The 55,429-nt window shown below is 73.7% G+C and carries 58 protein-coding genes (2 of these 58 cut by a window edge); 43 read left to right on the top strand and 15 right to left on the bottom strand.

The annotated features are described in order from the left end of the window. The 4 genes in view from ACWEFJ_RS01935 to ACWEFJ_RS01920 are tightly spaced (each overlapping or abutting the next) and all read left to right on the top strand, a layout consistent with a single transcriptional unit that may run on beyond the window. A protein-coding gene (locus ACWEFJ_RS01935) for an ABC transporter permease (protein WP_378089903.1) crosses the window boundary here: on the top strand, window positions 1–444 show its 3' portion. Its footprint begins 381 nt before the window's first position; the window shows 444 of its 825 coding nt (coding positions 382–825); its start codon lies off the left edge, out of view; it ends in the stop codon at window positions 442–444. Continuing rightward, window positions 429–1,130: an ABC transporter ATP-binding protein gene (locus ACWEFJ_RS01930; protein WP_378089901.1), complete on the top strand. Its 702-nt coding sequence runs from the start codon at window positions 429–431 to the stop codon at window positions 1,128–1,130. Before ACWEFJ_RS01935 ends, ACWEFJ_RS01930 begins: the two co-directional genes overlap by 16 nt. Continuing rightward, a complete protein-coding gene (locus ACWEFJ_RS01925) occupies window positions 1,114–2,064 on the top strand; it encodes an ABC transporter substrate-binding protein (RefSeq protein ID WP_449712609.1) in 951 nt (316 codons plus the stop codon). Before ACWEFJ_RS01930 ends, ACWEFJ_RS01925 begins: the two co-directional genes overlap by 17 nt. After that, window positions 2,061–3,290 (top strand): LLM class flavin-dependent oxidoreductase, encoded by a 1,230-nt coding sequence (locus ACWEFJ_RS01920; protein ID WP_449712608.1) that lies wholly within the window; start codon window positions 2,061–2,063, stop codon window positions 3,288–3,290. The genes ACWEFJ_RS01925 and ACWEFJ_RS01920 overlap by 4 nt, the downstream gene beginning before the upstream one ends. A gap of 48 nt (window positions 3,291–3,338) precedes the next feature. Here ACWEFJ_RS01920 and ACWEFJ_RS01915 read toward each other — a convergent pair whose 3' ends face one another. Further along, window positions 3,339–4,445 (bottom strand): glycerophosphodiester phosphodiesterase, encoded by a 1,107-nt coding sequence (locus tag ACWEFJ_RS01915; protein WP_449712607.1) that lies wholly within the window; start codon window positions 4,443–4,445, stop codon window positions 3,339–3,341. A gap of 126 nt (window positions 4,446–4,571) precedes the next feature. Beyond that, entirely contained in the window at window positions 4,572–6,125 is a 1,554-nt protein-coding gene (locus tag ACWEFJ_RS01910) for a Na+/H+ antiporter (RefSeq protein ID WP_378089892.1), read from the bottom strand. 28 nt (window positions 6,126–6,153) lie between these two features. Here ACWEFJ_RS01910 and ACWEFJ_RS01905 point away from each other — a divergent pair, with 28 nt between their 5' ends. From ACWEFJ_RS01905 to ACWEFJ_RS01855, 11 genes are all read left to right on the top strand, one after another. Next, on the top strand, window positions 6,154–6,414 hold the full coding sequence (locus ACWEFJ_RS01905) for a UBP-type zinc finger domain-containing protein (protein ID WP_378089890.1): 261 nt from the start codon (window positions 6,154–6,156) through the stop codon (window positions 6,412–6,414). A gap of 112 nt (window positions 6,415–6,526) precedes the next feature. Beyond that, complete coding sequence (locus ACWEFJ_RS01900; RefSeq protein ID WP_449712606.1) at window positions 6,527–8,524, top strand: TRAP transporter permease; 1,998 nt, start codon at window positions 6,527–6,529, stop codon at window positions 8,522–8,524. Then, a complete protein-coding gene (locus ACWEFJ_RS01895) occupies window positions 8,505–9,500 on the top strand; it encodes a TAXI family TRAP transporter solute-binding subunit (RefSeq protein ID WP_449712605.1) in 996 nt (331 codons plus the stop codon). Before ACWEFJ_RS01900 ends, ACWEFJ_RS01895 begins: the two co-directional genes overlap by 20 nt. Before the next feature lie 28 nt (window positions 9,501–9,528). Further along, a complete protein-coding gene (gene purD / locus ACWEFJ_RS01890; protein ID WP_378089884.1) occupies window positions 9,529–10,785 on the top strand; it encodes a phosphoribosylamine--glycine ligase in 1,257 nt (418 codons plus the stop codon). A 159-nt stretch (window positions 10,786–10,944) separates the two neighbouring features. Continuing rightward, a complete protein-coding gene (locus ACWEFJ_RS01885) occupies window positions 10,945–11,397 on the top strand; it encodes a hypothetical protein (protein WP_449712604.1) in 453 nt (150 codons plus the stop codon). Beyond that, complete coding sequence (locus ACWEFJ_RS01880) at window positions 11,387–11,989, top strand: DUF3558 domain-containing protein (protein ID WP_449712603.1); 603 nt, start codon at window positions 11,387–11,389, stop codon at window positions 11,987–11,989. The genes ACWEFJ_RS01885 and ACWEFJ_RS01880 overlap by 11 nt, the downstream gene beginning before the upstream one ends. Before the next feature lie 10 nt (window positions 11,990–11,999). Further along, window positions 12,000–13,277: a PPE domain-containing protein gene (locus tag ACWEFJ_RS01875; RefSeq protein WP_449712602.1), complete on the top strand. Its 1,278-nt coding sequence runs from the start codon at window positions 12,000–12,002 to the stop codon at window positions 13,275–13,277. 1 nt (window position 13,278) lies between these two features. Then, window positions 13,279–14,046 (top strand): ESX secretion-associated protein EspG, encoded by a 768-nt coding sequence (locus ACWEFJ_RS01870; protein ID WP_378089876.1) that lies wholly within the window; start codon window positions 13,279–13,281, stop codon window positions 14,044–14,046. Between the two features lie 103 nt (window positions 14,047–14,149). Then, on the top strand, window positions 14,150–14,680 hold the full coding sequence (locus ACWEFJ_RS01865; RefSeq protein ID WP_378089874.1) for an ESX secretion-associated protein EspG: 531 nt from the start codon (window positions 14,150–14,152) through the stop codon (window positions 14,678–14,680). Between the two features lie 187 nt (window positions 14,681–14,867). Next, window positions 14,868–16,025, top strand: a complete 1,158-nt coding sequence (locus ACWEFJ_RS01860; protein ID WP_378089872.1) for a pyridoxal phosphate-dependent aminotransferase — start codon at window positions 14,868–14,870, stop codon at window positions 16,023–16,025. A gap of 67 nt (window positions 16,026–16,092) precedes the next feature. Beyond that, complete coding sequence (locus ACWEFJ_RS01855) at window positions 16,093–16,266, top strand: hypothetical protein (protein ID WP_378089870.1); 174 nt, start codon at window positions 16,093–16,095, stop codon at window positions 16,264–16,266. Between the two features lie 69 nt (window positions 16,267–16,335). Here ACWEFJ_RS01855 and ACWEFJ_RS01850 read toward each other — a convergent pair whose 3' ends face one another. Further along, a complete protein-coding gene (locus tag ACWEFJ_RS01850) occupies window positions 16,336–17,355 on the bottom strand; it encodes a threonine aldolase family protein (RefSeq protein ID WP_378089868.1) in 1,020 nt (339 codons plus the stop codon). A gap of 153 nt (window positions 17,356–17,508) precedes the next feature. On the opposite strand from ACWEFJ_RS01850, the gene ACWEFJ_RS01845 reads away from it, so the two are divergent. The 7 genes from ACWEFJ_RS01845 to purB all read left to right on the top strand — a co-directional run bounded on the left by ACWEFJ_RS01845 (window position 17,509) and on the right by purB (window position 22,651). After that, window positions 17,509–18,027: a SigE family RNA polymerase sigma factor gene (locus tag ACWEFJ_RS01845; protein WP_378089866.1), complete on the top strand. Its 519-nt coding sequence runs from the start codon at window positions 17,509–17,511 to the stop codon at window positions 18,025–18,027. Between the two features lie 17 nt (window positions 18,028–18,044). Beyond that, window positions 18,045–18,788, top strand: coding sequence for a hypothetical protein (locus ACWEFJ_RS01840; RefSeq protein WP_378089864.1), 744 nt, complete (start codon window positions 18,045–18,047; stop codon window positions 18,786–18,788). Window positions 18,789–18,851: 63 nt separating this feature from the next. After that, window positions 18,852–19,199, top strand: coding sequence for a DMT family transporter (locus ACWEFJ_RS01835; RefSeq protein WP_378089862.1), 348 nt, complete (start codon window positions 18,852–18,854; stop codon window positions 19,197–19,199). Window positions 19,200–19,212: 13 nt separating this feature from the next. After that, window positions 19,213–19,797 (top strand): TetR/AcrR family transcriptional regulator, encoded by a 585-nt coding sequence (locus ACWEFJ_RS01830; RefSeq protein WP_378089860.1) that lies wholly within the window; start codon window positions 19,213–19,215, stop codon window positions 19,795–19,797. A gap of 48 nt (window positions 19,798–19,845) precedes the next feature. Next, window positions 19,846–20,376 (top strand): RNA polymerase sigma factor, encoded by a 531-nt coding sequence (locus ACWEFJ_RS01825; RefSeq protein ID WP_449712601.1) that lies wholly within the window; start codon window positions 19,846–19,848, stop codon window positions 20,374–20,376. Beyond that, window positions 20,373–21,170: a hypothetical protein gene (locus tag ACWEFJ_RS01820; protein WP_378089856.1), complete on the top strand. Its 798-nt coding sequence runs from the start codon at window positions 20,373–20,375 to the stop codon at window positions 21,168–21,170. Before ACWEFJ_RS01825 ends, ACWEFJ_RS01820 begins: the two co-directional genes overlap by 4 nt. A gap of 47 nt (window positions 21,171–21,217) precedes the next feature. Beyond that, window positions 21,218–22,651 carry an adenylosuccinate lyase gene (purB, locus tag ACWEFJ_RS01815; RefSeq protein WP_378089854.1) on the top strand — a complete coding sequence of 478 codons (1,434 nt, stop codon included), beginning with the start codon at window positions 21,218–21,220 and terminating at the stop codon, window positions 22,649–22,651. On the opposite strand, the gene ACWEFJ_RS01810 is transcribed toward purB, so the two are convergent. From ACWEFJ_RS01810 to ACWEFJ_RS01795, 4 genes are read right to left on the bottom strand one after another with little or no spacing between them, the layout of a single operon-like run. Further along, window positions 22,648–23,091, bottom strand: coding sequence for a hypothetical protein (locus ACWEFJ_RS01810; RefSeq protein ID WP_378089852.1), 444 nt, complete (start codon window positions 23,089–23,091; stop codon window positions 22,648–22,650). The genes purB and ACWEFJ_RS01810 overlap by 4 nt on opposite strands. A gap of 56 nt (window positions 23,092–23,147) precedes the next feature. After that, window positions 23,148–23,897 (bottom strand): amino acid ABC transporter ATP-binding protein, encoded by a 750-nt coding sequence (locus ACWEFJ_RS01805; protein WP_449712600.1) that lies wholly within the window; start codon window positions 23,895–23,897, stop codon window positions 23,148–23,150. Then, window positions 23,894–24,724 (bottom strand): amino acid ABC transporter permease, encoded by an 831-nt coding sequence (locus ACWEFJ_RS01800; RefSeq protein ID WP_378089848.1) that lies wholly within the window; start codon window positions 24,722–24,724, stop codon window positions 23,894–23,896. The genes ACWEFJ_RS01805 and ACWEFJ_RS01800 overlap by 4 nt, the downstream gene beginning before the upstream one ends. Continuing rightward, window positions 24,721–25,572, bottom strand: coding sequence for an ABC transporter substrate-binding protein (locus ACWEFJ_RS01795; RefSeq protein WP_378089846.1), 852 nt, complete (start codon window positions 25,570–25,572; stop codon window positions 24,721–24,723). The genes ACWEFJ_RS01800 and ACWEFJ_RS01795 overlap by 4 nt, the downstream gene beginning before the upstream one ends. Before the next feature lie 63 nt (window positions 25,573–25,635). Between ACWEFJ_RS01795 and ACWEFJ_RS01790 the strand changes: the two genes are divergently transcribed. Continuing rightward, the gene (locus ACWEFJ_RS01790) at window positions 25,636–26,526 is read left to right on the top strand and encodes a phosphoribosylaminoimidazolesuccinocarboxamide synthase (protein ID WP_449712599.1); all 891 of its coding nucleotides are present in this window, start codon (window positions 25,636–25,638) and stop codon (window positions 26,524–26,526) included. A 72-nt stretch (window positions 26,527–26,598) separates the two neighbouring features. Beyond that, window positions 26,599–27,318, top strand: a complete 720-nt coding sequence (locus ACWEFJ_RS01785) for a DUF2334 domain-containing protein (RefSeq protein ID WP_449712598.1) — start codon at window positions 26,599–26,601, stop codon at window positions 27,316–27,318. Here the strand turns inward: ACWEFJ_RS01785 and ACWEFJ_RS01780 are convergent. Both ACWEFJ_RS01780 and ACWEFJ_RS01775 read right to left on the bottom strand, forming a co-directional pair. Continuing rightward, a complete protein-coding gene (locus ACWEFJ_RS01780) occupies window positions 27,240–27,851 on the bottom strand; it encodes an MBL fold metallo-hydrolase (RefSeq protein ID WP_449712597.1) in 612 nt (203 codons plus the stop codon). The genes ACWEFJ_RS01785 and ACWEFJ_RS01780 overlap by 79 nt on opposite strands. A gap of 50 nt (window positions 27,852–27,901) precedes the next feature. Continuing rightward, window positions 27,902–28,873, bottom strand: a complete 972-nt coding sequence (locus tag ACWEFJ_RS01775) for an NAD-dependent epimerase/dehydratase family protein (protein ID WP_378089837.1) — start codon at window positions 28,871–28,873, stop codon at window positions 27,902–27,904. 223 nt (window positions 28,874–29,096) lie between these two features. On the opposite strand from ACWEFJ_RS01775, the gene ACWEFJ_RS01770 reads away from it, so the two are divergent. From ACWEFJ_RS01770 to purL, 4 genes are all read left to right on the top strand, one after another. Beyond that, window positions 29,097–29,639: a hypothetical protein gene (locus ACWEFJ_RS01770; protein ID WP_449712596.1), complete on the top strand. Its 543-nt coding sequence runs from the start codon at window positions 29,097–29,099 to the stop codon at window positions 29,637–29,639. Window positions 29,640–29,867: 228 nt separating this feature from the next. After that, window positions 29,868–30,107, top strand: coding sequence for a phosphoribosylformylglycinamidine synthase subunit PurS (gene purS, locus ACWEFJ_RS01765; RefSeq protein ID WP_306743917.1), 240 nt, complete (start codon window positions 29,868–29,870; stop codon window positions 30,105–30,107). Continuing rightward, window positions 30,104–30,775 carry a phosphoribosylformylglycinamidine synthase subunit PurQ gene (gene purQ, locus ACWEFJ_RS01760; protein ID WP_378089832.1) on the top strand — a complete coding sequence of 224 codons (672 nt, stop codon included), beginning with the start codon at window positions 30,104–30,106 and terminating at the stop codon, window positions 30,773–30,775. Before purS ends, purQ begins: the two co-directional genes overlap by 4 nt. Continuing rightward, window positions 30,775–33,036 carry a phosphoribosylformylglycinamidine synthase subunit PurL gene (purL, locus tag ACWEFJ_RS01755; RefSeq protein WP_449712595.1) on the top strand — a complete coding sequence of 754 codons (2,262 nt, stop codon included), beginning with the start codon at window positions 30,775–30,777 and terminating at the stop codon, window positions 33,034–33,036. Before purQ ends, purL begins: the two co-directional genes overlap by 1 nt. A gap of 51 nt (window positions 33,037–33,087) precedes the next feature. Here purL and ACWEFJ_RS01750 read toward each other — a convergent pair whose 3' ends face one another. Together ACWEFJ_RS01750 and ACWEFJ_RS01745 are read right to left on the bottom strand one after the other, a co-directional pair. Next, window positions 33,088–33,882 (bottom strand): lysozyme, encoded by a 795-nt coding sequence (locus tag ACWEFJ_RS01750; protein WP_378089828.1) that lies wholly within the window; start codon window positions 33,880–33,882, stop codon window positions 33,088–33,090. A 344-nt stretch (window positions 33,883–34,226) separates the two neighbouring features. Beyond that, the gene (locus ACWEFJ_RS01745; RefSeq protein ID WP_449712594.1) at window positions 34,227–35,072 is read right to left on the bottom strand and encodes an aldo/keto reductase; all 846 of its coding nucleotides are present in this window, start codon (window positions 35,070–35,072) and stop codon (window positions 34,227–34,229) included. 109 nt (window positions 35,073–35,181) lie between these two features. On the opposite strand from ACWEFJ_RS01745, the gene ACWEFJ_RS01740 reads away from it, so the two are divergent. After that, complete coding sequence (locus tag ACWEFJ_RS01740; protein WP_378097083.1) at window positions 35,182–36,066, top strand: LysR family transcriptional regulator; 885 nt, start codon at window positions 35,182–35,184, stop codon at window positions 36,064–36,066. On the opposite strand, the gene ACWEFJ_RS01735 is transcribed toward ACWEFJ_RS01740, so the two are convergent. Further along, window positions 36,010–36,972, bottom strand: coding sequence for a pentapeptide repeat-containing protein (locus tag ACWEFJ_RS01735; RefSeq protein ID WP_378097080.1), 963 nt, complete (start codon window positions 36,970–36,972; stop codon window positions 36,010–36,012). The genes ACWEFJ_RS01740 and ACWEFJ_RS01735 overlap by 57 nt on opposite strands. Before the next feature lie 565 nt (window positions 36,973–37,537). Here ACWEFJ_RS01735 and ACWEFJ_RS01730 point away from each other — a divergent pair. Together ACWEFJ_RS01730 and ACWEFJ_RS01725 are read left to right on the top strand one after the other, a co-directional pair. After that, window positions 37,538–38,359, top strand: a complete 822-nt coding sequence (locus ACWEFJ_RS01730; RefSeq protein ID WP_378097077.1) for an SAM-dependent methyltransferase — start codon at window positions 37,538–37,540, stop codon at window positions 38,357–38,359. A 96-nt stretch (window positions 38,360–38,455) separates the two neighbouring features. Next, window positions 38,456–40,615, top strand: coding sequence for a putative bifunctional diguanylate cyclase/phosphodiesterase (locus ACWEFJ_RS01725; RefSeq protein WP_378097074.1), 2,160 nt, complete (start codon window positions 38,456–38,458; stop codon window positions 40,613–40,615). 73 nt (window positions 40,616–40,688) lie between these two features. Here the strand turns inward: ACWEFJ_RS01725 and ACWEFJ_RS01720 are convergent, their stop codons facing one another. Further along, the gene (locus ACWEFJ_RS01720; protein WP_449712593.1) at window positions 40,689–42,536 is read right to left on the bottom strand and encodes a glycoside hydrolase family 15 protein; all 1,848 of its coding nucleotides are present in this window, start codon (window positions 42,534–42,536) and stop codon (window positions 40,689–40,691) included. A 107-nt stretch (window positions 42,537–42,643) separates the two neighbouring features. On the opposite strand from ACWEFJ_RS01720, the gene ACWEFJ_RS01715 reads away from it, so the two are divergent. The 6 genes from ACWEFJ_RS01715 to ACWEFJ_RS01690 all read left to right on the top strand — a co-directional run bounded on the left by ACWEFJ_RS01715 (window position 42,644) and on the right by ACWEFJ_RS01690 (window position 46,795). Further along, complete coding sequence (locus ACWEFJ_RS01715; RefSeq protein ID WP_378097069.1) at window positions 42,644–43,225, top strand: DUF3558 domain-containing protein; 582 nt, start codon at window positions 42,644–42,646, stop codon at window positions 43,223–43,225. 107 nt (window positions 43,226–43,332) lie between these two features. Further along, window positions 43,333–43,725, top strand: coding sequence for a transcriptional regulator (locus ACWEFJ_RS01710; protein ID WP_378097066.1), 393 nt, complete (start codon window positions 43,333–43,335; stop codon window positions 43,723–43,725). A 36-nt stretch (window positions 43,726–43,761) separates the two neighbouring features. Then, the gene (locus tag ACWEFJ_RS01705) at window positions 43,762–45,108 is read left to right on the top strand and encodes a PPE domain-containing protein (RefSeq protein WP_449712592.1); all 1,347 of its coding nucleotides are present in this window, start codon (window positions 43,762–43,764) and stop codon (window positions 45,106–45,108) included. A 66-nt stretch (window positions 45,109–45,174) separates the two neighbouring features. Beyond that, complete coding sequence (locus tag ACWEFJ_RS01700) at window positions 45,175–45,987, top strand: ESX secretion-associated protein EspG (RefSeq protein WP_378088765.1); 813 nt, start codon at window positions 45,175–45,177, stop codon at window positions 45,985–45,987. 72 nt (window positions 45,988–46,059) lie between these two features. Then, window positions 46,060–46,437: a sterol carrier family protein gene (locus ACWEFJ_RS01695; RefSeq protein WP_378088767.1), complete on the top strand. Its 378-nt coding sequence runs from the start codon at window positions 46,060–46,062 to the stop codon at window positions 46,435–46,437. A 13-nt stretch (window positions 46,438–46,450) separates the two neighbouring features. Next, window positions 46,451–46,795 (top strand): hypothetical protein, encoded by a 345-nt coding sequence (locus tag ACWEFJ_RS01690; RefSeq protein WP_378088769.1) that lies wholly within the window; start codon window positions 46,451–46,453, stop codon window positions 46,793–46,795. 4 nt (window positions 46,796–46,799) lie between these two features. On the opposite strand, the gene ACWEFJ_RS01685 is transcribed toward ACWEFJ_RS01690, so the two are convergent. Next, on the bottom strand, window positions 46,800–48,782 hold the full coding sequence (locus ACWEFJ_RS01685; protein WP_449712591.1) for an alpha/beta hydrolase: 1,983 nt from the start codon (window positions 48,780–48,782) through the stop codon (window positions 46,800–46,802). Beyond that, a complete protein-coding gene (locus ACWEFJ_RS01680) occupies window positions 48,779–49,093 on the bottom strand; it encodes a hypothetical protein (protein ID WP_449712590.1) in 315 nt (104 codons plus the stop codon). The genes ACWEFJ_RS01685 and ACWEFJ_RS01680 overlap by 4 nt, the downstream gene beginning before the upstream one ends. 145 nt (window positions 49,094–49,238) lie before the next feature. Between ACWEFJ_RS01680 and ACWEFJ_RS01675 the strand changes: the two genes are divergently transcribed. From ACWEFJ_RS01675 to ACWEFJ_RS01650, 6 genes are all read left to right on the top strand, one after another. Continuing rightward, window positions 49,239–50,978 carry a hypothetical protein gene (locus ACWEFJ_RS01675; protein WP_449712589.1) on the top strand — a complete coding sequence of 580 codons (1,740 nt, stop codon included), beginning with the start codon at window positions 49,239–49,241 and terminating at the stop codon, window positions 50,976–50,978. Between the two features lie 111 nt (window positions 50,979–51,089). After that, complete coding sequence (locus ACWEFJ_RS01670; RefSeq protein WP_449712588.1) at window positions 51,090–51,869, top strand: maleylpyruvate isomerase N-terminal domain-containing protein; 780 nt, start codon at window positions 51,090–51,092, stop codon at window positions 51,867–51,869. A 101-nt stretch (window positions 51,870–51,970) separates the two neighbouring features. Further along, on the top strand, window positions 51,971–53,503 hold the full coding sequence (purF, locus tag ACWEFJ_RS01665) for an amidophosphoribosyltransferase (protein ID WP_378088785.1): 1,533 nt from the start codon (window positions 51,971–51,973) through the stop codon (window positions 53,501–53,503). 77 nt (window positions 53,504–53,580) lie between these two features. Beyond that, window positions 53,581–54,642 (top strand): phosphoribosylformylglycinamidine cyclo-ligase, encoded by a 1,062-nt coding sequence (purM, locus tag ACWEFJ_RS01660; protein ID WP_449712642.1) that lies wholly within the window; start codon window positions 53,581–53,583, stop codon window positions 54,640–54,642. 63 nt (window positions 54,643–54,705) lie between these two features. Further along, complete coding sequence (locus ACWEFJ_RS01655) at window positions 54,706–55,197, top strand: SigE family RNA polymerase sigma factor (RefSeq protein ID WP_378088790.1); 492 nt, start codon at window positions 54,706–54,708, stop codon at window positions 55,195–55,197. Beyond that, window positions 55,194–55,429: the 5' portion of a hypothetical protein gene (locus ACWEFJ_RS01650; RefSeq protein ID WP_449712587.1), read on the top strand. 517 nt of this gene lie beyond the right edge of the window; 236 of the gene's 753 nt are visible here — the first part of the coding sequence; its start codon is at window positions 55,194–55,196; its stop codon lies beyond the right edge, outside the window. Before ACWEFJ_RS01655 ends, ACWEFJ_RS01650 begins: the two co-directional genes overlap by 4 nt.

Here is a 55,429-nt window from a genome sequence, read left to right as displayed (position 1 = left end):
CACCTCGGCCTGGTCCCGCTGTTCATCCTGTGGTTCGGCATCGGCGAGGAGCCCAAGCTGGCGCTCGTCGCGGCGGGCGTCGCGTTCCCGCTCTACCTGAACCTGCACTCGGGCATCCGGCAGACCGACCCGGCGCTGCTGGAGGCCGCGCGGGTGCTCGGCTACACCCGGTTCGAGCGGGTCGTGCACGTGGTGCTGCCGTCGGCGGTGCCGCAGACCCTGGTCGGCCTGCGGATCGCGCTCGGCACGGCGTGGCTGTCGCTGATCGTCGGCGAGCAGGTCAACGCGGACGCGGGCATCGGCTACCTGATCAACAACGCGCGCGAGTTCCTGCGCACCGACATCGTCGTGGTCGGCCTGCTCGTCTACGCGCTGCTCGGCCTGGGCACGGACGCCGTGGTGCGCGGGCTGGAGAGGAAGGTGCTGCGGTGGCGGGCGCGGTGAGCATCCGGGGGCTGGTCAAGGACTTCGGGCCGCGGCGCGTGCTGGCCGGGCTCGACCTGGACGTGGCCGAGGGCGAGTTCGTGGCGCTGCTGGGCCGCAGCGGCTGCGGCAAGTCGACCCTCCTGCGGATCCTGGCCGGGCTGGACGCCGAGGTCGAGGGCTCGGTCACCGTGCCGGGCCGGGTCTCGGTCGCGTTCCAGCAGCCCCGGCTGCTGCCGTGGCGCAGGGTGTGGCGCAACGTCTCGCTCGGGTTGCGCGGCGTGGACGGGCGCGCGGTCGCGGAGCGGGCGCTGGCCGAGGTGCGGTTGGCCGATCACGCCGACGCGTGGCCGTTGACCCTGTCCGGCGGCGAGGCGCAGCGCGTGTCGCTGGCGCGGGCGCTCGTGCGCGAGCCGGACCTGTTGCTGCTGGACGAGCCGTTCGGCGCGCTCGACGCGCTGACCAGGCTCGCCATGCACCACCTGGTCGAGCAGCTGTGGCGGGAGCACCGGCCCGCCGTGCTGTTCGTGACCCACGACGTGGACGAGGCGCTGCTGCTCGCCGACCGCGTCGTGGTGCTGGACGAGGGTCGGATCGTGGCCGAGCACCACGTCGACCTGCCGCGACCGCGGCGCCGCGCGTCCTTCGCGGACCTGCGGGTGGAAGTGCTGTCGAACCTGGGAGTGGACGATGTCGAAGCTGCTTAGCGCCCTGGCGGTCGCGGTCCTGGCGCTGTCGGGCTGCGGCACGGCGGCGTCGTCGGACGGCGAGGTCGTGCTCCGGGTGGGCGACCAGAAGGGCGGCTCGCAGTCCCTGCTGACCGCCGCCGGCCTGCTGGACGACTTCCCGTACAGGATCGAGTGGTCGACCTTCACGTCCGGCCCACCGCTGCTGGAGGCCGCGTCGGCGGGCGCGATCGACGTCGGCGGGGTGGGCAACACGCCGCCGATCTTCGCCGCGGCGGCCAACGCCAGGATCGCCGCGGTGTACTCGGCGAAGGGCAACGTGGAGAGCGACGCCCTGCTGGTGCCCGGCGACTCGCCGGTGAAGACCGTGCGGGACCTGAAGGGGCGCGGCATCGCGGTGGCCAAGGGCAGCTCGGCGCACGGCCAGGTCCTGCTCACGCTGGCCGCCGAGGGCCTGACCACGAAGGACGTGACGCTGAACTTCCTCCAGCCGTCCGACGCGTACTCGGCGTTCACGCAGAAGCGGGTGGACGCTTGGGCGGTGTGGGACCCGTACACGTCGCAGGCGCTCCTGGAGGCCGGCGCGCGGGTGCTCACCGACGGGCGCGGCAAGTCGAACGGCTACACCTTCCAGGTGGCCGGGCGGGCCGCGCTGGACGACCCGCGCAAGGAGGCCGCGATCAAGGAGTTCGTGCGGCGGATCAGCCAGGCGCAGCGGTGGGCCGACACGCACCGCGACGAGTGGGCGCGGGTGTGGGCGGCCGAGACCGGGCTGAAGCCCGAGGTGGCCCGGGCCGCCGTGGCGCGCGGCGGTGACCTGCCGGTCAAGCTGGACGACGCGGTCATCGCCTCCGAGCAGGAGTTGGCCGACGCGTTCACCGCGGACGGCGCGCTGCCCGGCAAGGTGGACTTCAGGAAGTTCGTGGACACCCGATTCCAGGGGGAGCTGTCATGACCGTCGTGCCGCACTGGTTCCTGCCGACCTCCGGCGACGGCCGGACCGTGGTCGAGCGCTTCCACGCCAACCGGTCGCTCGGCGCGGCGGCGGCGCGCCAACCGGACATCGACTACCTCGCCCAGGTCGCGCAGGCGGCTGAGCGCAACGGGTTCGCCGGGGTGCTCACGCCGACCGGCACGTGGTGCGAGGACGCGTGGCTCACCACCGCGGCGCTGCTCGCGCGGACCTCGACGCTGAAGTTCCTGGTGGCGTTCCGGCCCGGGGTGATCTCGCCGACGCTGGCCGCCCAGATGGCCGCCACCTACCAGCGGATCTCCCGCGGCCGGCTGCTGCTCAACGTGGTGACCGGCGGCGACGAGGTGGAGCAGCGGCGGTTCGGCGACTGGCTCGACCACGACCAGCGGTACGCGCGGACGGACGAGTTCCTGCACGTGGTGCGGGCCGTGTGGTCGGGGCGGCCGGTCGACTTCGAGGGCGCGCACTACCGGGTGTCGGGCGCGACCGTGATGGCCGCGCCGGACCCCGTGCCGCCGATCTACTTCGGCGGGTCGTCCGACGCGGCGCTGCCGGTCGCGGCCCGGCGGGCCGACGTGTACCTGACGTGGGGCGAGCCGCCCGCGCAGGTGGCGGAGAAGATCGGCCGGGTGCGCGAGCTGGCGGGCGACCGGCCGATCCGGTTCGGCGTGCGGCTGCACACGATCAGCCGCGACACCTCCGCGGAGGCGTGGCGCGAGGCGGAGAAGCTGCTGGAGGCGCTGGACCCGGAGCAGGTGGCGAAGGCGCAGGAGCAGCTGCGGACGTCGCAGTCGGTCGGGCAGCAGCGGATGCTGGCGCTGCACGGCGGCGACCTGGGCCGCGGCGTGCGCGGGTTGGAGGTCCACCCCGGGCTGTGGGCGGGCATCGGGCTGGTGCGCGGCGGCGCGGGCACGGCGCTGGTCGGCAGCCACGAGGAGGTGGCGGACCTGGTCGAGGAGTACCACGCGCTCGGCGTGGAGGAGTTCGTGCTGTCCGGCTACCCGCACCTGGAGGAGGCGTTCTGGTTCGGCGAGGGCGTGCTGCCGATCCTGGCGGCGCGCGGTCTGCTCGCCGGGTCGTCGGCGCACGGCGGCCCGGAAGCGCACGGCCTCGAGGCGCACGGGCCGGAATTGTCGGACCCCGTCGGTAGAATCGCTGCAAGGGTTCCCCTTGGCGGGGACCTGCGCGAAGCCGCGCACGGGTCTTGATCGGCCTCGGGGGACGCCGGTGGGCGTCCCCCGAGGACGGCGCGGCGATCAGCCCCTGCGGGCTTCCACGGCGGTGTCGGGGTTGTCGGCGAACACCCCGTCCAGGCCGGTGGCGTAGAACCTCGCGTACTCGCCGAACGCGTCGCCGTACGCGGCCGGGTCGGCGGACGTGCGGAAGTCCGCCGGCAGGAACGTGTTCTCGTTGCGGAACGTCCAGGCGTGCACGATCAGGCCGCGGGCGTGGGCGTCGCGCACCAGGGTGGTCGGTTCGAGCAGGCGACCGGACGCGTCGCGCGGGATGACGCGGTCCTTCGCCGCGCCGATGCCGTGCGCGTAGGTGCGGATCTCGCGCAGGCCCTCCGGCGTCAGCAGGTCGCTGTAGGTGCGCTTGTCACCGGCCTTCACGAAGTCGTACGGCGCGCCCGACCCGTTGATCAGCTGCACCAGCGGCACGCGCAGCTTCGACTTGAGCTGCTTGAGGTTCGCCACCTCGAACGACTGCACGTAGACCTTCGCGCCGGGCCGGTTCAGGCCCGCGCGGGTGAGCACGTCGACCAGGCGCGGCTCCAGCGGCAGGCCGATGTCCTGGAAGTACGTCGGGTGCTTGGTCTCCGGGTAGATGCCGATGTCGCGGCCCAGCTCGCGCGACAGCCGGCGGGACAGGTCGATGACCTCCTCCAGCGTCGGCACGGGGAACCGGCCGTCGTAGAGGGTGTTGCGCGCCCGCACGTCCGGGATGCGCTCCTTGGCCCGCAGCGTCTTCAGCTCGGCGAGCGTGAAGTCCTCGGTGAACCAGCCGGTGACCGGCGTGCCGTCGATGACCTTGGTCGTCCTGCGCCCCGCGAACTCCGGCTTGGCCGCCACGTCCGTGGTGCCGCCGATCTCGTTCTCGTGCCGCGCGACGAGCCTGCCGTCCTTGGTCACGACCAGGTCCGGCTCGATGTAGTCGGCGCCCATCCGCGCGGCCAGCTCGTACGCGGCCAGCGTGTGCTCGGGCCGGTAGCCCGACGCGCCCCGGTGGCCGACCACCAGCGGGCCGCCCCCGCGCGACGACGCCACCTCGGCCTCACCGCTCGCCGACGCCGAGGGCAGCACCACCGCCCCCGCCACCGCGAGCGCCGTGAGCGCCGCTCCGACGATCCTCGTCCGCACCATCGCCGACCTCCCGGAAGGGTTCTCGCCCAGAGATTCCAGACCCGCGGCAGCTTCGTCGCGCATTGCGACGTATCGGACACGGTAGGGCGAAGCGCGGACCACGTCACGGTGAACGGGTCGTGATCGTCACTCCCGGGAGATGGCCGCTTCCTCCAGGTCCAGCTCGCGGAGCACCCGGAAGAGGACTTCGTCGTCGATCCGGCCCTCGTCCCGGGCCTGGATGAACACCTGCCGCTCGGCGTCCAGCATGGTCCGCCGCAGCCGCCGGTAGGACGCGGCCGGGCTCTCGTCCTCCTGCCTGCCCAGCCGCTCCCACGCCGCGTTGCCCCGGTGCTCGGCCATGACCCGCAGCCGGTCCACGACGTGGTCCGGCGTGGTCTCGTCCCCGCCGACCACCTCGTCCAGCCTGCGCACGGCGGCCTGCGCGGCGGCGTGCTGCACCTGCGCCTCGGCCAACGCGTCGGTGCGCTCCTCGTCACCGCGGTACGCGAGCTTGCGGATCACGAACGGCAGCGAGAGCCCCTGGAGGAGCAGGGTGCCGACGGTGACCACGAACGCGCAGAACACGATCAGGTTCCGGCCGGGCAGGTCCAGCGGCAACGCGCTCGCCGCGGCCAGCGACACCACGCCCCGCATCCCGGCCCACGACAGCACGGTCACGCCCCGCCACCCCGGCGCGGCCTCGCGCTCCCGGATCCGCCGCGACAGCAGCCGGGGCAGGTAGGCCGCCGGGTACATCCACGCGAACCGCACCAGGATCGTGGCCGCCAGCACGGCCCCCGCCGCCCACAGCAGCCCGGCGGTGATGTCCACGTCGCTCACCACGCTGTTGAGCTGGAGGCCGATCAGGGCGAACACGAACGACTCCAGCATCGCGTCCACCGACCGCCACACCGCCGTGTCCTGCAACCGGGTGTAGTACGAGCTGCGCGGCGCGTTGTGCCCGATGTAGAGCCCGGCGACCACGACCGCGAGCACGCCGGACGCGTGCAGCTCCTCGGCCAGGATGTACGCGCCGAAGGGCACCAGCATGCCGAGCGCGCTCTCCAGCACGCCGTCGCCCAGCCGGTCCCGCAGCCACCGCACGGCCCAGCCCACGGCCAGCCCGACGAGCACGCCGCCGCCCGCGCTGATCGCGAACGTCCGGGTGCCGTCCACCCACGTCGCCGCCGCGCCGGCGGTCGCGGCGACGGCCACCTTGTAGGCCGTCAGCGCGGTCGCGTCGTTGATCAGGCTCTCGCCGGTGAGCAGGGTCATCGTCCGGCGCGGCAGGTTGAGCCGCCGGCCGATCGCGACCGCGGCCACCGCGTCCGGCGGCGCGACCACCGCGCCCAGCACCAGCGCCGCGGGCAGCGACAGCCCCGGCAGCACCAGGTGGGCGACCCAGCCGACGGCGACCGTGGTCACCAGCACCAGGCCCACCGCGAGCAGCCCGATCGGCCGCAGGTTGGCCCGGATGTTGTGGTAGGAGCTGTCCAGCGCGGCCGAGTACAGCAGCGGCGGCAGGACCAGGACGAGGATCAGCTCCGGCTCCAGGGCGAACTCCGGCAGGCCGGGGATGAACGACACCGCGAGCCCGACGCCCACCAGCACCAGCGGCGCCGACCAGTTCAGGCGCTTGGCCGCCGCGGTGACGAGCAGCGCGCCGACGAGCAACAGGAGCAGTTCCGGTCCGTGCATGGCGCAATCTTGCGTGATGATGTGCGGCATGACTTGTGGCCATGTCGCGGAGCTGCCCGAATCCGTCACGCCCGACAACCCCGAGGGCTGCGCGGACTGCCTCGCCGCCGGCGAGCACAACTGGGCCCACCTGCGGATCTGCCTGTCCTGCGGGCACGTGGCGTGCTGCGACTCCAGCCCGCGCCGGCACGCGACCGCGCACTTCAACGCCTCGGAGCACCCCGTCATGCGGTCGTTCGAGCCCGGCGAGGACTGGCGCTGGTGCTACGTGGATGCCCGGATCGTGTGATCCCGCGCCCCGGCTGTCTTTACAGTCCCTTTAGACGGTCGGTCTATGGCTGTGACCTGCGGCACAAGTAGCTTCGTGAGCGCTTCACCCAGCGCGACACGAAGGGGTGCGCGTGCCGACCAAGCCGCAGGTCGAAGTCGATGAACTGCTCGCCGAGTACGACGAGGAGCGCCCGTCGCGCGCCTTGTCCCGGCGCTGGGAGCTGGGCGTGCGGGTGGCGGGCCTCGCCATCGCGCTGCTCGTGCTCAAGCAGGTGTTCTGGCCGTTCAGCAAGGGTGGCCAGTACTACCTGGTGATCTTCCTGGCGGTCACGCTGCCGCTGGTCTTCCTCTGCTACCGGCCGCGCGGCCGGCGCGGCGACACCGACGACCCCGGCGTCGTGGACTGGGCCGCCGCGATCCTCGCGTTCGTCGTGGGCGCGTACCCGCTGTTCGGCGGGTTCGACGCGTTCCTCGACCGCCAGGGGCAGCTCACCTCCCTCGACGTGGTCGCCGGGTCGCTGCTGCTCGTGCTGATCCTGGAGGCCTGCCGGCGGACCACCGGCTGGGTGCTGCCGATCGTGTGCGTGGCGTTCATCGCGTTCGCCTACTACGGCGGCTACCTGCCGCCGTCGTGGTCGATCTCGCACGCCGGGGTGGACTTCGCGCAGATCATCAACGGCTTCTACAACGACGCGACCGGGTTCTACGGGACGCCGCTGGACGTCGCCGCGACCTACATCGTGCTGTTCACGATCTACGGCTCGGTGCTGAACGCGTCCGGCGCGGGCGCGTTCTTCGTGGACATCAGCTTCTCCGCGTTCCGCCGGTCGCGCACCGCGCCCGGCCGCACCGCCGCCACCGCCGGGTTCCTGCTCGGCACCGTGTCCGGCTCGGGCACCGCCACGACCGTGTCGCTGGGCGCGGTGACCTGGCCGATGCTCAAGCAGGCGGGCTACCCCCGGGAGAGCGCGGGCGGGCTGCTCGCCGCGTCCGGCATCGGGGCGATCCTGTCGCCGCCGACCCTGGGCGCGGCGGCGTTCATCATCGCCGAGTACCTGGAGACGTCCTACCTGCAGGTGCTGATCTGGGCGATCCTGCCGACCCTGCTGTACTACCTCGGCATCGCGCTGGCCGTGGAGATCGACGCGCGCAAGTTCGGCGCGAAGCCGGTGGAGATCGACTCGCCCGGCACGTGGGCGCTGCTCAAGCGCGGCGGGTACCACTTCCTGTCGCTCGCGGTGATCGTCGTGTTCCTCGCGCTGGACATCCCGGTGTTCTCCGCCGTCGTCTACGCGACCGGCGTCGCGGCGCTGTTCGCGCTGGTCGCCCTGCGCGGCGACGTGCGGCAGTGGCTGCGGGCGATGGCGGACTCGCTGTCGCAGGGCGTGCGGTCGGCGCTGCCGGTGATCGCGGTGTGCGCGGCGGCGGGCGTGATCACGTCCACGATCACCAAGACCGGGCTCGGGCAGGAACTCGCGTCGGCGCTGGTGGACGTCGCGGCCGCGATCTCGTCCGACCCGACCGCGGTGCTGCTGGTCACGGTGGTGCTCGCGGCGCTCGCGGTGAGCCTGCTCGGCCTGGCCGTGCCGGTGACCGCGTCGTTCATCATCTCGTGGGTCGTCATCGGGCCCGCGCTGATCGAGCTGGGCGTGGCGCGCGAGGAAGCGGCCATGTTCATCTTCTACTACGCGGTGCTGTCCGAGGTGACGCCGCCGACCGCGCTCGCCGCGGTGGCCGCGGCCGCGATCACCGGCGGCGACGTGATGAAGACGATGTGGCGCACGTGGAAGTACACCCTGCCCGCGTTCCTCGTGCCGCTGGCGTTCGTGCTGACCGACAACGGGGCCGGGCTGCTGCTGCGCACGTCGTTCCTCGACGGCGTGTGGGCGTTCGCGGTCTCCGCGCTGGGCGTGGCCGCGCTGGCCGTGCTCACCGGCGGGTGGCTGTTCGGCCGCGCCCGCTGGCCGGAACGCCTGCTGTGCGCGCCCGCCGCCGTCGCCCTGCTCTACCTGCAACCCACCACCATCGCCGTCGGCCTCGGCTTCCTGGTCGCCGCGGTGGCGGTGCACCTCGTCCTACGCCGGAAGACCCCCTCGGGAAAGGAACAGCATGCGCAGCTGGACGCTTAAGGTCGCCGCGGGCGTGCTCTCGGTCGGCCTCGTCGCCGCCGGGTGCGGCGGGAAGCGGACGCCCGACGCCGCCGGGAGCGGCGAGGCGGGCGGCGCCGCCTGCGAGGCGGCGGACGGGCGGATCACCATCGCGACCGGCAACTCCGGCGGCGTGTACTACGTCATCGGCGGCGCGCTGGCCAAGCTGATCAGCGACAACACCAAGCTCAAGGCCACCGCCGCCGAGACCGGCGCGTCCGTGCAGAACATCCAGCAGCTCGTCGCGGGCGACTACGACGTGGCGTTCTCGCTGGCCGACACCGCCGCCGACGCGGTCGCGGGCAAGGGCGCGTTCGACGGCAAGCCGCAGCAGGTGCAGGCGCTGACCCGGCTGTACCCGAACTACACCCAGGTGCTGGTGCGGACCGACTCGGGGATCGACTCCGTGGCCGACATGCGCGGCAAGCGGATCTCGACCGGCTCGCCCAAGTCCGGCACCGAGGTGATCGCGCAGCGGCTGCTGACCGCGGCCGGGCTGAACCCGGAGACCGACGTCCAGGCGCAGCGGCTCGACCTGGCCAAGACCGCGGACGGGATGAAGGACGGCAGCATCGACGGCCTGGTGTGGTCCGGCGGCCTGCCCACCGCGCAGATCACCGACATCACCACGTCGCTGAAGGACCAGGTCAAGTTCCTCGACATCACGCCGCAGCTCGACGCGCTCAAGGAGATCAACCAGGTGTACGACCGGGGCGTCATCCCGGCCGCGACCTACGGGCAGCCGGCCGACGTGCCGACCGTGGCCGTGCCGAACGTCCTGCTCGTGCGCACCGACTTCCCCGAGGGCGACGCGTGCGCCGTGACCAAGCTCATCTACGACAAGAAGGCGGACCTCGAAGCCGTGCACCCGGCGGCCAAGGACATCCGCCAGGAGAAGGCCGGCATGACCGACCCGGTGCCGCTGCACCCCGGATCGTTGGATGCCCTGGGCGGCTGATCGGCGCAGTCATCTAGGCTGGCCCACCGTGCGTGTCCTGGTCATCGGGTCTGGCGCCCGTGAACATGCCCTAGTCCTCGCCCTGTCGCGGGACCCCTCGGTGATCGCGTTGGCCTGCGCGCCCGGCAACGCCGGCATCGCCGGTGTGGCGGAGACCTACGGGGTCGACGTCACCGACGGCGGCGCGGTCGCGGCGCTGGCCAAGGAGTGGAACGCCGACCTGGTCGTGGTCGGGCCGGAGCAGCCCCTGGTGGCGGGCGCGGCGGACGCCGTGCGCGCCATCGGGATCCCCTGCTTCGGCCCGTCGGCCGCGGCGGCCCGGATCGAGGGCTCCAAGGCGTTCGCGAAGGACGTCATGTCCGCCGCGGGCGTGCCGACGGCGGTGTCGGAGATCGTCGACAACCCGGCCCGGCTCGACGCGGCGCTGACCCGCTTCGGCCCGCGGTGGGTCGTGAAGGACGACGGCCTGGCCGCCGGCAAGGGCGTGGTCGTCACCGACGACCGCGCCGTGGCCCGCGCGCACGCCATGACGTTGCTGGAGAACGGCCACCCGGTGCTGCTGGAGTCGTTCCTCGACGGCCCCGAGGTGTCGCTGTTCTGCCTGGTGGACGGCTCCACCGTGGTGCCGCTGCTGCCCGCGCAGGACTTCAAGCGCGTCGGCGACGGCGACTCCGGCCCCAACACCGGCGGCATGGGCGCGTACTCGCCGCTGCCCTGGGCGTCGGACGACCTCGTGGACACGATCGTCTCGACGTGCGTCCAGCCGGTCGTGGACGAGCTGGCGCGGCGCGGCGCCCCGTTCGTCGGCCTGCTCTACGCGGGCCTGGCCCTGACCTCCACCGGGCCGCAGGTCATCGAGTTCAACTGCCGGTTCGGCGACCCGGAGACCCAGGCCGTCCTGGCCCTGCTCCGCACCCCGCCGGCCGCCCTGTTCCACGCCGCCGCCACCGGCGCGCTGGCCTCCGTCGAACCGCTGGACTGGGCCGAGGGCTACGCCGTGACCGTCGTGATCGCCGCCGAGGGCTACCCCGGCCGGCCGCGCACGGGCGACGTGGTGGGCGGCGCGGAAGCCGAGGGCGTGCTGCACGCCGGCACCCGCCGCCGCGAGGACGGCGCCGTCGTCTCCACCGGCGGCCGCGTGCTGTCGGTCGTCGGCACGGGCGACACCCTGGCCGCCGCGCGGGCCGACGCCTACCGCCGCGTGGCGGGCGTCCACCTGACCGGCTCCCACCACCGCACGGACATCGCGCTGCGCGCGGCGGAGGGCGAGGTCGCCGTTCCCTGACCCCGTTCCGGTCCCGCGGGAGGACCGGTTCGCCACGTCCGCGCCGCCGCGGGAACCGGGTCGGGCGTTTCTTCGTCCAACCTCAGACCCGGTTCACGCGGTCGTTGGTAGCCTCGAACCGGGTTCAATCCGTTACCGACCGTACGGGGGTAGGACGTCGTGGAACAGGAGACCGGCCTACTGGGCGCCGTCGCCGCCGCGGGGGGAGCCGTCGGCAAGGCGGTCGGCGAGATGTTCGCGGCGGAGCAGCGGCTGAAGGACTCGATGGCCGGCGGACCGGTGTCGGGCCAGAAGTTCGAGGTGAGCAAGGAGACCGTCCTCCAGGCCGGCAAGATCATCAATGATCAGGCCGAAGCCCTCACCAAGAGCCTCCGGCGGTGCGAACAGCGACTCCAGGTCGACCTGCCCGACGGCGCCGACCCCGTCAACCGGGACATCGCCGCGGCCTGGAACTCCAGGCTGGTCGGCGGTGACGACACCTACGCCGGACGCGTCAGGCAGTACGTCGAAAGCCTCGATGAGCTGGTGGGGCAGTTGAGGGCCGTCGCCGCCCAGTACGGGTTCACCGAGGACGAGGTCACCTCGGCCTTCGGAGCAGCCCGTGCGCAGTAGGTCCCGAGTCGGCCTGGCACTGGCCGTCGCCGCGAGTCTCCTCCTGGTCGGCTGCACCGCCGAGGAACCCGGCGACCCGCGGCCGAGTTCCGGCGACGGGTCGGCGTCGAGCACGTCCGCGGCGCCGACCACGACGCGCTCGTCCCGTCCGGAGGAGATCAAGCTCGACGGGCTCGACCCCTGTCAGACGTTGACGGCCGAGCAGATGAAGCAGCTGTCGGTGGCGAAACCCGAGCTGCAGGAACAGGAACTCGGCGGGCTCGGGAAGTTCCCCCTCTGCGATTACTCGAGCACCAGTGCGCCGCGGTTCGGCTACGGCGTGGGACTGGTGACCGGCAAGGGGATCGAGCACTGGCAGGGCAACGGGAACGTCGACGTGGAGCACACGGAGGTGAGCGGTTACCCGGCCGCCCAAGTGGTGCTCTCCGGCACCGACGACGTGATGTGCTCCATCGCGGTCGACGTGGCCGACGGGCAGCAGCTGCTCGTCGACTTCAACCCGCTCGGTGACGAGTACTCGCAAGAACAGATGTGTCAGAACGCGAAGAAGGCGGCTGAGCTGGCGCTCGTCACCTTGCCGACGCTGGTGTGAGGGGGAAGCCATGGGGTACCGAGAGATCACCGACTTCCGGTTCGAGGGGTACGACAACCACGCGCTGGCCAACCTCGTGCAGCAGTTCCAGTCCGGCGACGCGGCGCAGAAATTCAGTGACGCGTCGCACGCGCTCCGCGAGCTGTCGGCCAGCCTGGTCGAGGTGGACGAGACGCTGCGCACCGAGCTGAAGAAGCTCGGCATCGACTGGCAGGGTGCGGCCGGGGAGCAGGCGAACAAGAAGACCACCGTCATGGCCGACTACGCGTCCGAGGCGGACGAGGCGGCGCGGCGGAACTCGCAGGCGACGGCCGTGCAGGGGGCCAACCACAGCCAGACGCGCAACAGCATGCCCGACCCGCAGCAGTTGCGCGGCGCGACGGAGACCAACTTCGTCGACGACGTCGGCGGGTTCTTCGGGTACGAGACCGACCACGCCAAGGAAGTGAAGGCGACCCAGGCGGCGCGGGAGCAGACCATCCGGGGGCTCGACCAGTACACCGAGGCCAGCCGGGACGCGTTGAACCAGTACCAGGGGATCACCAGGCCCCCGCAGTTCGAGGTCACCACGGCCTCCAGCGTCAGCACGCCGATCGCGGCGGTGGGGCAGCCCGGTGGGGCCGTGCCCGGCATCCCCGCGGGTGTCACGGGCGGGGTGCCCGGCGGGTTCGGCCAGGTGCCCGGTGGCGGCTCGGTCGGGATCGCGCCCCAGTTGCCGGGGCAGTTGCCCGGCGGCTCCACGGGCTTGCTGCCGAGCACGCCGGCCCAGCCGACGGTCATCCCGCCGGCCGCGCTCGGCAAGGTCGGCGGGTCCAACTTCGGGTTGGGGCTCGGCCTCGGGTTGGCCGGCGGACTCGGGTTGGGGCTCGCGGCGACGCAGGCCCGCGGCGGGCGCGTCGTGCGCAACCCCGTGGCGGCGATGCCCGGCGGCGCGAAGGCGCCCGAGGGGCACGCGGGCGGCAAGGGCGCCGGTGGTGGCGGCGGCACGGGCGGCAAGGGCGGTGTGCCGGGGATGCCGAGCACGCTGACCGGCAAGCCCGGCGTCTCCGCGACGATCGGCGCGATCGACCCGGACGAGCGCGTGCCCGGACGTGGCGCGGCCGCCGGCGCGGCGGGCCGCGGGGCCGCCGGCTCCTCGATGCTCCAGCCCGCGGCGACGGCCAAGGGCGGGCCCGGCGAGGAGGACGGCGAGCACGTCCGCAAGTACGGCGTGGACTCCGACGACGTGTTCGGCGACGAGCGCATGGTCGTCCAGTCGGTCATCGGCGACGAGCCCGAGAAGAAGTGAAGTGACCGGCACGGTTGTCCTGTCCACGCTCGAGTTCGACGTGGCGTGGGAAGGCGAGCGCCTCACCCGGCGCAACGTCGCCCTGGACGTGCCGAGCCCGGGGATCACGCACACCGAGCGCGCCGCGTTCGTGGAGCAGGCGTGGCGGTCGCTCGCCGAGCGCGGGCTGGCCGCCAACCGGCGGGTGACGCCCGAACTGGCCGACGTGTTCGCGCTGCTGGCCAACCCGCACCTGTCGATCGACCTGTGGATCTGGGTCGACCGCCGCAAGATCAAGGGTCTCGCGGCGGCGACCGGCGACGACGCCGTGCTCGCCGTGGTCGACGGCGACGAGGTCTGGCTGATCGAGGCACGGGCCAGTGCGCTGGCCGAGGCCGCCGTGTCCGTCGCCGGTGAGATGCCCGCCGGGTACGGGCGGTCGATCAGCCTGCCGAACGACGTGCTGCGGGCGGCGTCCGACGAGGCCGGGCGGGACGCGGAGAAGCTGGTGCTCGCGCTGGAGCGGCACGGCCTGCCGCTGCACGAGGCGCAGGAGCTGGCCGGCATGTGCGACGGGATGAGTACCCGCGGCCAGTTCGGCGTCGAACGCGCCCGGCCCGGCGGCCCGCCGGCGCGCGCGTCCCGCGTGGTCGCCTGGCACGACACGCCGTCCGGCCGCTACCTGCACCAGGTCCGGCCCAGTTCGGACGGTCGCCACTGGAGCACGATCACGCCGATCGACAACGCCCGGCTCGCCGGGTGCGTGTGGGAGTTGGCGCAGGAGGTCTGACTTCCCCGGTGCGGGCGGAACCCCGGCGTCCTCCGCGACGTCAGTTCCGGTGCGGGCCTGGGGGGCCGGAGCAATGCCCGCCGTCATTCGGGAGTGACGTCTGGTGACCACTGCGACCCTCAGCGCCACCGCGTTCCGCACCGCCTGGGAGCACCTGGACCTCGGTGCCATGCCGATCGTGCTGCACGTGCAGGACGACCCCGCGCCGTGGAGCCACCTCGCCGCGCAGGGGCTCGCCCGCGGCGGGGAGCTCGACCCGTGGCTGGGCGCGTCGTTCAAGCTCCTCGCCTGCCCGCCGCGGTCGGCGGACCTGCGGCTGGGGATCGGCAGATCGGCGGTGCGGGCGCTGGCGGCGTCCACCGGTTCCGGCTCGGTGCTGGCCGTGCTCACGCGGGACCTGCTCACCGTGCGGGAGGTCGAGGTCGACCTGGCCACCGCGCTGGTCGGGCTGCTGCCGAAGCTCCCGGACGGCCTGGTGGGCGGGTCGGACCTGCGCGGCCAGTTCGGCGCGGCCGCGATCGACCGGAGCGGGCGGCGCAGGCGGGCGGCGGACGTGGTCGACTTCCACGGGCCCACCGACCCCGCGGCGCTGAAGACCCGGATCACCGGCCTGCTGGACGGGCTCCTCCCCTGAGCCGGCCGGACCGGACACGGGCCACCGGAGCGGCACGGGCGGCGACCGGCCCGGGTCGGACGGCCGGGTGCTGTTCGGCGGAACGGGCGCCGCGCGGACGGCGGTGTGGTCGTGGCGGTGGGGCGTCGGCCACACCGGCGTGGTCGGCGCGGCCGATCGGCGTGGTGGGTCGATTAGCCTGGCGCGCATGCCGGGTGTCGCAGGTCGGGCCGATGTGCCTCCGTTCCACGTGATGGAAGTGCTGTCCGCCGCGGCGCGGCGGCAGCGGGTCGTCGGGGACGTGGTGTCGCTGGCCGCCGGGCAGCCGGCCGGTCCCGCGCCCGCGCCCGTGCTGGAGGCCGCCCACCGCGCCCTGCGCGAGCAGACCCTGGGCTACACCGAGCAGCTCGGCATCCCGGAGCTGCGCGAAGCGCTGGCGGGCCACTACGAGCGGCAGCACGGGTTGTCGGTCTCGGCGGACGACGTCGTGGTGACGACGGGCTCGTCGGGCGGTTTCCTGCTGGCGTTCCTCGCCGCCTTCGACGCGGGCGACCGGGTCGCGCTGGCCCGGCCCGGCTACCCCGCCTACCGCAACATCCTCACCGCGCTGGGCTGCGAGGTGGTCGAGCTGGCCTGCGGGCCGGAGACCCGGTTCCAGCCCACGGTGGCGATGCTCGACGCCGCCGGCCCGCTCGACGGCCTGGTGGTGGCGAGCCCGGCGAACCCGACCGGCACCGTGCTGGCCCCCGACGAGCTGGCCGCGCTGACGGCCTGGTGCGCCGAGCGCGGCGTGCGGCTGGTCAGCGACGAGATCTACCACGGCATCGGCTACGGCACGCCGCTCGCGTCCGCCTGGCAGACCTCCCGGGACGCGGTCGTGGTCAACTCCTTCTCCAAGGTGTTCGCCATGACCGGCTGGCGGCTGGGCTGGATGCTGCTGCCGCCGGACCTGCGCCGGGCCGTCGACCGGCTGACGGGCAACTTCACCCTCTGCCCGCCCGCCCTGGCCCAGCACGCCGCCGTCGCCGCCTTCGAGCCCGAGTCCTACGCGCACGCCGAGCGCCTGGTCGAGGGCTACCGCCTCAACCGGGACGTGCTGCTGAAGGGCCTCGCCGACCTGGGCATCGACGAGGTGGCCCCGGCCGACGGCGCGTTCTACGCCTACGCCGACGTCTCGCACCTCACCGACGACTCGACGGCCTTCTGCCGCCGCCTCCTGGACGACACGGGCGTCGCGGTCGTGCCGGGCGTCGACTTCGACCCCGTGCGCGGGCACGAGTTCATCCGGATGTCCTTCGCCGGGGCCGCCCACGACATCGAGGAGGCGTTGCGGCGGCTCGGCGACTGGCTGGCGTCGTCATCATGACGACAGTTGTACCCCCGATCCGGGCCGGATGGGGGAACCGATCGCCGGTGCCGCTCGTTCGGGTGACATGGTCCGGATAATCCTGTGGCTGCTCGCGGCCTGGCTCGTGCTCACCGTGCTCGGCGCGGTGATCAAGGGCGTCTTCTGGCTCGCGGTGATCGGTGGCGTGCTGTTCCTCGGCACGGCCGCGTACGGCGCGATCAAGAGCACCAAGCGCCCGAAGGGCATCAAGGGGCCCTGACGCCCGAGCCCGGGCGGAACCCGCACCGCAGGCGGACGCCGCGGCGCGAGTGCCGCGCGGGCGGCGGCGCTAGCTCGCCGACCCGATCCGCCGCAACGCCTCGGCCACGTCCTCCGCGCCCACGTCGCGGTGCAGCACGAACCGCACCTTGCCCGCCATCGGCCCGGCGAAGACGCCCAGGTGCCGCAGCCCCGTGAGGGTCACCTCCAGGTCCGGCACGCCGGCCAGCACGATGTTGGTCTCCGGCTCGTCCACCTGCCAGCCCAGCTCGGCCAGGCCGCGCGCCAGCGCGCGGGCGTTCGCGTGGTCGTGCGCCAGGTCGTCGACGCGCCCCAGCGCGACCAGGCCGGCCGCCGCCAGCACGCCGCCCTGCCGCACGCCGCCGCCCAGCATCTTGCGCACCCGGCGCGCCTCGGCCACGAACGACGACGACCCGGCCACCACGGACCCGACCGGCGCGCCGAGGCCCTTGGACAGGCACACCTGCACCGTGTCCACCCCGACCGCCAGCGCGGCCGGCGGCAGGCCCAGCGCCACGGCCGCGTTCCACAGCCGCGCGCCGTCCAGGTGCACCCGCAGCCCGGTCTCCCGCGCCGCGGACACCAGCAGGGCGTGCTCGTCCGGCTGCGTCACCGCGCCGCCGGCGGCGTTGTGCGTGTTCTCCAGGCACAGCAGCGTCGTGCGCAGCGCGTAGTACGGCCCGGCCACGCCCGCGGCCGCGCGCACCGCGTCGGGCGACGCCCGGCCGGGACCCGCGTCGCACTCCAGCGGGTGCGGCATGCCGCCCGCGATCCACGCCGCCGTGCCCAGCTCGTTGTCGAGCACGTGGGCGCCGCGCGGCGCGAGGAACCGGTCGCCCGGGCGCAGGTGCACGGTCAGCGCGATCAGGTTGCCCATGGACCCCGAGGGCACCCACAACGCCGCCTCCACGCCCAGCGCCTCGGCGACGCGCTCCTCGAGCTGCCGCATCGTGGGGTCGTGGTCGAGCACGTCGTCGGCGACCTCGGCGCCGGCCATGGCGAGTCTCATGGCCTCGTCCGGCCGGGTGACGGTGTCGGAACGGAAGTCGAGGGGTGCGAGCTGGGTCACGAATGGATCACATCACACCGCGCAAGCCCTGACCCGATCGCGTGGGCGGTACCACGATGGGGGGTGACGCAAGTCTCGGCGAGCCGGCGTGCAACCGTGGACGCCACCGGTTCCGTCCGGTAAGTGCAAGCACGACGAGCGGAGAGAGTCCGCGTGGATCAGCGCGACGAGCAGGAGTTCGCGGAGTACTTCGCAGCTCGCCGGGAGGCCGTGCGCCGAACGGCGTTCCTGCTCTGTGGTGACTGGCACCGGGCGGACGACTTCGCGCAGACCGCGTTCGTCGCGCTGCACCGCAGGTGGCGCAAGGTCCGGGACAAGCAGGCCCTGGACGCCTACGTCCGCCGCAGCCTGGTGCGCGCGGTGATCGACGAGTCGCGCCGGCCGTGGCGGCGGGAGCGCTTCGTGGACGAGGTCCCGGAGACGCCCTCGGGCGACGGCGAGGTGGCCGACTCGGTGGCGACGCGCCAGGCGCTCGTCGCGGGCTTGCGACGGGTGCCGCCGAGGCAGCGGGCGGTGCTCGTGCTGAGGTTCCTGGAGGGCCTGGACGTGGCGGCCGCGGCCGAGGCGCTCGGGTGCTCCGAGGGCACGGTGAAGAGCCAGACCTCCCGGGGGCTGGAGGCCCTGCGCGAGGCGCTGGGCGACTCGATCGAGGACTTGCGGCCGGCGTCGTGAGCGGGAGGAGGAGGTAGGTGGACGAGCGGAAGCTCACCGAGCTGTTCAACGACGCGGCCCGCGGCGCGCCGCCGCCGACCTTCGACGTGGACGCCGTCCGGTCCGCCTCGGCCCGCGCGACCGCGCGCCGCCGGTCGGCCGTCGCGGTCGGGTCCGCCCTGGCGGTCGCGCTGGTGTTCGGCGGCGTGGTCGTCGGCAGCGGGGTCCTCGGCGGCACGCACGCGGAACGGGCGTCCGTGGCGGGTTCCGCTCAGGACGACTCTTCCCTTAACGTCACCCCTTTCAGCGCGGGCGAGCCGGAGGTGCTGCCGAAGGACGCGTCACCGGACCGCAGCGGTGGAATGCCGCCCAAGAGCCTCCCCGAGGACCCGTCTACGCAGGGGGACGAGCCATCGGGGAGTGCCGGCCGCCCGACGGTCGGCAGCGCCCAACGCGGGTGCGTTGAGGTGGACCGGGAGCTCGCCGTCGCCCTCGCCGACGAGCTCTCGGTCGCCAACGCCGGCGAGGCGTTCCCGGCGGCCGCGGACTGCCCGGCCGGCGGTCGCGGCGCGAGCCTGCCGGTGCGCGACGGCGACACCCGCGGGACGGTCTCGGTCGTGGTGGTGCCGCCCGGCACGGCGCCGGACCCGGCCGCCGCGACCGCGACGACGTCCGGCGGCGACGAGCTGCGCCTGGTCAGCCGCCCGGACCCCGGGTTCGCCGACGCCCCGTTCGGCGCCCGGCTGGCGGTGCTCGCGGAACGGCTCGCGGCCCGCTCCTGACGGCCGCGGAGGTCGGGATCACCCCACTGAGTGGTACTCGTGTACCACTAAACTGGTACGCTCGTGCCAGATTGGGAGGTGGTCGTCATGGCGTGGGCCGTGCTCATCGTGTCCGGGTTCTTCGAGGCCGGGTGGGCGGTCGCGCTGAAGCTGTCCGACGGCTTCAGCAGGGTGTGGTGGACGGTGGCCTTCGCCGTGTTCGCGCTGATCAGCTTCGCGGGCCTGGCGTGGGCGATGAAGCAGCTCCCCGCCGGACCGGCGTACGCGGTGTGGACCGGGATCGGCGCGGCGCTCACCGCCGTGATCGGCATGGTCTGGCTCGGCGACGGCGTCAGCACGCTCAAGCTGGTCTCGCTCGGCCTCATCGTCAGCGGCGTCATCGGCCTCAACCTGGCCGGTGGCGGGCACTAGTACCTTCCCTGCAATGACAGCCGCAACGCCGAAGGGCGAACGCCGGCGCCAGGCGCTGGTCGAAGCCGCCGCCGGTCTCCTGGTCGACGGCGGCTTCGACGCGATCCGGCACCGCGCCGTCGCCGAGCGCGCGGGCCTGCCGCTGGCCTCCACCACGTACTACTTCGACTCGCTGGACGACCTGGTCACGGCGGCGCTGGAGCACCAGGGCAACGCCGAGCTGGCCTACGGCAAGGCCCGGCTGGAGGAGCTGGACCCGCGGGAGTGCGGCGGCGACGCGTTCGTGGAGCTGGTGCTCGACCTGCTGCTCGGCCCGTCCGGCGACCGGGACGCCGAGGCCGTGCTGCTGCGCTACGAGCGCCTGGTCGCCACCGGCCGGCGGCCCTACCTGCGGCCGCTGATGCGCCGGATGTCCGGCGAGCTGCACTCCCTGCTGCTCGACATCTTCGCCCGCGCCGGCCAACCGGTCGGCCGCGAACGCGTGGAGGAGCTGATCGCGCTGGTCGACGGCGCGGTGGTGAACGCGCTCATCGAGATCAGCCCCGACCCCAGGGCGGCCGCCCGGCGCATGCTCCGCAAGGCCATGCAACCCCGCTGACCCCCGACCGCGTGGAAGGGGGTGGGGGCGCGGAAGGGGACCGAACGGATGCGCGAGGCGGAGGAGCGGGGTTTCCGTGAGTTCGCGGCGGGCCACGCGGCCTCGCTGCGCCGCACGGCGTACCTGTTCTGCGGCGACTGGCACATGGCCGAGGACCTGATGCAGGCGAGCCTGCTGAAGCTGTACCAGGCGTGGCACCGGATCGAGTGGCGGGACAACGCGTCCGGGTACGCCCGCAAGGTGCTGCTGCGGACCTGGCTTGACGAGAAGCGCCGCCCGTGGCGGCGGGCCGAGCAGCGCGACGGCGAGGTGCCGGACGTGGCGGACGCGGCCGCCGACCCGGAACGCGCGGGCGAGCAGCTGTGGGCGCGCGACCTGGTGCACGCGGCGCTGCTGCGCGTGCCGCCGCGCCAGCGGGCCGTGCTCGTGCTGCGGTACTTCGAGGACCTGCCGGTGAGCGAGGTGGCGGTGGCGATGGGGTGCACCGAGGGCACGGTCAAGAGCCAGACGGCGCGCGGGCTCGCGGCGTTGCGCGCGGCGGTCGAGGAACTGGAACGGGGGGCGGTGGTGGCGTCGTGAGCGAGGCGGACCTCCGGGAGGGCCTCCGGGCCGCGGTCGGCGACGAGCCGCCGCTGCGCTTCGACCCCGACGAGCTGATCCGCCGCGCGCAGCACCTGCGCCGGCGGCGGCGCGCGCTGGTGGCCGTGGCGGTGGCCACGCTCGCCCTCACCGGCACCGCGCTGGCCCTGCCCGGCGCCTTCGAGCAGCGGCCGGGGGTCGACGCGGCCGGCGGGCAGGTGCTGACCACCACGCCCGCGCCGGCGTCGACGCCGTCCCCCGCGCCCGCGCCGCCGATGGCGACCGTGGAGCCGACCGGGCAGCGGGCCCTCGTCGCGCCGAGCGACCCGGAGGGCGTGCGGACGCACCTCGCGACGTACCTGGGGGCGCGGTTGGCGGAGGTCGTGCCGAACGTCAAGGTGGTGCAGGCCCAGTTCCCCGACCCGACCCGGGACGAGCCGGGCCGGCGCACCGGGTGGGTGCGCTTCGTCGACGAGCGGGGGCCGAGCCAGGTGCTGGTCCGGCTGGTCGCGCCGCCGCTGCGGGTGAGCCGGGAGGAGTTCTGCGCCGAGGCGGGCTGCGCCGGGCCCGTGCGCCGGGAGGACGGCAGCTACCTGGCGTCCGCGCCCGTGCCCGCCGTCGACGGGGAACTGGTCAGCCGGACCGTGGCGCACTTCCGCGCCGACGGGTCGGTGGTCCAGGTCACCGGCTACAACTTCGACCCGGCCACGGGCTCGGCGGTGCGGTCGGAGCCGGCGTTGACGGTGGACCAGCTGGTGGCGCTGGCGACCGACCCGAAGCTCGGCCCGTTCTGACGCTCCCCGCCGTCCGGCGGCCCGCCGGCGCGAAATATGCTGGTCACGTGACGGTCAAGCCCCGCATCGCCAATGTCCTCGCCGGTCGCTACGCCTCCACCGAGCTGGCCACGCTGTGGTCCGCCGAGCACAAGGTGGTGCTGGAGCGGCGGCTGTGGCTCGCCGTCCTCAAGGCGCAGGCGGAGCTGGGCATCGACGTGCCCGCCGAGGCCGTCGCGGATTACGAGCGGGTGGTCGAGCAGGTCGACCTGGCGTCGATCGCCGAGCGCGAGCGGGTCACCCGGCACGACGTGAAGGCGCGCATCGAGGAGTTCAACGCGCTCGCCGGGCACGAGCACGTGCACAAGGGCATGACCTCCCGCGACCTCACCGAGAACGTGGAGCAGCTGCAGGTCCTGCGGTCGCTGGAGCACGTGCGCGGCAAGACGGCCGCGGTCCTGGCCCGCCTCGCCCGCCGGGCCGCCGAGCACACCGACCTGGTGCTCGCCGGCCGGTCGCACAACGTCGCGGCCCAGGCCACCACGCTGGGCAAGCGCTTCGCCACGGCCGCGGACGAGCTGCTGGTCGCGTTCCGGCGGCTGGACGAGCTGATCGCCCGCTACCCGCTGCGCGGCGTCAAGGGCCCGGTCGGCACCGCCCAGGACATGCTCGACCTGCTCGGCGGCGATCGGGACAAGCTGGCCGAGCTGGAGCGGGGCGTCGCGCGCCACCTCGGCTTCACCACCGTGCTGACCAGCGTCGGCCAGGTCTACCCGCGGTCGCTGGACTTCGACGTCGTCTCCACCCTCGTGCAGCTCGCGGCCGGCCCGTCGTCGCTGGCCAAGACGATCCGGCTGATGGCGGGCCACGAGCTGGTCACCGAGGGGTTCAAGGCCGGTCAGGTCGGCTCCAGCGCGATGCCGCACAAGATGAACACCCGGTCCTGCGAGCGGGTCAACGGCTTCGCGGTGATCCTGCGCGGCTACCTGTCCATGGTCGGCGAGCTGGCGGGCGACCAGTGGAACGAGGGCGACGTCTCGTGCTCGGTGGTGCGCCGGGTCGCGCTGCCGGACGCGTTCTTCGCGTTCGACGGGCTGCTGGAGACCTTCATCACGGTGCTGGACGAGTTCGGCGCGTACCCGGCGGTCGTGGCCCGCGAGCTGGACCGCTACCTGCCGTTCCTGGCGACGACGAAGGTGCTGATGGCGGCGGTGCGCGCGGGCGTCGGCCGGGAGACCGCGCACGAGGCCATCAAGGAGCACGCGGTCGCGGTGGCGCTGGCCATGCGCGAGCGCGGGCTGGCCGAGAACGACCTGCTGGACCGGCTGGCGGCCGACGACCGGCTGCCGCTGGACCGGGCCGCGCTGGACGGGCTGCTGGCCGACCGGCTGTCGTTCACCGGCGTGGCCGAGCAGCAGGTCGCGGACGTGGTGCGGCAGGTCGAGGACGTGCTGGCGGCCTACCCGGCCGCAGCCGGGTACGTGCCCGAGCCCATCCTCTAGGCCCGGTTCCAGACCAGGCGGCCCCGGCGGGTCGGCTCGCACCTCAGCTCGCGGCCGGCCGGGTCCACCGCCGTCGCGCCCTCCTCGGCGCACGGGAAGCCCTGCAGGGCCACCTCGTCGTACCGGGGCGGCGTCGTCGTGGTCGGCTCGACCGTCGGCGGCCGCGGCGGCTCGGGCTGCGCCTGCGCCGGCGGCGGTGGCGGCGGTTCGGTCGTCTCGGCGACCGTCGGCGGGGGCGGTGGCGGCGGTGTCGTGGCCGCCGGCCGCACCGAGATGTCGGCGACCGCCGGGATCGAGGTCACCGGCGCCGAGCTGGACGTCGTCGGGAGCAGCACCGGCTCCGGGCTCGCCGACGGCTTCGCGCAGGCGCCCGTGAGCAGCAGCAGGAGCAGCCCGCCGCTCGCCGCGACGGGCGCCGCAAATGCCTTCCGATGGACCACGCCAAGCAGAGTAGGGGCCGCTCCTCCGATACCCCAAGCGGTGTCTGCCGGACGGCCTAGAGGCGGCCCGCGTCGATGATCCGGCGGAGGAACTGCCGGGTGCGGGGGTGCTCGGGCTCGCCGAGCACCTGCTCGGGCGGTCCGGACTCGACCAGCCTGCCGCCGTCGAGGAACACCACCCGGTCGGCGACCTGCCGGGCGAACCCCATCTCGTGCGTCGCCATCAGGATCGTCCGGCCGGCCCCGGCCAGCTCCCGGACCAGCGCCAGCACCTCGCCGACCAGCTCCGGGTCCAGCGCGCTGGTGATCTCGTCCAGCAGCAGCAACCGGGGCGAGTAGGCCAGCGCCCGCGCGATCGCCACCCGCTGCTGCTGGCCGCCGGACAACTGCTCCGGGTAGCCGCGCGCGCGGTCCGCGAGGCCGACCCGGTCGAGCAGGTCGAGGGCGTCGCGCTCGGCCCGCTCGCGCGGCACGCCGTGCACCACGCGCGGCGCGAGCGTGACGTTGTCCAGCACGGTCATGTGCGGGAACAGGTTGAACGCCTGGAACACGATCCCCATGCCGCGCCGCGCCAGGTCGGCGTCCACCCGCGGGTCGGACACGTCCACGCCGTCGAGCAGCACCTGCCCGTCGTCCAGCTCCTCCAGCAGGTTCACGCACCGCAGCAGGGTCGACTTGCCCGACCCCGACGACCCGATCACGGTGACCACCTCGTGCTCGTGCACGTCGAGGCTGATCCCGTCGAGGACCGTGACCCCGCCGTAGCGCTTCACGACCCCGCGCACGCTGAGCACCGGTTCGGTCATCGTCCCCCCTGACGGCGTTCCAGCCGGCGGCCCAGGGCGTCGGCGAACCGGGCCGTGGGCGTCGCGAGCAGCACGAACAGCAGCCCCGCCACCACGTACGGGGTGAAGTTGAACGCCCGCGCCTGCTCGATCTGCGCCGCCCGAACCGCGTCCACCGCGCCGAGCACGGAGATCAACCCGCAGTCCTTCTGCAGCGAGACGAAGTCGTTGAGCAGCGCGGGCATGACCCGCCGCACGGCCTGCGGCAGCACCACCAGCCGCAGGGTCTTGCGCCGGCCGAGGCCCAGCGACCGGGCCGCCGCCACCTGCGACGGGTGCACGGACTCGATCCCGGCGCGGAACACCTCGGCCACGAACGCGGTGTACGCGAGCACGAGCGCCACCCCGCCGAGCACGACGAAGTCGTTCGGCACGCCGGTGAGCCGCAACGCGGGCAGGCCGAACCCCACCAGGTACAGCAGGATGATCAGCGGCACGCCGCGGAACAGGTCCACGTACACCGTGGCCAGCACCCGCAGCGGGAACCACACCGGCCCGCGCAGCGTGCGCAGGGCGGCCACGACCAGCGCCAGCACCAGGATCGCCGCGCCGCACACCACCAGCACGCGGACGTTCAGCCAGAGGCCCTCCAGGATCGCGGGCAGCGACCGCCACGCGATCTCCACGTCGAAGAACGACTGCCGCACCCGGGGCCAGCCCGGCGCGCGGGCCACGGTCACCGCGACCGCGACGGCGAACACGACGGTCGACAGCAGGGCGACCAGGGTGGACCGCCGCGAGCGGGAGCGCTTGTAGGCCAGGCGCTCCCGCTGCAGCTCGCTCGTCACTTCAGCTCGGGTGCGGAGCCCGCGGACGACAGCCACTCCTGCTCGATCTTCGCCAGCGTGCCGTCGGCGCGCAGGTTCTCCACCGCCGTCGAGACGCACGCGGTGAGCGGGCTGCCCTTGTCGAGCACGATGCCGAACTGCTCCGGCTTGCCGTCGCCCGGCGGGATCTGGCCGACGATCAGGCCGTCCTCCAGCTCCGCGGAGGTGATGTAGAACGCGGTCGGCAGGTCCACCACCAGCGCGTCGATCTGCCCGGCCCGCAGCGCGGCCTTGGCGTCGTCGTTGGTGTTGTAGACCGCGACGTCCTGCTCCGGCTGGAGGCGCTGGGCGGCGTCGAAGCTGGTCGTGCCGACCTGCGCGCCGATCTTGACCTGCTTCAGCTCCGCGAGCGTCGTGGCGGAGGCGGCCTTGGACGAGCGGAGCGTGATCACGGCCTGGTCCACGTCGTAGTACGGCGCGGAGAAGTCGACGGCCTGCTTGCGCTCCTCGGTGATGGAGAACTCGTTCAGGTCCATGTCGTAGGTCTTGCGGCCCGGCTGGATGGCCGCGTTGAACGGCACGCGCGTCCACACCACGTCGGTCTTGGCGTAGCCCAGCTCCTCGGCCAGCGCGTAGGCGACCGCGGACTCGAAGCCCTTGCCGTTGGTCGGGTCGTCGTCCACGAACCAGGGTTCGTACGCCGGCTGGTCGGTGCCGAAGGTGATCTTGCCCGGGGTGAGGGTGGGCAGCTTGTCCTTCGTGCACGCCACGCCGTCCACCTGGTTGGTCGGCGGCGCGGTCTCGGCCGCGGGGGCGCAGGCGACCGCGAGGACGGCGGTCACGCTCAGTATCAGTCCGGGTGCACGCATGGGACGAATCTTGCCGCAGGCGGGAAGGGGGGCCCACGAGCTGGGACAAGTAGGCTTCGGCCCGTGCCCAAGCTCGCCGACTACCGGCAGGTCGCCCAAGGCAAGGTCCGCCACGTCCACGAGGTGGACGACGACCTGCTGCTGTTCGTGGCCTCCGACCGGATCTCCGCGTTCGACCACGTGCTGACCACCCCGATCCCCGACAAGGGGCGGGTGCTCACCGCGATGAGCGTGTTCTGGTTCGAGAAGTTCGCCGACCTGGTGCCCAACCACCTGGTGGCCTGGGACGACCCGCGCATCCCCGCCGAGGTGCGCGGCCGGGCGCTGCTGGTGCGGCGGCTGGAGATGGTCCAGGTGGAGTGCGTGGCGCGCGGCTACCTGACCGGGTCCGGCATGGCCGAGTACCGGCGGACCGGCTCGGTGTGCGGCGTGGTGCTGCCGCCCGGCCTGGTGGAGGCCGCGGAGCTGACGCCGCCGATCTTCACCCCGGCGACCAAGGCCGAGCTGGGCGCGCACGACGAGAACGTGTCGTTCGCGCACGTGGAGGCGCAGGTCGGCGCGGCGCTGGCGGCCCGGCTGCGGGACGTCACGCTGGAGGTCTACGGCGCGGCGCGGGAGTTCGCCCGGTCGCGCGGCGTGGTCCTCGCCGACACGAAGTTCGAGTTCGGGCTGGACCGGTCCGGCGCGCTCGTGCTCGGCGACGAGGTGCTGACGCCGGACTCGTCGCGGTACTGGCCGCTGGACTCCTACGAGCCGGGTCGCGTGCAGCCGTCGTTCGACAAGCAGTACGTCCGCGACTGGCTCACCTCGCCCGCCTCCGGCTGGGACCGGGCGTCCGACACCCCGCCGCCACCGCTGCCCGACGACGTCGTGGCCGCCACCCGGTCCCGCTACGTCGAGGCGTACGAGCGGATCACCGGGCGGTCGTTCGCGGACTGGCCCGCCCCGGAATAGTTCGCCGACTCCGCACGTGGCCGTCACCTCGTCGTCGGGCGGCCGACACGCCGGTGGTGCGCACTGGGTGGCGTGGTCGCCGAACTCGTGGTTTCGCTGTCCGGCATCGGGCCGAGCACGCTCGCCCGGTGCGCCGACCTCGCCGCCGAGCTGGACCGGCGACGGGTGCCGCTGTCGCTGCTGCTCGCGCCGCGCAAGGCCGTGCCCGGTGAGGCGCTGGACTGGGTGCGCCACCGGGTGAGAACCGGTGACGCGCTCGTCCTGCACGGCTTCGACCACCAGCCCGACCCGGCGCGCCGGGCGGTGTCGCTGCGCCGGCGCGCCGAGTTCGCCGCGCTGCCCGCGCACGAAGCGGGCCTGCGGCTGGTCGCGGCACGGGCCGCGCTGGAACGGCTGGGCCTCGCCACCGACCTGTTCGCCCCGCCCGGCTGGCTCGCGTCGCCGGGCACCGTGGTGGCCTTGCGGCGGCACCGGTTCGCGGTGTGCGCCGACATGGCGGGCGTGCGCGACCTGCGCACCGGCGACGTGCGGACGGGCCGGGTGCGGGTGGTCGGCGAGCACTGGAGCCACCTGCTCGCCGTCGGCCGGGCCGCCCGGCGCGGCGGGCTCGTGCGGATCGGCGTGGACGCGGCGGAGCTGGACCGGCTGGAGCCGCGCGAGGCGCTGCTGGAGGCCGTCGACCTGGCCCTGCACCACGGCGCGGCGCCCGCCACCTACAGCTCGACCGCCTCGCCGCGGGGCAGCACGACCACCTCCACGCCCTCGGGCGCGGTGCCGACCAGGACGCGGTAGAAGATCTCGGTCTGCGCCAGGATCGCCTCGTGGATCGGCACGGCCTTGCGCGGGCCGACCCGCGCCAGGAAGTCGGCCGCGTCGGACACCTTCATCCACGGTGCGGCCGTCGGCAGGCCGAGCACGTCGACGCGCTGCTCGGGCACGGCCAGCGAGTCGCCGGGGTGGTAGAACGCGCCGTGGTCGACGAGGTAGCCGACGTTCACCGGCAGCTCGATCCGGTCGTGGATGACCTCGTGCGGCGCGTCGAGGACGCTGACGACCGCGCCCCCGACCTCCAGCGCGTCCCCGGGCCGGACGACCTGCGCGCCGTCGAGGTCGAACGGGGCGAACACGCGTGCGCCCGGGTTCGCCGCGCGGACGGCGGCCAGCCCGGCGGGGTCGACGTGGTCGCGGTGCTCGTGCGTGATCAGGACCGCGTCGAGCCCGTCGACCTGCTCGTAGCCGGACGAGTACACGCCGGGGTCGAACAGCAGCCGCGCCGCGCCGGTGTCGACCAGCAGGCAGGAGTGTCCGAAGTGGGCGATCAGCATGGGCGCTCCTCTCTCCGCCGTGAGTTCTACCCCGCCCCGCGCCCGGTCGCTCACCCCACCGCGCGCAGCAGCGCTTCCTCCACGTCCGGCGGCAGGCCCGCGCGGCGGGGGCGGTCCAGGCCCAGGTCGCGTTCGTGCGCCAGCGCGTCCACCGCCGTCTCGGCCGTGGGCCGGACGCGCAGCCCGGCGGCCAGCGCGGGACCGGCGTCGCGGAACATCATCGCCCGGTGGGTCGGCGGCAGCCACAGCGGCAGCGACCGCGGCCCCGTCCACGGCGCGACCTCGTGCCGCTGGAGGACCGCCTCGGGCACCCGGACCAGCACCGTGCCGGGCGGCGCCACCGCGCCCGCGATCTCGCCGAGCACCAGCGACAGCGGGTTGGCGGGGCCGACCGCGTCGTAGGTGCCGGTGGTGCGCCGCTCCGCCGCGTCCACGACCCAGGTGGCCAGGTCGCGCACGTCGACGTGCTGCGCGGGCTGGTCCGGCGTGTCCGGGACGGCGACCCGGCCGCCCCGGGACAGCCGGTTGGGCCAGTAGCCGAACCGGTCGCTCGGGTCGCCCGGGCCGGTGATGAGGCCGGCGCGGACGATGAACGCCCGGTCGCCGACCGCGTCGAGCACGGCGTTCTCGCTCGCCACCTTCACCGAGCCGTAGCGCTCGGGCGTCATCGGCGCGTCGGGGTCGTCCTCGAGCGGGTCGAGCGTGGCCGTCGCGCCGGGGGTGGCGTGGTCGGCGTAGACGGAGCAGCTGGAGATGAACGTCCAGTGGTCGGCGGTGATCGAGGCGAGCGCCCGGCGCACCCAGGTGACCGACATCTTCGCCACGTCCACCACCGCGTCGAAGTGCGCGCCGGCGAGCGGGCCGAGGTCGACGTCGCGGTCGACGGGGACCAGCGAGGCCCCCTCGGGCGCCTGCCCGGACTCCCCGCGCGCCGCGCAGACCACCTCGTGCCCCCGCCGGACCGCTTCGGCGGCCGTCGCCTTGCTGAGGAACACCGTCCCACCGAGCACCAGGATCCGCATGGCCCCACCCTGCGTCCCACCCGCCGATCCCGCCACCACATCCGCCCACAGCGAACGCGCCGACCGGCGCGAGCGGGTTCGGACAACGGCGGGAGAAAAGGCGGGCGGAATGGCGCGACGCCATTCCGCCGGGTGAACCGCTGTCGGGAATGGCCACCGGGGCGATCCGACACATTCGGCGGGAACCATTCCAGTCGCGGCGGGCGGTGACCGATGAAGAACCGTGACCGTGCACGTCTTCGTCGATGAATCCCGCCGCAACGACACGTACCTGTTGGCCGCGGCCACGGTGACGCCGTCGGACCTGCGTCGGCTGCGGACCCTGTTGCGCGGCCTGCTGCTGCCGGGGCAGCGGGAATTGCACTTCAAGAAGGAGACCCCGCAACGGCGCCGGTCGATCCTCGCCCGGCTGACCGAGGCCGGCGCACGGGCGAGCGTCTACCGGCAGCACTGCGCGAACGGAGCCGAGACGGCCCGGCAGGACTGCCTGGCGAGGCTCACCGCCGACTCGGTCGAGGCGACGGCGAGCAGGTTGGTGCTGGACTCGCGGGAAGACCGCGACATCCTCGACCTCCGCACCATCCGCGCGGCGCTGGGGAAGTTCCCGAGGGCGTCCCCGCTGGCCTACGAGCACCTGGACGGCGCCACCGAACCGCTGGTCTGGATCGCGGACGCGGTCGCCTGGTCCTGCGGGGCGGGTGGCGACTGGGCGCGCCGGGCGGACGGGATCGTGGAGCGCGTGGTCGCGCTGGACGAACGGCCCTGAGAAGCGCGAAACCCAGCCGTCGACCGTCCGGACGTTGGCTGGGTCCACTTCCTCGGCCTACGGGGCCTCGGCGGGATCAGGTTAGCAGTGGGCGGCGGTGGAACGGGGCATCACGATCGGGTGATTCGAGGTGAACGTGTGCCGTCCGCCACCGGTGAAGTTGATGAACACCCTGGTCAGGTAGGCTTTGGCAGTACCGCCAGCCCTCCTACCTTGGAGCAGCCTGTCGTGGCCCGAGTCGTCGTCGACGTCATGCCGAAGCCCGAAATCCTCGACCCGCAAGGACAGGCGGTGGCCAACGCGCTGCCCCGTCTCGGGTTCGACGGGATCACCACTGTCCGCCAGGGCAAGCACTTCGAGCTGGAGGTCGCCGACGACGTCGACGACGCCACGCTCGCCAAGATCGCCGAGACGTTCCTCGCCAACCCGGTGATCGAGGACTGGGTCGTGAGGCGGGTCGAGGCATGAGGGTCGGGGTCATCACGTTCCCCGGCACGCTGGACGACGTCGACGCCGAGCGCGCGGTCCGGTACGCGGGCGGGGAAGCGGTCCGGCTCTGGCACGCCGACCACGACCTGAAGGGCGTCGACGCGGTCATCGTGCCCGGCGGGTTCTCCTACGGCGACTACCTGCGCTGCGGCGCGATCGCCCGGTTCGCCCCGGTGATGCAGGAAGTGGTCGACGCGGCCCGGAAGGGCATGCCGGTCCTCGGCATCTGCAACGGCTTCCAGATCCTCTGCGAGGCGCACCTGCTGCCCGGCGCGCTGATCCGCAACCACAAGCTGCACTTCGTGTGCCGCGACCAGTGGCTGAGGGTCGAGAACAACTCCACCGCCTGGACCACCCGGTACGACCGGGGCGCGGAGATCCTCGTGCCGCTGAAGTCCGGCGAGGGCGGCTACCAGGCCGACAAGTCCACTGTGGACGAGCTGGAGGGCGAGGGCCGCGTGGTGTTCCGCTACGTCGGCGAGAACCCGAACGGCTCGCGCAACGACATCGCGGGCATCACCAGCGCCAACGGCCGGGTCGTCGGCCTCATGCCGCACCCCGAGCACGCGATCGACGCGCTCACCGGGCCGACGGACGACGGCCTCGGCATGTTCCTCTCCCTCGTCGACTCGGTGGTGGGCGCGTGATGGCCGTCGACACCGTCGAGAACGCGAAGAACACGCCCGACCAGGAGCAGCCCTACAAGGAGCTGGGCCTGAAGGACGACGAGTACGCCCGCATCAAGGAGATCCTGGGCCGCCGCCCCACGGACGCCGAGCTGGCCATGTACTCGGTGATGTGGAGCGAGCACTGCTCCTACAAGTCGTCCAAGGTGCACCTGAAGTACTTCTCCGAGACCACGACCGACGAGATGCGCGCGAAGATGCTCGCGGGCATCGGCGAGAACGCGGGCGTGGTCGACATCGGCGACGGCTGGGCGATCACGTTCAAGGCCGAGAGCCACAACCACCCGTCCTACGTCGAGCCCTACCAGGGCGCGGCGACGGGCGTCGGCGGCATCGTGCGCGACATCCTGGCGATGGGCGCGCGTCCGCTGGCCGTGATGGACCCGCTGCGGTTCGGCCCGGCCGACGCGCCGGACACCCGCCGGGTGCTGCCCGGCATCGTGGCCGGCGTGGGCGGCTACGGCAACTGCCTCGGCCTGCCCAACATCGGCGGCGAGGTCGTGTTCGACGCGTCCTACGCGGGCAACCCGCTGGTCAACGCGCTGTGCGTGGGCGCGATGCGGGTCGAGGACCTGCACCTCGCGCACGCCTCGGGCACCGGCAACAAGGTCGTCCTGTTCGGCGCGCGGACCGGCCTGGACGGCATCGGCGGCGTGTCCGTGCTGGCCAGCGAGACGTTCGACGACAGCGCCGGGAAGCGGAAGAAGCTGCCCAGCGTGCAGGTGGGCGACCCGTTCACCGAGAAGGTGCTCATCGAGTGCTGCCTGGAGCTGTTCGCGCAGCGGATCGTGGTCGGCATCCAGGACCTGGGCGGCGCGGGGCTGGCGTGCGCGACGTCGGAGCTGGCCAGCGCCGGTGACGGCGGCATGCTCGTGCACCTGGACCGGGTGCCGCTGCGCGCCTCGGGCATGACGCCCGCGGAGATCCTGTCCAGCGAGTCGCAGGAGCGCATGTGCGCGGTCGTGCGGCCGGAGGACCTGGACGCGTTCATGGCGGTCTGCGCGAAGTGGGACGTCATCGCGACCGAGATCGGCGAGGTCACCGAGGGCGACCGGCTCGTCATCACCTGGCACGACGAGGTCGTGCTGGACGTGCCGCCGCGGACCGTGGCGCACGAGGGCCCGGTGTACGACCGGCCGATCGAGCGCCCGGCCGACCAGGACGCGGTGCAGGCCGACACCCCGGACCGGCTGCCCCGGCCCGCGAAGGACGAGCTGCTGGACCTGGTCAAGACGATGGCCGCGTCGCCGAACCTGGCCTCGAAGCGGTGGGTGACCCAGCAGTACGACCGGTACGTGCGCGGCGGCACGGTGCTCGCCCAGCCCGCCGACTCCGGCATGATCCGCATCGACGAGTCGACCCACCGGGGCGTGGCGCTGTCCACGGACTGCAACGGCCGCTACGCCAAGCTCGACCCGTACGCGGGCGCGCAGCTGGCGCTGGCCGAGGCGTACCGCAACGTGGCCACCACGGGCGCGACGCCGGTCGCGGTCACGAACTGCCTGAACTTCGGCTCGCCGGAGGACCCGGCGGTGATGTGGCAGTTCGAGCGGGCCGTGAAGGGCCTCGCGGACGGGTGCGCCGAGCTGGGCATCCCGGTGACCGGCGGCAACGTCAGCTTCTACAACCAGACCGGTTCGACGGCGATCCTGCCGACGCCGGTGGTGGGCGTGCTGGGCGTGATCGACGACGTCCGCCGCCGCATCCCGACCGGGATCGGCGCGGAGGCGGGCGAGACGCTGCTGCTGCTCGGCGAGACGCGCGAGGAGTTCGGCGGCTCGGAGTGGGCGCACGTCGTGCACGGCCACCTGGGCGGTCTGCCGCCGAAGGTGGACCTGGCGCGGGAGAAGCTGCTGGGCGAGGTGCTCGTGGCGGGTTCGCGGGACGGCATGCTGTCGGCCGCGCACGACCTGTCCGACGGCGGCCTGGCGCAGGCGCTGGTGGAGACGTGCCTGATCGGCGAGGTCGGCGCGCGGGTGTTCCTCGAGGGCGACCTGTTCACCGAGCTGTTCAGCGAGTCCGCGGGCCGCGTGCTGGTGGCCGTGCCGCGCACGGAGGAGCTGCGGTTCACCGACATGTGCACCGCGCGCGGCCTGCCGTGGCGCAAGGTCGGCGTGGTGGACCCGGAGTCCGACGCGCTGGAGGTCCAGGACCTGGGCTCGCTGCCGCTCGCCGAGCTGCGCGAGGCGTGGGAGGGCACCCTCCCCGCGCTGTTCGACTGACCGCGCGGGTCGGCCGGTCGGGGCGTGCCCGGCCGGCCGACCCGTCCGCGATCAGCCGGTGGCCAGGACCTGGAGCCGGTCGTAGGCGCCGTTGAACTGGTTCTGGTCGATCGGCGAGGACGAGTACTGCCAGAACGTGTAGAACGGCCACGCGTACGGCAGCGCGCCGACGGTGGACGAGTAGCGGGCGACCCACAGCGGGTTGGTGGAGCTGAAGTCGCCGTTCACGCACTGGCTCCACCAGCTGGTGGACGTGTAGATGACCGGCCAGCGCCCGGTGCGGGCCTGGTAGCGGTCGCTGAACGACTTGATCCAGGCGGTCATGGCCGACGGGGACAGCCCGTAGCAGGTGGAGCCGTACGGGTTGTACTCCATGTCCAGCGCGCCGGGCAGGGTCTTGCCGTCGCGGGACCAGCCGCCGCCGTTGTTGACGAAGTAGTCGGCCTGGGTGGCGCCGGAGGACCGGTCGGGCAGCGCGAAGTGGTACGCGCCGCGGATCATGCCGACGTTGTAGGACCCGTTGTACTGCTGGGCGAAGTACGGGTTGCGGTAGGTGGTGCTCTCGGTGGCCTTGACGTAGGCGAACCGCTTGCCCTGGCCCCACCAGTAGTTCCAGTCGACGTTGCCCTGGTGCCCGCTCACGTCGATGCCGTACACGACGGCCTGGACGCCCGGGTCGGCCGGCGGGGCGCCGCGCTGGTCGCCGCGCCCTTCGTGCTTGGCGATCTGCGAGCCCATGGCGTGGTCTTCGACGACGGGCGCGGCCTGGGCGGCGCCGGCCACCCCGAGCGCGGCCAGCCCGACGGCGGCCAGGAGGGCGGTGGCGGTGCGTGCGAACGTGTTCATCGGGGACTCCTCGAGCCAGTGCAGGGAGTTGACTCGTTGGGCAGTGTGATGCAGCTTTTACCAGCTCGCCAGAGTTCGTGTTAATTAGTCACGAAAACGGAGCAACCGGCTCGCCGCGATCCGTGCCGGACGAGGAGTTCCCGAACCGGGGCCGGGACCGCGCGGTGCGGTCCCGGCCCCGGTGTTCCGCCCTCCGCGGCCGCGCGTCGCGGTGGTCGCGGAGGGCGTCCGATCGTGCGGTGGAGGGTGTGTGACGCCATCGAACGTCCCCCATCCGGTCGGCGGTGCTGGTGCGTCCGCCCCAGATCGTGGGGCCGGACGCGCACCGCCGCATCCGCAGGGTGTCACCCGTCCAGGCGCTTCAGCTCCTCCTCCGTCAGCCGCAGGTGCACCGCGTCGGCGGAGTCGGCGATGCTCGCCGGCCGGGACGCGCCGGGGATCGGCACCACCTGCGGCGCCTTGGCGAGCATCCAGGCCAGGCACACCTGCTGCGGGCTCACCCCGTGCTCGCGGCCGACCTCGGCGAACGCGGTGAACCGGTCGCCCAGCTCGCCCGCCGCGCTGATGCCGCCCAGCGGGCTCCACGGTAGGAAGGCGATGCCCAGCTCCGCGCACAGCTCCAGCTCCGGCTCGCTGGAGCGGAACGCGGGCGAGAACTGGTTCTGCACGCTCGCCAGCCGGCCGCCGAGGATCTCGTTGGCCTCGCGGATCTGCGCGGGGTCGAAGTTGGACACGCCCGCGAGCTTGATCTTGCCCGCGTCGAGCAGCTCGGCGAGCGCGCCGACCGACTCGGCGGTCGGCACCTTCGGGTCGGGCCGGTGGAACTGGTAGAGGTCGATCGCGTCCACGCCGAGCCGGCGCAGCGACGCCTCGCACGCCGACTTCAGGTACTCCGGCCTGCCGTCGACCTCCCAGCCGCCGCCGGGGGTGCGGGTGTGGCCGCCCTTGGTGGCGACCATGACGCCGTCCACGCCCTTGAGCGCCTCGGCGATCAGCTCCTCGTTGTGCCCGAAGTCGCGGTCGTCGGCCGAGTACGCGTCGGCCGTGTCGATCAGCGTCACACCCTTGTCGAGCGCGGTGCGGATGGTCTCGATCGCGCGGGCGCGATCGGGCCGGCCTTCGAGCGACATCGGCATCGCGCCCAGGCCGATGGCGCTGACCTCGACTCCTCCGATACGGCGAGTCAGCATCGTGCTCGTACCTCCGTCTGTCGCGGTTGTGCCCCTCCAGCTTGGGCGGTCCGTATTAAGCTGTCCAACAGAAGAAGCTGATGCCATTCAGCAGTACGGGTGATGAATCGTGGAACTCCGGCAGCTCGAGTACTTCGTGGCCGTGGCCGAGGAGTGCCACTTCACCCGTGCCGCGCGGCGGATGCACGTCGCCCAGTCGGGTCTCTCCGCGTCGATCCGCGCGCTGGAGGTGGAGCTGGGCGCGCCGCTGTTCGTGCGCAGCACCCGCCAGGTCGAGCTGACGCAGGCCGGGCGCGCGTTGCTGGTCGAGGCGCGGCGCGTGCTGGGCACGATCGACGCGGCGCGGGACGCGGTCGCGGCGGTGCAGGGGCTGCTGCGCGGCACGCTGGCCGTCGGCAGCATCCAGTGCCTGCACGCCGTGCACCTGCCCGCCGTGCTGGCCCGGTTCCACGAGCTGCACCCCGGCGTGGAGCTGCGCCTGCGCCAGGCCGGTTCGGGAGAGCTGGTCGACCTGGTCCGGGCCGGCCGGCTGGACCTCGCGTTCGTCACCTCCGGACGGGTCGGCGACGACCTGAAGGTGTCCACCCTGTCGAGTGAACCGCTGGTGTTGGCGTGCGCGCCGGAGCTGCCGTTCGCCGAGCGCGGGTCGGTGCGGCTCGCGGAGCTGTCCGGTCAGGCGTTCGTGGACTTCAACCCGGGCTGGGGCACGCGCGACGACGTGGACCGCGCGCTGGCCACCGCGGGCGTGGACCGCAGGGTCGCGGTCGAGGTCAACGACGTGCACTCGCTGCTCGACTTCGTGGGCTTCGGCCTCGGCGTGGCGCTGGTGCCCCGGTCGTTCGCGGGGAAGCCGACCCGGGCGCGGTTCGTGGAGCTGGTCGACGCGCCGACCGCCGACACCGACGTGGTCACCGCGCCGACGGTGAGCGCGGCCGCGTCAGTCCTGCTGGACATGGTCCTCGAAGCCGGTCGGGGTCTGCCCGTCGCCGGTTAGCCGCCACCCCGCCGGGTCCACCCGGAACGCCGTGCCGGCCAGCACCTCCAGCTCGCCGACCAGCCGGGCCGGCGGTTCCGGCGAGACGTGCAGGAACGTGCCGACCCGTGCGCCGGTGACGTCGAGCCCCGACTCGAAGCGGGCGTCCTGGAACGAGATGCCGCCGTCGAACCGCCCGTCCCGGAAGTCGACCCGGCCGTGGAACTCGGCGCCGGAGAACAGGGCGGGCTTGGTCAGCTGGACCTCCCGGAACGCGGTGATGCCGTAGAACCGGGCGCGGCGGGCGACGAGCCGGCCGAACCGGCGGCCCTCCAGCCGGAAGTGCACGAGCTTCGCCCCGGTCAGGTCGAGCTGGTAGGGCGTCCGGTCCGGGTCCGCGCCCCACGGCAGCAGGTCCGTGACGAGCCGCTGCGCGGTCATCCGGACGGTCATCTCGTGGTCCTGCTCCGGCGGCACGTCGCGCTCCTCGCCGAAGAACGCCTGGTCCGGGTCCTCCGCCTTCGCGGTGAGGGCGACGTGCGCGAACGGCCGCCGCAGGTAGGCGCACAGCACGCTGAGCACGGTCTGCTTGTACCGGGGCGTGCTCCGGGCCAGGTCCGCGAGCACGTGCATCGCGCCGACCCGGACCTGGTCGGCCTCGCTGCCCAGCAGCTCGACGGCCCGCGCGAACCGCTCGTCGGCGACCTTCTCGCCCTCCAGCTCGTGCCGCGCCTCCTCGGTGCGGCGCCGGCGGTCGTTGAGCCACAGCGCGTACAGCGCGACGACCGCGCCGCCGGCCAGCCCGCCGGTCTTGACCGCCTCGGCCTTGGGCTGCTTCGGGTCGACCAGGAGGAGCACGGCGGTCGTCACGACCGTCACCACGACGGCGGCGAGCACGCTCGCCGCCAACAACCAGCGTCCCCGCACGTCGGCTCCCCGTCCGTCCCGGCGGCGCCGCCGCCCCGTCCCACCCGGCGTCGCCACCGGGCATTCGCCCGATCGAGCGAATCGTCCGCCGGCCGCCCGCCACCGAACGTGTTCGACCCTCACGTTCGCCGCCCGCCGCCGGCGACCCCGGCGTTCCGCCGGTCCCCGTCCGCGTGACGCCGCCGGCCGACGCGCCGCGCCGCGTGCCGGACGACCGGGAGGTCGCCCGCGCGGCCGCCCGCCCGGTGCCCGAGCGGACCGCCGCCGACCTCGGACAACGACCCCGCGACCAGCGGGAACGCCCCGGGTGGTCCGGTCGGGCCCCGCTCCGGCACGTCCCGCCGGCCCGGTCCCCGCACGACCCGCGACCCGGTCGCCGCCGTCGCGGCCACCGCGCCCGCGAGCCACCCGGATCCGCCGGAAATTCATTCTTCCCGGTGATCAGCTCGGCGGTGGCGGATTCCGAACCCACAGGGGAGGGGCAGTGGGCCAACTCACCGGATTGGCCCATGATGTGGGTGTCACCGCGACGGTGTGGCACGGGCACGGCGAGGAGAGCAGTCGGGTGGACAGCGTGGATCGGCCGAACTGGGCGCCGGGGGACGTCGACCTCGCGCGCCCGAGCATCGCGCGGGTCTACGACTACTGGCTGGGCGGGGCGCACAACTTCGCCGTCGACCGGGTGGTCGGCGACAAGGTGCTGGCCGACGTGCCGGTGCTGCGCAGCGTCGTGCTCAACCACCGGGCCTTCCTGCGGCGCGCCGTGCGGTTCATGCTGGCGCGGGGCATCCGCCAGTTCCTCGACCTCGGCTCCGGCATCCCCACGGTCGGCAACGTGCACGAGATCGCGCAGGCCACCGACCCGTCGGCGCGCGTGGTGTACGTCGACATGGACCCCGTGGCGGTCGCGCACAGCCGCGCCATCCTCACCGGCAACGAGCTGGTGAACGTGCTGCAGACCGACGTGCGCGACGCCCCGGAGGTGCTGTCCTCGCCCGAGGTCAAGGGGCTGCTCGACTTCGACGAGCCGGTCGGCGTGCTGATGATCGCGCTGCTGCACTTCCTGCCGGACGCCGAGGACCCGGGCGGGGTCGTGGCGGCCTACCGCGACGCCCTCCCCGGCGGCAGCTACCTCGCCGTCTCGCACGCCGGGTTCGAGGAGGGCGACTGGGACCCGGCGTGGGACGAGGCGAAGCGCGTCTACGACCGGGGCGTGAGCGAGATGTGCTTCCGCTCCAAGCACGAGGTGGAGGCCCTGTTCGACGGGTTCGAGCTGGTCGAGCCGGGGGTGGCGCGGCTGCCGCTGTGGCGGCCGGAGTCGCCGGACGACGTGGACGAGAACGCCGCGCACTTCGTCAGCTTCGGCGGCGTCGGGCGGAAGCCCTGATGGACGCCCGGGAGGTCGGACGCCGGGTCGGCCGGGTTGTCGACCGCGCGGCGCGACCGGCCGTATCCTCTCGGTTGTGGCGGTAGGCCGACGGACATGACGGAACAGGTTGACCATCTGGTGGCAGCACCGGGCCGATCGAACCTCGACCCCGCCGTACTGGCCGGGGCGGAGTCCTTCGCCCGCACCTGGGCGACCGCCGTCATCGGGAGCAGCTACGTCCCCATGACGCGGGCCGAGGTCGCCGAGCACCTCCAGGCGTTGACCGAGGTCCTGGTGCAGGCGCTGCACGCCAGCCCGTTCCGCACCGCGCCGGGCTACGAGATCGGCGCGCGGCTGGTCGAGGCCCACTTCACCGGCACCGACACGCTGGGCCGCACCGTCCAGCTCCTCGGCGACGACCTGCTCGCCGAGCTGGGCATCCAGCCGGACGAGCTGATGCGCTCCCGGCTGGCGGCGTTGCAGGGCGCGCTGGCCGCCGGGTACGCCCGCGCGCTGCGCGAGCGCACGCTGGCCGAGCAGGAGGCGATCCGCGCGGCCGTGCTCGACGCCCGCGACCAGGCCGAGGCGGCGTTGCGCGCGTCCGAGGCGCGGTTCCGGGCGATGTTCACCGAGGCGGCCATCGGCATCGGCATCGCCGACATCGAGGGCCGGATCCTCGACGTGAACCAGGCGTTGCAGGACATGCTGGGGTTCAGCGTCGAGGAGATGCGGCAGTACAACATCCGCGACCTCATGCACCCCGAGGACGGCAGCAGCGTCTGGCGGCTGTACGACCAGCTCACCGCGGGCGAGTGCGACCACTACCGGGCGGAGAAGCGGTTCCGCCGCGCCGACGGCGAGCAGGTGTGGACGCACCTGACCCTGTCGCTGGTGCGCGACGACCACGGCGAGCCGCAGTACCAGGTGGCGATGATCGAGGACGTCACCGACCGCCACCTGCTGCAGAACCGGCTGCGCTACCAGGCGTTGCACGACCCGCTGACCGGCCTGCCGAACCGCGCGCTGTTCCTGGAGCGCCTCAACCGCGTGTTCGCCAACCGGGCCCGCCGCCGCGCCGGCCTGTGCTACCTGGACCTGGACGGGTTCAAGGTGATCAACGACAGCCTCGGCCACGACATCGGCGACCAGCTGCTGGTCGAGGTGGGCAGGCGGCTGGACCTCTCGGTGTCCGGCGAGGGCAAGCTGGTCGCCCGGATGGGTGGCGACGAGTTCGTCATCCTGGTGGAGGGCTCGCAGGACACGCAGGACATCGTCGACGTGGCCGACCGGGTGCTGCGCGAGCTGGAGTCGCCGATCCGCATCGGCGGGCACGAGCTGACCGTGTCGGCGTCGATCGGCATCGTGGAGCGCGGGTTGTCCGGCACCACGGCCGCGGACCTGATGCGCGACGCGGACATCACCCTGTACTGGGCGAAGGCGGACGGCAAGTCGCGGTGGGCGCTGTACGACCCGGAGCGCAACGCCAAGGAGGTCGCCCGGTTCACCCTGTCGGCGACCATGCCGGCGGCGTTGGAGCGCGACGAGTTCTACGTGGACTACCAGCCGCTGGTGCGGCTGGAGGACAGCACCGTGGTGGGCGTGGAGGCCCTGGTGCGCTGGCAGCACCCGGAGTTCGGGCGGCTCGCGCCGGACCGGTTCATCGAGCTGGCCGAGGAGACCGGGCTGATCGTCCCGCTGGGCCGGTGGGTGCTGCGGCGGGCGTGCGAGCAGGCCCGGCGGTGGCTGGAGGAGTTCGGCGAGTCCGCGCCGTTCGTGAGCGTCAACCTGGCCGTGCGCCAGTCCCGCGACCCGGAGCTGGTGCGGGACGTGAAGCGGATCCTGGACGAGTGCGCGCTGCCGCCGAACCACCTGCAGCTCGAACTGACCGAGAGCGCGATCATGGGCACCGCCGACGAGCCGCTGGAGGCGTTGCGGGCGCTGTCGGACATGGGCGTGCGGATCGCCATCGACGACTTCGGCACCGGCTACTCGAACCTCGCCTACCTCAAGCACCTGCCGGTGCACGAGCTGAAGATCGCCGGCTCGTTCATGGAGGGCCTGCGGGCGGCGGACGAGGAGGACGCGGTCGACGTCCAGATCGTGTCCACGCTCGTGCAGCTCGCGCACGCGCTGGAGCTGGGCGTGACCGCCGAGGGCGTGGAGACCCCGGCGCAGGCCAAGCGCCTGCACCGGATCGGCTGCGACACCGGCCAGGGCTGGTTTTTCGCCAAGCCGATGAAGCCCGCCGAGATCGACGAACTCCTCCGCCGCTAGGCGGGGTCCACGACCACCCGCGCGTCCACCGGGCGCGACGCCGGCGGCGCGCCCGGGACGACCTCCGCGGCCCTCACGGCGCGTCCCCCCGGTGGCGCTCCTCGCGGGTGTGGCCGCCGAACAGCACCGCCGCGCTGTTGACCAGCGCCAGGTGGCTGAACGCCTGGGGGAAGTTGCCGCACATCCGCCCGGTGCCGGGGTCGTACTCCTCGGCCAGCAGCCCCACGTCGTTGCACAGGTCCACGAGCCGGTCGTACATCGCCAGCGCCTCGTCCCGCCGCCCGGCCAGCGCCAGCGCGTCGACGTACCAGAACGAGCACGCCAGGAAGCTGCCCTCCACCCCGGCCAGGCCGTCCACTTCGGACTGCCCGTGGGACGTCTCGTACCGGTCGACGAGGTCGCCGTGCCGGAGCACCCGCGAGATCGCGTCGAGGGTGCCGAGCACCCGCGGGTCGTCGCCGGGCAGGAAACCGACGGCCGGGATCAGCAACGTGGCCGCGTCCAGCTCGGTGCCGCCGTAGTACTGGGTGAACGCGTTCAGGTCGGCGTTCCAGCCCTTCGCCTGCACCTCGGCGTGCACCGCGTCGCGCAGCTCGCGCCACCGGTCCACCGGGCCGGGCAGGTCGAACTCCTCCACCGCCCGCACCGCCCGGTCGAACGCCACCCACAGCATCACCCGCGAGTGGGTGAAGTGCCGGTCCGGCCCGCGCACCTCCCACAGGCCCTTGTCCGGCCGCTCCCACACCTTCTCCAGGTGCCGGATCATCCCGCGCTGCATGGCCCACGAGTCGGGCGTCTCGCCGAGACCGCGCTCGCGGGCCAGGTGCAGGGCGTCCATCACCTCGCCGTACACGTCGAGCTGGAGCTGCCGGTAGGCGGCGTTCCCGACCCGCACCGGCCGCGCGCCCCGGTACCCGGGCAGCCAGTCGACCTCCCACTCCACCAGGTGCCGCTCGCCGCCGAGGCCGTACATGATCTGCAGGTCGGCCGGGTCGCCCGCGACGGCGCGCAGCAGCCACTCGCGCCACGCCACCGCCTCGTCGGTGCAGCCGAAGTTGTCCAGCGCCAGCAACGTGAACGTGGCGTCGCGCAGCCAGCAGTACCGGTAGTCCCAGTTGCGCTCGCCGCCGAACGTCTCGGGCAGCGACGTGGTCGGCGCGGCCACGATCCCGCCGGTCGGCGCGTACGACAGGCCCTTCAGCGTGATCAGCGACCGCCGCACGACGTCCGCGTGCGGCCCGTCGTAGGCGATGCGGGAGGACCAGGCGAGCCAGAACGCCTCGGACCGGGCCACCTCGGCCACCGCGTCCACCGGCGCGGGCGGCCGGTCGGGCGAGAACGCGAACTCCATCACCCACGACAGCCGCTCGCCCGCCGAGACGGTGAACTCGGCCTCGTGCGCCCGCTTGCCGTGCACCCGGTACGGGAGCCGGTCGCCGTACAGCGCGACCGCGGACGGCCCGGCGAGCGCGACGATGCACTCCCGCCCGTCCCGCTCGCCGCGGCGCACCCACGGCACCGAGTCGGCGTAGGCGAACCGCAGCACCCACCGCAACGACATCTCGACCTGCCCGGACACACCCTCCAGGACCCGCACCACGCGCGTGTCGGCGTCCCAGTCGTCCTGCTCGGGCGGCATGGTGTCGATCAGCCGCACGACGCCGTCGACGGTCTCGAACTCGGTCTCCAGCACCAGGCTGCCGTCCCGGTAGGACCGCCGCACCGCCACGACCTCGCCGGTGGGCGCGATCCGCCAGTGCCCGTCGTCCTCGGTGCCCAGCAGCCGGGAGAAGCAGGACGGCGAGTCGAACCGCGGCATGCACAGCCAGTCGATCGACCCGTCGCGCCCCACCAGCGCCGCCGTCCTGAGGTCCGACAGCAGCGCGTAGTCCTCGATCCGCCCCGGTCCCGTGTCTCCCACGGGACCGACCCTACGTACCGGCGTCCGGCCACGCGCGTTGTCGCCGGCCGCGTCGCGTTGCCCGCAACGCGCCGTGCGGGCGACGGCGATCCGATACGTTGGTGCGCATGCGCCGTGTCGTGCCGCTCCTCGCCGCTCTGGCCCTGCTCGGGGGCTGTTCACAGTCGACGGACGGGTCCGCGAACCCCGGTGGCGCGACCTCCGCGACCACCACCGCGGCGGACGGCGCCACCTCCCGGCCGACGTCCGCGTCCGAGGAGCCGGCCCGGCGCCCGAAGACCGTCAACGTGGACGACGTGGACCCGTGCGCGCTGCTGACCGAGGCCCAGCGCGCGGAGTTCGGGCTGGACCAGCCGCCGCAGCCCGGCGGCCAGGCCGGCAAGAAGAGCTGCACGATCAGCCGCGGGGACCGCCGGTACTTCGTCAGCGTCACCGCCGACACCACCGCCGGCCTCGACGACTACGCGACCTCGGTCGGCAAGGTGACGGAACTGCAGGTCGGCGGCTTCCCGTCGCTGCTGATCGAGTCGACCACCCAGCTCGGCGTCTCCTGCTCCGTCGCGGTGGACGTCTCCGACGGCCAGGTCGCCGAGGTGCAGGCCAACAGCGTGGGCGAGACCGACGTCCCCACCCTGTGCCAGGTCGTCCAGCCGGTCGCCGCGGCCGTCGTGGCGAAGTTGGCCGAGTAGAACTACTCCCTTTGCCACGGGAACCGGTCACCCGCGTCATGCATCAGAGCTAAAGTCGTCCCAGATGCACACGCTGGGGTATGTGCAGCACTGAGGAGGGGTGTGCCGTGTTCATCGCGGATGGTGGTGGCGGGGGAACGACGCCGACGACGCTGCCCGACTACAGCGGGGCGCAGCGCAAGTTGAGCATCGAACCCTCGGCGATCCCGGCCGCGCGCAAGGTGTTCGTGGACGCGTTGAACCAGCTCGAAGCGAGGCTCTCCGACGCGATGGAGCAGCTCCAGGCGAAGCCGTGGGCGGGCGACCCGGTGAGCGACGAGACCGCCCAGCGGTTCAACCAGGAGACCTTCGAAGCGGGTGACTCCGCCGGCCTGACCGCGCTCAAGGCGTACCGCGAGCAGCTCAAGGGCGTGGTCGACCAGCTCACCGCGATCGAGGCCGACTACCGGCGCGTCGAAGGCGACAACACCGCGTCCTGGGGACGCGTCAACAACGGCTGACCTTGCTGACCTACGCACCCGAGGGGGGCGAGCACGATGGGTGACCACCGCTGGCGCGGGTATGCCCACCCCGATCTCTACCGGATGATCAACGAGGGCCCGGGCGTCGCCGCGTCCCGACCGCTCGAGGACTCCTGGAAGTCGCTGTCCGAGGCCCTGGGGGAGATCGACACCTCCATCCAGGAGGGCCTGGCCAAGCTCGGCGCGAGCTGGGAGGGCGACACCGCGGACGCCACGCAGGCGTCGCTGTCGCCGCTCGGCGCGTGGGCGGCGGACGCCCAGCAGGGGTCGAGCACGATGGAGGCGTCGGCCCAGCTGCAGGCGGAGTACATCGCGAACGCCCGCAAGGAGATGCCGGAGCCGGTCGAGGTGACGACCGAGGCGCCGTCCCTGGGCGACAAGATCCTCGGCGGGCTGACCGGCCCGATCGGCATGATGCACGTCATCCAGCAGCAGCAGGACCACGAGCGGCAGGAAGCGGCGCAGGACAACGCCGAGGCCAAGGCCGTCGCGGTGATGAACAACTACCAGTCCAGCAGCGAGTGGAACGCCAACACGCTGGGCACGTTCGTCCCGCCGCCGAAGGTCGTGATCGACACGCCGCCGCCGGCCGGCGCGGGCGAGTACAACAACTCGAGCGCGAACTACACCGCCACGCCGACGTGGACGCCCCCGCGCGAGAGCGGCGGCACCACGAACACGTCGTGGGCCCCGCCGCCGACCGGCACGCCGGTGCCGGGCGTCACGCAGCTCCCGCCGACGGGTGGCACGACGAACCCGACGTGGGCGCCGCCGCCGACGGGCACCCCGGTCCCGACCCCGCCGCCGACGGTCACCCCGCCGGTGAACACCCCGGTCAAGCCCCCGTTCGTCACCCCGGTGCCGCCGCCCACGTGGACGCCGCCGAAGCCGCCCGGCAACGGCCCGCAGCTCCCGCCGAAGGTCCCGACCGGCCCCGGGCCGCGTCCGGGCGTGCCGACCGGCCGGCTGCCCGGCATGCCGGGCGTGCCCGGTGGTCCCGGCCCCCACGGCCCCGGCGGCCCCGGCGGCCTGCGCCCCGGGATGCCGGGGATGCCCGGCTCGGCCGGCGTGCCGGGCTCCGGCATGCCCGGCGGCGGTGCGCCCCACGGCGCGACCCCGGCCGGCGCGGCGGGGCGCGGCGGCGTGCCCGGCGGCTTCGGCCCCGGCGCGGGCGGCCCCGGCGCCGCGGGTCGTCCCGGCGCGGCCGGCGCGGGCATGGCCGGTGGCGCGGCCGGCGCGCACGGCGGCAACGGCGAGGACGACATCGAGCACAAGGCGGCCGACTACCTGGTCGAGACGAACGACGTGTTCGGCGACGACCGGCTCGTCGCGCCGCCGGTGATCGGCGAGCTGCCGCAGTAGTGGTCCGCCGGTGCACGGGCCCGCGCCGACCCGGTGCGGGCCCGTGTCCGGTGTTCAGGGACGGGGATGTCGGTGACGTACTTCGGGGGGCCCGCGGAGCGGGAGCCGATCACGCTCTCCGCCGAGGAGTTCGACGTGCTCTGGGAGCGCCTCGACCTCGGCCGGATGCCGCTGGTGATCAAGGTGCCCTCGCCGGGCAAGACCCACGCCGAGCGCGCCGCGCTGGAACGCCGGGTGTGGCAGGACATCGGCGCGCGCGGCCTCGGCGGGCCGACCGGGCTGCACCCCGAGCTGGACCACCTGCTGCGGCTGTTCAGCCGGCCCGAGCGGGAGGTCGACGGCCGGGTGTGGCTCGGCAGGAGCGTGCGGGTGCTCGCCGTGGCCAACGGCGACGACGGCGCGGTGGCCACGTTGACCGACTCCGGGCTCACGTTCCGCCGCGCGGCGGGCAGCGGCCTGCCCTCGGCCGTGCTGGCCGCGCTGCCCCCGCACCCCGCCGGCGTCGGGCACTCGGTCACCATGCCGAGCGCCGACCTGGAGGCCGCGGTCAGGAAGTCCGACGGCTCGCCCAAGAGCCTGGAGAACTCGCTGCGCGAGCACGGCGTGCGCCAGGAGGACGCGGTCGCGCTGGTGAAGATGTTCACCGGGCTCGTGCACACCGGCAACTTCGGCGCGGCGGCCCGGGACAAGTACGGCAAGCGGTGCCGGCCCGACCGGGTGGTCGCGTTCTTCGACACCGAGGAAGGCCGCTACCTGCAGCAGCGGCGGGCGTCGAACGGGTCGGTGCCGTGGAGCACGTTCAGCCCCACCGACTCGCGCCGGCTCGCCCACCAGGTCGAGGAGCTGCTCGCGGAAGCGGTGCGCGCGGCGCGGATCTGACCCCGGTGCCGTCCACTGTGGAGAGTGGCGGTCGGCGCGGGCCGACCCGGCCGGCGGCGTTAACCTGGGCGGGTGCCGTCGAAGCCCGTTGACCCCCACGAGGTGCGCGCCGCGGTCGAGGCCGTGCTGCCCTGGCTCGCCGGCGAGGCGGAGCGGCCGGACCGCCCGGTGCTGGCCGCCGCGGTGCGGCTGAGCCTGCGCACGCTGGAGCAGGTCGCGCCCGGCCGCAGCGTGGAGGTGCGGGTGCCGCCGTTCGCCGCCGTGCAGTGCGTGGCCGGACCCCGGCACACCCGCGGCACGCCGCCGAACGTGGTCGAGACCGACCCGCGCACGTGGCTGGAGCTGGCCGTGGGCCGGCTCGGCTGGGCCGAGGCGGTGGCCGACGCGAAGGTCACCGCGTCCGGGAGCCGGGCCGATCTCTCGACCCTGCTCCCGGTGCTCCGCTTCTAGCTAAGCTCGCCCCGTGAAGGCGCTCAAGGCGTGTGTCGCCGTCCTCGCGGTCGCAACCCTCCTCGCCGGCTGCGGCGGTGGCGAGTGGTCCGGCGAGGTCCGGTTCGAGGTCACCGAGGTCAAGCCCGACGAAACCCTCGTCTCCGGTGGCACGTGGCCGGGCCGGGTGTCCCTCCGGCTCGACCAGGACCAGCCGGACGGCGCCGCGCCGATCACCGCGCCGTGGGCCCCGCTCACCGAGGTGCCCGACGGCACGGCGGTCGGCGACGCGCTCGTCTGCACCGTGCGGCAGCGCGACGACAGCAAGCTCGACGACGCCGAACCGGCCCAGTCGATCGGGTCCTGCCGCAAGGCCTGAGGCGTCAGAACCAGGACCCGACGGTCTTGTCCCACGCCCGGCCGACGCCCTCGACCACGTCGCGGCCCAGCTCGACCGCGTCGCCCACCCCGCCGACGACCACGTCCACGGCGTCGTTGACGACCTCCTTGCCGGTGTTGAGCAGACCGGTGCCCGCCTCGGACCAGTTGCCGTTCAAGGCGTCCCGGCCGGCGTTGTAGAGGCCGGTGCCCGCGTCCACGGCGAGGTCCGCCGCGCCGACGGCCGTGCCGCCGACGAAGTCGACCACCGGCCCGACGCCGGGCAGGTGCGAGCCGGGCAGCGACGGGCCGAGCGGGTTCTCGTCCCAGTCCTGCGCGGTCACGGAGTCGCCGTTGCCGGTCGCGATCCGCGCCAGGTTCTGCACCGACTCCGAGCCCTGCGCGTAGTACTGCGAGTGCGCGCCCAGCGCGGACGTGCCGTCGGTGGTGCCGAAGGTGCGCGCGCCGAAGCGGTCGTCGTAGGGGCCCACGGACGAGCCGTCCTCGGTGAACCAGGTCTGGCTCGTGCCCTGCACGACCGGGTCGTGCTCGGTCGCGCCGACGTAGACGTGACCGGGGCCCGCCGAGAGCTGGTTGACGTTCGACGCGCCCACGCCGGGCGAGCCGACGAACGCGATGTCGTCCGCCGCCAGGCCGTTCATGCCCGCGTAGCCGACCGTGGTGGAGCCGTAGGAGTGGCCGATCACGGTCAGGTGCTGGCGGTTGCCCGCGGCCTCGGCGGCGGCGCGGTAGCCGTCGACGTCGGCGACGAGGTTCGCGCCGCCCTCGCGGGCCTGCGCCGGGTTGTCCACCTCGCCCGGCGCCCAGCCCGGCGCGTCGTAGCCGAGCCACTGGATGGTGGCGTTGCCGTCGGGACCCATGGCCTCGCGCAGGTTGGCCGCCTGCCCCACGGAGAAGCTGTCGAGGGTCGAACCGGTGCCGGGCACGGCGACCGCCAGGTTCCGCGCCGTGTCCGGGTCGCCGTACGCGATCGCCATGCCGCCGTCGCCGCGCGGGCCGTACGGGTCGTAGGCCAGCACGCGGACGTCGCTCTCCGGCCAGCCCTTGCCGCGGGCCAGCTCGGCCGCCTGGTTGACGCTGCTCTGCGCCTTCTCGGCGTTCTCCGCCTTGGTGGCGGCCTCCTGCCGCTGCTCGTGGAGCGCCGCGTACTCCGGGTCGTTCAGCAGCCGGGTCAGGTCGCCGGAGTCGTTCGGGTCGAGCCCCAGCTCCCGCGCCCGCGCGGCCAGCTGCCCGTCGAGCCGGTCGCGCTCCGCGCCGAAGCGCTGGATGTCGTCCTGGATGCGCGCGCGGTTCGCCTGGTCGAGGACGCCGGACGGCAGCCCGCGCAGTTGACCGAGTTCCTGGAACTTCGTGCGCAGCAGCTCGTCCTGCTGCTCCTTGGTCAGGGACTTCCACCAGGCGGCCACCTGCCGGGGGTCCGTGCCGGGGGCGGGCACGGTCGCGGTGGTGCGCAGCGCCGTGACGGCGGTGTTCCAGCCCGGGTCCTTGCCCGCCGTCTCCTCGAAGCCGGGGCGGATGCGGGTGAGGGCGTCGGCGTAGGAGCGCAGCACGCGCTCGTAGCTCGTCTTGACGTTGGTCAGCTGCTCGTTGACGCGGTTGGCCAGCTCCCGCGTCTGCGCCTCGTCCAGCCCCGGCGGGCGGCCGCGCCAGAAGTCGATGAGCTGGTCGGCGCTGCCCCGCATCTGCGCGTACGCGCGGGAGGCGGCCTGCACGACGTCCGCGCCGGCGCCCAGCCGCTCGCCCGCCACGGTCGCGGACCGGGTGGACAGCTCCGAGCGGGCCTTGAACCTGGTCGCGGCGTCGCCCTGCCAGGTGGACGTGGCGGTGGTGCCGCCCGCGGCGACGGACTGGCCCGCGCGGCCGACCGCGCTCATCGCGCCGGTGATGGGGTCGGCCGCGGCGGCGACGCGGCCCGCGTCGCCCGTGGCGAGCCGGCCGTACAGGACCTCCGGGTCGGTGTAGCTCACGCCATGCCCCCTTCGATGCCGCGGAAGGAGCTGTTCGAGTCGTCGTCGGCGCGCTGGTAGGCGTCGGCGTTCTCGGTGAGGCCGTCGCCGGCGTCGCGGTACCAGGCGCTGCCGCGCCGCAGGTCGTCCGACTGCTCGCCGGACCACCTGGCCAACGCGTCCACGAACTCCGCCGCCGCGGGGACCTGGCCCAGCGCGTCGGCGTCCAGCCGGAGCATGGAGATCAGCTCCGCGCCGTCGCCGGTCGCGTCCGCGCCGTCGTGGAACTCCTTGGACGCCGCCCGCAACGTCTCCGGTCGCACTCCGAACACGGTTACCCACCCTTCGTGCCGCTGCCGCCGGCAATGCGACGCGCCGTCACCCGCTCCGGTTCCCCCGCCCCACCGGTCAAGCCGGGTTCCCGAATCACTCAAAGGTGATCTTGCCGGCGTCGAACAGCAGTTCGACCATGGACGCATGACACTCCTGCTCGCCTCACCCCGGAATTGGGGCCTGCTCCTGCACCTCGGGTTCGCCGACCGGGTCCGCCGGCTGCTCGCCGACTTCCTCGCGCCGGCCCCCTGCCGGGCCCGTCACCGCGCCCTCTCCCCGGCCCGAATCCGCTGGCAGCGGTGGAAAGCCGGGGCCGTCCGCACCATCGCCACCGTGCTCGGCGTCGGCCCGGTGCCGTTGCCGGCCGCGGCCGGCGGACCGGCCGGGCAGGCGTCGGGCACGGCGGCGTGGAGCGCGGTGCACCCCCCACCCCGAACGGCCCAACCGCCGGGGGGCGACGAGCCCGCGGAGTGGACCGGCGGGCGCGACCGGCCGTTCCTCGTGCCGAAGCTCGAGCCGAAGTTGCGGATGCACCTCGACCTGGAACTCCCGCCGTGGACCCGGACGCGGGGCGTCACGGCGGTCGGGTCGCGGATCGAGCCGTGGGCCCATCCGCAGGCCGGCTCGTGGGCCTGGACCCGGCCCCCGTCCCCGGTCGAGTCGTGGCTCGCGGCGATCCCCGAGGTGCGGTTGGTGCTGGAGGGGGCGTCGGCCGTGGCGCCGGCGGTCGAGCCGTGGCGGGGGTCGGCCGCGACGCCGGCGATCGAGCCGTGGCGGGAGCCGGCCACCGGGCCGTGGCCCGAGTTGTGGCCCGGGTCGGCGGCGGTCGCGCCGGCGGTCGAGCCCTGGCGCGGGTCGGGCGTCGAGCGGGCGGCGTGGCCGGTCGTGGAGCCTTGGCGCGAGTCGACCGTCGAGTTGCGGCTCGGGCTCGCGGCGTCGCCGGTCGTGCCGGAGGTCGAGTCGTGGCGTCCGTCGGACGCCGGGCCGGTGCCGGGGGCGGGGCGGGCTGTCGTGCCGCCGGTCGGGTTGTGGCGCGAGTCGGAGGCCGAATCGGCGGGACCGGTGGGGGCGGCGGTCCCGCCGGAGGTCGAGTCGTGGTGCGAGACGACCACCGAGCTGTGGCTGGACCCGGAGCCGGGACCGGGCACCGGGGTGGGCGTCGAGGCGTGGGCCGAGCGCTCCGACCACGGCTTCACCGGCCACCTCGACGGGCCGGGGGCCGCCACCGCCGCGGCCACCGCCGCCGCGACCGCCTTCACCTGGACCCTGCCGCTCGACCCCACCGCCTCGTGGACCTCGGTCGCCCAACCGGCGGGCGCGTGGCCGCTCGCCGTCCACTCCGTCGTCAGCGAGCCGGAGGCCGACCCGGCCGTCTCCTGGTCCGCCGCCGTCCCGCCCGCGGTCGCCTGGCCGGTCGGGGAACCGGCCGCGACCCCCGATCCCTTCGCCGAGCCGGAAGTCGAGTCGGTGATCGAAGACCCGGATGCCGCATACGCCCTCGACCCGGCCGACCTCGATGTGGCCGCCCTCGATCCGGCCGGCCTCGACCCGAACGCTCTGGACCCGGCCGCCCTCGATTCGACCGCGCTCACCCCGGCCGCCGACGACCCAGTCGCTCCAGGCCCGGCCGCCGCCGGTTTCGCCGCCGCCGACGTGGCCGCTGACGACCTGGTTGCCGACCCAGCCGCTGTCGACCTCGCCGGCGTGGACCCCCTGGCCGACGACCCGGCCGACACGGGCGCGGAGGCCGGGGGCGGGTCGGCGGCCGGGGACTCCGAGGAGTGGGAGTTCCAGCCCGGCGACCTGATCCGCTGGTGGGAGGAGGCCATGGCCCGGTTGGACGAGTTGGCGGCCCTGGACGACGTCCGGGACCAGCCGTGGTGACCCGCCGTGCCGCGCCCCGTCGGGAAGTCGTTGTGATCCGACGGCACCGGCGGCGCGGTCGCTGCGTCGGTACGGGTGAAGGCCGGCGTCCCGCCGCCGGGGAGGCGACCCGTGCGGCACGATGGCGGCGCACCGATCGACGCGAGCGGGAGGCTGGACGTGCCGGCAGGTTGGACCACCCAGCGGTGGACCGAGGTCTTCACCGCCCAGGCGGGGATGTTCCGGGAGGCGGTCGGGAAGGCCGACCCCGCGGCGAAGGTGCCCAGCTGCCCCGGCTGGACGTTCACCGACCTGGCGCTGCACGTCGGCCGGTTCCTGGAGACGTCCCTGGAGTACCTGCGCACCGGCAGCACGGTCCGGCTCCGCCTGCCCAGCCCGCCCGCCGACGTGGCGCCGCTGGAGTACCTCGACGCCCAGCTGGCCAAGGCCGCCGAACTGCTCCCGGCCACCCCGGGCAACCGGACGGCGTGGACGTTCTCGCCGGCCGCGCCGGACCTGGCCTGGGTGTGGCACCGCCGCATCGCGCACGAGCTGGACCTGCGCCGCTGGGACGCCCAGGCGGCCCTGCGCGAGCTGGTGGTCGGCGACGCGGACTTCGCCGTCGACGGCATCGACGAGGCGCTCACCACCCTGCTGGCCGCCAAGTACGCCGCGGACGTGCCGCCGACCGCCAAGGGCACGGCCCTGGTGCAGCTCACCGACGTGCCCGAGGCGTGGGTGGTGACGTTCCAGCCCGGTGTGGTGCCCGAGGTGCGGGCGGCCTGGCCGGGCGAGGAGGCGGACCTGCTGATCACCGGCGAGGCGCAGCTCGTGCACTACGGCCTGTGGGGTCGCCTGCCCCTCAAGCACACGGGCGACGAGCAGGTGTGGTTCGCCCTCAAGCTGGACTGAGTGCGTTTGGTCACGTCACGGGGGTCCTGATGGGGGTGGTACCACCCCCGTCAGCCTTACACTCGATGGTGCAGCCCGACCTCGTCGCTAGGGAGCACCCGGTGGTCACCGACCATTCAGCAACCGGCCGCACTGACCCCGAAACCCAGGAAGAACGAGAACCCCGCGAGGAATGCGGTGTGTTCGGCGTCTGGGCCCCCGGTGAGGAGGTCGCCAAGCTCACCTACTACGGCCTCTACGCCCTCCAGCACCGCGGCCAGGAAGCCGCGGGCATCTCCGTCGGCGACGGCAGCCAGGTGGTGGTCTTCAAGGACCTCGGCCTGGTCAGCCAGGTGTTCGACGAGCAGGTGCTCCAGTCGCTGCGCGGCCACGTCGCGGTCGGCCACTGCCGCTACTCCACCACGGGCTCCACGACGTGGGAGAACGCGCAGCCGACGTTCCGCACCACGGCCACCGGCTCGGGCCTGTCGCTCGGCCACAACGGCAACCTGGTGAACACCGCCGAGCTGCTGGAGAAGGCCCGCGAGGTGGGCGTGGACACGAGCCACGGCGCGACCACCGACTCCGACCTGGTGTGCGGCCTGCTCGCCGCGCACGCCGCCGACATCGGCATCGAGCAGGCGGCCATGCGGCTGCTGCCGACGCTGCGCGGCGCGTTCTGCCTCACGTTCTCCGACGAGTCCACCCTCTACGCGGCCCGCGACCCGCAGGGCGTGCGCCCGCTGGTGCTGGGCCGGCTGGAGCGCGGCTGGGTCGTGGCCAGCGAGACGGCGGCGCTGGACATCGTCGGCGCGTCGTTCGTGCGCGAGGTCGAGCCGGGCGAGCTGATCGCGATCGACGAGAACGGCCTGCGGTCGAGCCGGTTCGCCAACCCCGAGCCCAAGGGCTGCATCTTCGAGTACGTCTACCTGGCCCGCCCGGACACCACGATCGCCGGCCGGTCGGTGCACGCCACCCGGGTGGAGATCGGCCGCCGGCTCGCCCTGGAGCACCCGGTGGAGGCCGACCTGGTCATCCCGGTGCCCGAGTCGGGCACGCCGGCCGCCATCGGTTACGCCCAGGCCAGCGGCATCCCGTACGGGTCGGGCCTGGTCAAGAACGCCTACGTTGGCCGCACGTTCATCCAGCCGTCGCAGACGATCCGCCAGCTGGGCATCCGGCTGAAGCTGAACCCGCTGCGCGACGTGATCCGCGGCAAGCGGCTGGTCGTGGTGGACGACTCGATCGTGCGCGGCAACACGCAGCGCGCCCTGGTCCGGATGCTGCGCGAGGCGGGCGCGGTCGAGGTGCACGTGCGGATCGCGTCGCCGCCGGTCAAGTGGCCGTGCTTCTACGGCATCGACTTCGCGTCCCGGGCCGAGCTGATCGCCAACGGCCTGGACACCGACGGCATCCGCCGCTCGATCGGCGCGGACTCGCTGGGCTACGTGTCGCTGGAGGAGCTGATCGCGGCCAGCGAGCAGCCCAGGACGCGGCTGTGCAGCGCGTGCTTCGACGGCGAGTACCCGATCCCGCTGCCCGAGGACGCCTTGATCGGCAAGCACCTGCTCGAGGGGATCCGGGGTGTCGCGGGCTCGGCGGCCCCCGTCCTGGCGAACGGGTACGGTGCCGAGGACGCCCTGCGCCGCCCCTGACCGCCGGCGGGCCGGGCGCGTGCCCGGATGACCAGATGCCCTGAATGTGGATGCCCGAAATCGTGGAGCACAGAGACGTGACGGACAGCGCCAAGGCGACCTACGCCGCAGCTGGAGTAAGCATCGAAGCCGGCGACGAGGCGGTGGAGAAGCTCAAGCCGTGGGCGGCGAAGGCGCAGCGTCCCGAGGTGCTCGGCGGGATCGGCGGCTTCGCGGGCCTGTTCCAGCTCAAGCTCGACCGCTGGAAGGAGCCGGTGCTCGCGTCCTCGACCGACGGCGTCGGCACCAAGATCGCGGTCGCGCAGGCGTTGGACAAGCACGACACGATCGGCGTCGACCTGGTCGCGATGGTCGTGGACGACCTGGTGGTGTGCGGCGCGGAGCCGTTGTTCCTGCAGGACTACATCGCGGTCGGCCGGGTCGTGCCGGACAAGGTCGCGGCGCTGGTCAAGGGTATCTCCGAGGGCTGCGTGCTGGCGGGGTGCGCGTTGCTGGGCGGTGAGACCGCCGAGCACCCGGGCCTGATGGGCGAGAACGACTACGACATCTCCGGCACGGGTGTCGGCGTGGTCGAGGCGTCCGCGATGCTCGGCCCGGACCGGGTGCGCGCGGGTGACGTGGTCATCGCCATGGGCTCCTCGGGCCTGCACTCGAACGGGTACTCCCTGGCGCGGCACGTGCTGCTGGAGATCGCCCGGATGCCGCTGGAGGGCCACGTCGAGGAGTTCGGCCGCACCCTCGGCGAGGAGATGCTGGAGCCGACCCGCATCTACGCCAAGGACTGCCTGGCGTTGGCCGCCGAGGCGGAGGTGCGGACGTTCGCGCACGTCACCGGCGGCGGCCTGGCGGCGAACCTGGCCCGCGTGCTGCCTCGGGGCCTGCGCGCCGAGCTGAACCGCGGCACGTGGACGCCCGCGCCGGTGTTCGCCCTGATCGCCCAGCGCGGCCGGGTGGAGCGCGACGAGATGGAGAAGACGTTCAACATGGGCGTCGGCATGGTCGCGGTGGTCGCGCCCGAGGACGTGGACCGCGCCCTGGCCGTGCTCACGGCCCGCCACGTGCCCGCGTGGGTGCTGGGCGACGTGGTCCGTTCGGACGAGCCGGGCGCCGTCCTGGTGGGCGACCACCCGCGGTTCTAGTCACCGGGGCAACCTCCGCCGGTCGCCGATCCGTACCAAGCGGCGACCGAGGAGGGTGCCCGAGTGGATCGCGATCGTGAGTTCGGCGAGTACGTCGACGCCCGCGCGCTGGTGATGCGCAGGACCGCGTACCTGCTGTGCGGTGACTGGCACCGCGCCGAGGACCTGGTGCAGACCGCGCTGACGAAGCTGTACGTCGCCTGGCCGCGGGTCCGCCGGGACGGCGCGGTGGACGCCTACGCCCGGAAGGTGCTGGTCCGGGCGGCGATCGACGACTCGCGGCGCGCGTTCCGGCGGCGGGAGACGGTCGTGGACGAGGTGCCGGACGTGCCGGTCGCCGGCGCCGGGTCGGACTTCGACGTGCGCCGCGCGCTGGCGTCGTTGCCGGCGGGCCAGCGCACGGTGGTCGTGCTGCGGTACTGGGAGGACCTGAGCGTCACCGAGACCGCGCGCCTCCTCGGTCGCACCGAAGGCACCGTGAAGAGCCAGGCGGCCAAGGGCTTGGCCGCGCTGCGCCACCTTCTCGGGCACGACGTCCTGGAGGAGCGGCGATGACCGACATCAAGCAGGTTCTGGCCGTCGCGGTCGCGGACGAGCCGCCGATGGCCGTGGACAAGGCGGCGCTCGTCGCCAGGGGCAGGCGGCGGGTCGCGTTCCGGCGCGGCTCGCTGGTCGCGGTCGCGCTGGTGGCGGCGGGGGCGGTGGTCCTGCCGGTCGCGCTGTGGCCGGTGGGGGACGTGCCGGTCGCCGGCTCGTCCACATCGCCGTTCGCGTCGCCGTCCGCGTC

The sequence above is a fragment of the Actinosynnema sp. NPDC004786 genome (assembly GCF_053601135.1).
Note: the sequence above shows the minus strand (reverse complement) of the source record. Positions and strands in the feature narration are given on the sequence as shown.

What these genes read in the sequence shown, in the direction of transcription:
- ACWEFJ_RS01860 (WP_378089872.1), top strand. Translation starts at nt 14,868, where the DNA reads ATGCCGGGTGTCGCAGGTCGGGCCGATGTGCCTCCGTTCCACGTGATG.
- ACWEFJ_RS01875 (WP_449712602.1), top strand. Translation starts at nt 12,000, where the DNA reads ATGGGGTACCGAGAGATCACCGACTTCCGGTTCGAGGGGTACGACAAC.
- ACWEFJ_RS01715 (WP_378097069.1), top strand. Translation starts at nt 42,644, where the DNA reads ATGCGCCGTGTCGTGCCGCTCCTCGCCGCTCTGGCCCTGCTCGGGGGC.
- ACWEFJ_RS01750 (WP_378089828.1), bottom strand. Translation starts at nt 33,882, where the DNA reads ATGAACACGTTCGCACGCACCGCCACCGCCCTCCTGGCCGCCGTCGGG.
- ACWEFJ_RS01825 (WP_449712601.1), top strand. Translation starts at nt 19,846, where the DNA reads ATGCGCGAGGCGGAGGAGCGGGGTTTCCGTGAGTTCGCGGCGGGCCAC.
- ACWEFJ_RS01805 (WP_449712600.1), bottom strand. Translation starts at nt 23,897, where the DNA reads ATGACCGAACCGGTGCTCAGCGTGCGCGGGGTCGTGAAGCGCTACGGC.
- ACWEFJ_RS01910 (WP_378089892.1), bottom strand. Translation starts at nt 6,125, where the DNA reads ATGCACGGACCGGAACTGCTCCTGTTGCTCGTCGGCGCGCTGCTCGTC.
- ACWEFJ_RS01920 (WP_449712608.1), top strand. Translation starts at nt 2,061, where the DNA reads ATGACCGTCGTGCCGCACTGGTTCCTGCCGACCTCCGGCGACGGCCGG.
- ACWEFJ_RS01775 (WP_378089837.1), bottom strand. Translation starts at nt 28,873, where the DNA reads ATGCGGATCCTGGTGCTCGGTGGGACGGTGTTCCTCAGCAAGGCGACG.
- ACWEFJ_RS01830 (WP_378089860.1), top strand. Translation starts at nt 19,213, where the DNA reads ATGACAGCCGCAACGCCGAAGGGCGAACGCCGGCGCCAGGCGCTGGTC.
- purL (WP_449712595.1), top strand. Translation starts at nt 30,775, where the DNA reads ATGGCCGTCGACACCGTCGAGAACGCGAAGAACACGCCCGACCAGGAG.
- ACWEFJ_RS01725 (WP_378097074.1), top strand. Translation starts at nt 38,456, where the DNA reads ATGACGGAACAGGTTGACCATCTGGTGGCAGCACCGGGCCGATCGAAC.
- ACWEFJ_RS01700 (WP_378088765.1), top strand. Translation starts at nt 45,175, where the DNA reads ATGTCGGTGACGTACTTCGGGGGGCCCGCGGAGCGGGAGCCGATCACG.
- purQ (WP_378089832.1), top strand. Translation starts at nt 30,104, where the DNA reads ATGAGGGTCGGGGTCATCACGTTCCCCGGCACGCTGGACGACGTCGAC.
- ACWEFJ_RS01905 (WP_378089890.1), top strand. Translation starts at nt 6,154, where the DNA reads ATGACTTGTGGCCATGTCGCGGAGCTGCCCGAATCCGTCACGCCCGAC.
- ACWEFJ_RS01675 (WP_449712589.1), top strand. Translation starts at nt 49,239, where the DNA reads ATGACACTCCTGCTCGCCTCACCCCGGAATTGGGGCCTGCTCCTGCAC.
- ACWEFJ_RS01795 (WP_378089846.1), bottom strand. Translation starts at nt 25,572, where the DNA reads ATGCGTGCACCCGGACTGATACTGAGCGTGACCGCCGTCCTCGCGGTC.
- ACWEFJ_RS01915 (WP_449712607.1), bottom strand. Translation starts at nt 4,445, where the DNA reads ATGGTGCGGACGAGGATCGTCGGAGCGGCGCTCACGGCGCTCGCGGTG.
- ACWEFJ_RS01745 (WP_449712594.1), bottom strand. Translation starts at nt 35,072, where the DNA reads ATGCTGACTCGCCGTATCGGAGGAGTCGAGGTCAGCGCCATCGGCCTG.
- ACWEFJ_RS01895 (WP_449712605.1), top strand. Translation starts at nt 8,505, where the DNA reads ATGCGCAGCTGGACGCTTAAGGTCGCCGCGGGCGTGCTCTCGGTCGGC.
- ACWEFJ_RS01925 (WP_449712609.1), top strand. Translation starts at nt 1,114, where the DNA reads ATGTCGAAGCTGCTTAGCGCCCTGGCGGTCGCGGTCCTGGCGCTGTCG.
- ACWEFJ_RS01780 (WP_449712597.1), bottom strand. Translation starts at nt 27,851, where the DNA reads ATGCTGATCGCCCACTTCGGACACTCCTGCCTGCTGGTCGACACCGGC.
- ACWEFJ_RS01855 (WP_378089870.1), top strand. Translation starts at nt 16,093, where the DNA reads ATGGTCCGGATAATCCTGTGGCTGCTCGCGGCCTGGCTCGTGCTCACC.
- ACWEFJ_RS01705 (WP_449712592.1), top strand. Translation starts at nt 43,762, where the DNA reads ATGGGTGACCACCGCTGGCGCGGGTATGCCCACCCCGATCTCTACCGG.